We start from the raw sequence: 57,671 nt of genomic DNA on the forward strand, positions 1-57,671 counted from the left end.
AAGCTGATATCAAAAGAGAAGGTACTGATGTTACTTTGGTTTCTTTCGGGAAAATCATGAAATTAGCTCTTCAGGCAGCTGAAGATATGGCTAAAGAAGGTATTTCTGTTGAGGTTATCGATCTAAGAACGGTTCGTCCTTTAGATTTCGATACTGTTTTAGCTTCAGTAAAGAAAACAAACAGATTGGTGATTTTAGAAGAAGCTTGGCCGTTTGGTTCTGTATCTTCAGAGATTACTTATATGGTACAGCAGAAAGCATTTGATTATCTGGATGCGCCAATCAAGAGAATTACTACTCCTGATGCTCCGGCTCCTTATTCAGCAGCTTTATTCGCAGAATGGTTCCCGAAACTTGAGAAAGTAAAAGAGGAAATCAAAAAAGCGATGTACGTTAAATAATTATGATACGATTATAGAAAAAAACTTCCGAAAGGAAGTTTTTTCATTTATACAATGCATGACTATTTTAGTTGAGGGTCATAAATTTAGTATACATTTGCGCTTTCAAAATAATTAGCTGACATGGCAGAAGTTACAGAAGGAGGTCATCATATAGACCTTAAAAAGCTTTCATTTGTAGGAGTTATTGTTTCTCTGGGGATTGTTTTCGGAGACATCGGTACATCACCGCTTTACGTAATGAAAGCAATTGTCAATGCAAGGAAAGATGGCTCAACGATGCCTTTCGACACTTATATTGAAGGTGCACTTTCGTGTATTATCTGGACTTTGACACTTCAGACGACTTTAAAATATGTGATTATCGCTCTTAAAGCAGATAACCGTGGTGAAGGTGGGATTTTAGCTTTATATTCTTTAGTTAAAAAACTGAAAAAGAAGTGGCTCTATGTCGTCGCCATCATCGGAGCATCCACTTTGGTCGCCGATAGTGTGATTACACCTTCTCTTACAGTAATGTCTGCGATTGAAGGACTAAAAATCTACAATCCTGATACGCCGGTTGTTTTCATTACACTTTTTATTCTCTTTATCGTTTTCGTCGTACAGCAATTCGGAACCGCTTCCATTGGGAAATTCTTCGGACCGATTATGGTGACGTGGTTTTTGGTTTTGGGAGGTTTCGGATCAATGCATATTTTTGATCATATCGAAATTTTAAAAGCATTCAACCCCGTATATGCTTATAACCTGATTACCCATTCGCCAAGTGCGATTGTAATTATGGGTGCTGTGTTTTTATGTACAACCGGAGCTGAAGCTTTATATTCGGATCTTGGGCATTGTGGAGCAAAAAATATCCGTGTAAGCTGGATTTTTGTTAAATTAATGCTGATTTTGAATTATTTAGGACAGGGTGCTTGGTTATTAGATAATTACCAGCAAGTTTTCACGGGTGTCAATCCTTTCTTTGGAATCATGCCTGAATGGGCGGTCTTACCGGGAGTGATTTTGGCAACTTTAGCGGCAATTATTGCGAGTCAGGCTGTAATAACAGGTTCGTTTACGATGTTTTCGGAAGCAATGTCAATTTCATTCTGGCCTAATCAACATATCGAATATCCTTCGGGAGTAAAAGGACAAATGTATATCCCAAGAATCAATTGGGGATTGATGTTTTTCTGTTTTATTGTTGTTGTTTTCTTCCAGAAATCAGAGCACATGGAAGCAGCGTATGGTTTAACGATAACCATAACAATGCTGATGACCACTATCTTATTAACGTATTGGTTAAGCCGGACGAGACTTAATAAAGTGTTCCTTTTTGGCTTTGTTGCCATTTATCTTTTCCTGGAATCGGGTTTCTTCTATGCTAATGTGATTAAATTCTTCGATGGCGGTTGGCTTACGGTAGTTTTGGGTGGTTTTATTGCAGTTTGTATGTATGCATGGTACAACGGAAGGCTATTAAAATCGAACTTTACAAGCTATGTGAAAATTGATAAATACGTCTCTATAATTAAAGATATGAAGCTCGATGAGACAATACCAAAATATTGTACCAATCTTGCCTATCTTAGCCGTGCAAAGCGTAATGATGAAATAGAATCGAAAATTATTTATTCGATTATCAAAAAACAGCCGAAAAGAGCAGATCATTATTTTATTTTGAGCATAGTCAATCAGGAAGATCCTTATACTTTCAAATACAGTGTTGATGAGATTTTGCCGGGAACAATCTATAAAATCAATTTCCTTTTAGGATTTAAAGTTGATCGCAGAATCAATGATTATTTTAATATGGTTCTGAAAGATCTTATGGCAGACGGTACAATTCCATCGCGAAGCAGTCATCCTTCTTTAAGGGCTCACAATATTCCGCCAGATTTGAAGTATGTGATCATAGATAACACCTATATTAACGATATTCTATTAACGGTAAAACAAAAAATAACGTTAAATATTTATAATTTTGTTAAATATATAGGGAGTGATGACTTCAAATCTTGGGGGGTTACTTCACACAACGTTGTCGTAGAATCGGCGCCACTAACGGAAGAAACCATCTCAAGCAGTAAGATTCAACAGTCGGAATACCGAAGATCAAATTTTTAATACTTGCATTACAGAGCTTAAATACATGATATTGATTTAAATAAAAATCGATAAATTTGTAGTAATAAATTTTTTAATGGATACTTTACAAAAAGAAAAAAATATAGCTTTAATAAAAGACGTTTTACGAAATTATTTACTTGAAAAAGGCTTTCGTAATACGCCTGAACGATACACGATTCTGGAGGAGATCTATAATATGGATCATCACTTCAATGTAGATGATCTGTATCTTCTGATGATGCAGAAGAAATATCATGTTTCTAAAGCTACGATTTACAACACTATCGAGATTTTCCTTGATGCAGGCTTGATTCGTAAACATCAGTTTGGTGAAAAAACGTTGACTTCATCTTCGTATGAGAAATCTTATTTTGATAAGCAACATGATCATTTGGTGATTTACAAAAAAGATTCAGATAAAGAGATTGAAGAAATTATCGAATTCTGCGACCCTAGAATTCAAGGAATTAAGGAAGCTATAGAAGGAGCTTTCGGCGTAAAAATTGATTCTCATTCGCTGTATTTTTATGGCACTAAGAATGATTAATCAATGAGACTGATTCTTTTTCTATTCTTATTTATTTCTTCGTTTGCTCTTGCTCAGGTTGCCCCAAAACCTGTGCAACGAGATCCTTATTTACAAAATCCTGTCAAAAATCAGCCTCCAAAAAATCAACCCGGGAATAAGGTAAAGATTATTCACGCTGATGAAATTAATAAAGACACCAAATATGATGGCAATCGTTATCTTACAGGAAACGTTGTCATAGAGCATCAAGGGTCTATTCTTTCTGCCGATGAAGTGGTGATGTATGATGCAGAAAACTTTGTAAAAGCGATAGGCAATACAAAACTTCAGAACAGCGATGGATCTGTAATTACATCCGGGGAAATGGAATACGACGGAAATACCCAAAAAGGTGTCGGTAGAAAAAATGTAGTGCTTACAGATCCTAAAGGAACAGTCATCAAGACCGACATTATGTATTATGACAGAGTCTCTAATCAGGCTTATTTTAATACGGGAGGTACTATCAATGATGGCAAAAGCACAACGTATACAAAATCGGCAACCTATTTTTTGACAACCCGAGTGATTGATCTTACCGGAAGAGTGAAAATTGTAGATAAAGATTATACTTTAGAAGGAGATAATGTGGTTCAGAACCAAAATACAAACATTGTCACCATCAACGGTTATACTACAATTACCAACAATAAGAATCCAAAGAACAGAATCATTACCGAGAAAGGAACTCATAATATGAATACCAAAGAGTCTTTTCTTACGAAAAACTCCAGGATTTATTACAATGATAAAATTCTTACGGGAGATGAGATGTATTACAATCAGCTCACCGGATTTGGAAAAGCTACAGGAAATGTAACGCTGGATGATCCTCTAGAGAAAAGATATGTGAAAGGTGGTTATGGTGAAATTTTCGAAAAGAAAGATTCAGCAATGATGACCAAGGAGCCTTATGCTGTTAAGATTTTTGAGAAAGATTCACTTTATTTTGCATCAGAAAAAATTCTGACTTATCAGAAGCCTGATACCGCAGATATTACCAAGAAGAAAAGTTACTTGAGAGCTTTCAAAAAAGCCAGAATTTACAAATCAAATGCGCAGGGAAGAGCAGATTCTATCGCTTACAACGAGACAGATGGAATTATGCACATGTATACGGATCCAATTTTATGGAGTGGCGAAAAACAGGTTACAGGTGATAAAGTGGAAGCTTATTTTAACACAGAAACCGAAAATATCGATTCTTTAAAAGTGATAGGAAATGGTTTTGCGATTGCGAAAGTAGATTCTTTAAATCTTCTGGATGAATTTCATCAGGTAAAAGGAAAGTTGATGACGGTGTATTATGAAGGACCGGATATCAAAGAAATTAAAGTAATCGGAAATGCCGAAGCAATAACATATGCCGATGAATTTAATAAGAAAACAAAGGTTAACGACAGAATAGGCGTTACCGTTTCATTGTGTGGGATTATCGGTGCGTTGTTTGATCAGCGTCAGGTGCAGATTATTTCCTGCAGTATTGGTGCGGCTGCAAAGACGTATCCGATGAGCCAGATTTCGCCTGAGCAGAAAAAGTTTGAAGATTTCAACTGGAATACCAAAGACCGAATACGGAAATGGCAGGATATTCTCGTCGACTCACCAAATTATGAAGAGATAAAATACGAACCCAACGATGCGCTTTACAATAAAGTACAGGAAGTTGCAGAGAAAGAAAAGGCTAAAGAAGAAGCTAAAAAACCTAAAAGGGTAAGAAAATAAATAATATAAAAGACCAGTTTTTGAAGCTGGTCTTTTTCTTTTGTAAATATTTGCTTGTTTTGGAGAGCCTTGTTAAAGTTTAAAACCTTGAAAATGGTTAATCTTCTACTTAGTTATGAATTCATACGTATAAACTTATAAAATGATGCGTATGAGTTATCCAATTCATGCGCATGGTTTACCAAACTTATGCGCATCAATAAAAACCTGCTAATATGCAGATCTTCAAAATGTTTGGATTTTTTTTAATATTTTCCCTGTTTTCTTTTTCGTTTGGCTTTATTATTAGAGTTTAAATTTCTGCATCTGATGAATGTTTTTTAGCTTTGCCTAAAATTTTTCATACAATGGAAATGCAAAACGATTTTTTTAAATATCAGGCTCAAACGACGCAATTTGCAGCAGGTTTTGAAGTAGAAAAAGCAGAAGGAAGCTATATTTTTGGAAAAGACGGAAGAAAATATCTCGATTTTGTAGCAGGGGTTTCTGCAAATACTTTGGGGCATTCGCACCCGAAAATAGTTAATGCTATTAAAGAGCAGGCTGATAAATATCTTCATGTGATGGTGTATGGCGAATATGCTCAGGAAAAGCCTGTAGAATTGTGCCGATTATTAGCTGAAGCAACTCCTGATCCTTTAGAAATTACTTATTTGGTCAACAGCGGTGCAGAAGCAATCGACGGAAGTTTAAAATTAGCAAAAAGATATACCGGAAGAGAAGAAATTGTCTCTTTCAAAAACTCTTATCATGGCAATACACACGGTGCATTAAGTGTTTCTGGAAATGAAATCCACAAAAGAGAATTCCGGCCTTTATTGCCGATGGTTTCTTTTATTGAGTTTAATAATGAAAACGATTTCGATAAAATTACAGAAAAAACAGCCTGTGTACTTCTTGAAACCATTCAAGGAGCCGCGGGATTTTTAGTTCCGGATACTGATTATTTAATTAATCTAAAAAAGAGATGCGAAGAAGTAGGTGCGCTTCTTATTTTAGATGAAATTCAACCGGGTTTTGGACGAACAGGAAAACTCTTTTCTTTTGAGCATTTCGGTATCGTTCCCGATATTTTGGTGATGGGAAAAGGAATGGGCGGTGGTGTTCCTGTCGGAGCATTTATGAGTTCTAAAAAAATAATGGAAACGCTTTCTCATTCTCCCAAATTAGGTCATATCACAACTTTTGGCGGAAATCCTCTGATTGCTGCAGCTTCACATGCAACATTAAAGGAAGTTTTAGAAAGCGGGTTAATGAATGAAGTTGATGAAAAAGAAAAGTTATACAGAGAACTTTTGGTTCATCCTAAAATAAAAAACATAAACGGTAAAGGGTTGATGCTTGCTGTAAATCTTGGAACTCCCGAATTTACACTCAATGTTGCCAAGAAATGTATGGAAAAAGGTCTTATTGTTTTCTGGCAGTTGTACCGAAATGAATACCTGAGAATTTCGCCGCCGCTTACTATTTCTAAAGAAGAAATTACAGAAGGATGTAAGATTATTCTTGATGTTTTAAATGAAGAAGAGTAGAAATATCAATCTATAAAACCATACTTTTTCTTGACGTTTTTTGATGTAATTTACTTTTAAAAACCACTATTAAATTTCATTTTGAAGCAATGGAAATATTTCTGATAAAAATCATAAAAATATAGATAGAATTTTGCGTAATAAAAAAATTAATTTATATATTGCGTGACGTTAAAAACAAGTTATATGGCGAAACATAAAGTCCATTACGAATTCCCAATGCACTGTCTTTCAGAGATTTTGTATGAATATTTGGCAACTGCCGAGGGATTGTCTGAATGGTTTGCGGATGAGGTGATAGAGAAAGGCGATGATTTCTTTTTCAGTTGGGGTGGAGGTCCTGCTGAAAAGGCTACTTTAATCAGATATAAGCCTGAAGGTTTCGTACGTTACAGATGGGAAGAAGACGAAGGAACAAAAAATTTCTTCGAAATGACTATTACAATTGATGATATTACAGAAGATCTAGCTTTAAATATTACAGATTTTTGTGAAGAAGGTGATGAGGAAGAAAATGCAATGTACTGGGAAAATCTTATAGAAAACCTTAGAATAAAATTAGGTGCAGCTTAATTCAGCGGTACTGTTTAATGAACAAAACTGATGAACGATTTATCGTTCATTATTTTTTTTTAAAAGAATTAAATTTTGAAAAATACCTATTTTACATCTGACGAACTTGAACTGAAAAACCGTGCATTTCTTTCCGGAGATGCTGTGAAGGTTTCTTTCTTTATCAGAAATTCAAAATTAATCATGGATGAAGAATGCTATTTCTTTTTAATGGCTTCCATGAGAAAAATGAGAATGAATATTCCTCTTAGTTATACGCTGGAGTTTTTTCAGAATCTTTTTAATGCAAAAGTAATCGAAGGCGAAGCAGTTCAAAACGGAATTATCAATTTCCTTGTATTCAGAAATTCAGACGGAGCTATTTTATCTAAATCATCTGTTTCATATTATTTTGAAGTAGATGAGATGGATGATGTTCTTTCTATTCATCAAAGACCTTTAGAATTAGATTTAATTAAGGAGATCAATGTTAATAATAATCTTTTGAGTAACATCAGAGTTCATTGTCCGGAAAATATTTATGGTGGAATTTACGCTCAGGAAAATGATTTGGATGACGTGATTTTATTAAATCCAAACAAGCGTATTGCCCGTTCTACAAGCGGAAATCTTTTGTTCCTAGAAGGAGATTTTATCAAGATACCCAAACAGTCGGAAGGAGCTTATATTTCGCCTTTGCTGGAGAATTTTGTGACCTTTTTACACAAAAATAATCTTGCCGATACACAGGAACATGAAATTATTGCTTTTGAATCTCAGAAAGCGGAAGAAATTCTGTTGATTTCAGATGAAAAAGGAATCTTTTCTGTAAAGAAAATTAGAAATAAAACTTTTGAAAACGCCCGCTTCACCGAATTGGTTGAAAGCTGGAGAAATAGTTTCTAAAATTGACAAACCCGGTAAACAACATTTAAAGTCCTTTACCGGGTTTTATTCTGATTAAGATCAGAAACTGTATTTTTTACTATTGTTCGTTGATGAAATCAGCAAATTTCTGAGCAATTTCTCTTTGCCCGTCGCTGCTGTTCATATATTCTCTTTCTTTTATATTGTTGATGTAGCCTAATTCAACCAACACCGCAGGAGATTTTGAGTTTCTCAGGATATGCAGATTTTCTTCTTTAATGCTGCATTCTCCCAATTTTGCAGATAATTTTTCAGCTAAAGATTTTGATTCTGAAGTTTTCTGAATGAAAATTTCGTGACCGCTTTTATTGGTGTTTGCTTCAGGAGTTCTGTTGATGTGAAGCGAAATGACCATTTCAGGATTTAGCTTGTTGATTTGTTCCGTACGCTCTGTAAGTTTGGTGCTGGTATCCTCGCTTCTTGTTAAAATCACCTCATATGTACCGTCTTTATCACTTGCTTTTTTGATTTGCCGAGCGATATTTAAAACCATATCTTTTTCTGAAACACCATTCATAGTGGCTCCAAAATCATTTCCGCCATGTCCGGCGTCTATTACGATAATCTTTTTGGTTTCGGTTGAGAAAGAAAGCATTGCAGCAGATGCGAACGATACAGCTAGTAATTTTAATGCTTTCATGATTAATTATTTAAGAGTTATCAAAGAACGTGAAAAGTATCTTAAAAATTATACAAGAAAAGCTTAAAACTTTGTTAAATTTTAAATCGCTTCATTGTGAAGTAATGATTAATTTAGGGAAATGTCTTCAGGTGCATTTGCCCACAGAAGAAACTCGCCACCAAGGTTTTGCATAATCGATTTCCATAATGTATGATCATTGGGAAGTGTGTAATCTAGGTTATAAACATCTACAACCGTCCATACTTTTTGCAAAACTTCATTTTCCAGCTGTGAGGCAGACCATCCCGAATATCCTGAAAATATTTTTACATCCTGAATGCTGATTTCATTCTGCAAAACAGCATTTATAATCAGTTCAATATCTTCTGTAAGGTAATATTCATCGTTAATGGCCGTGAAATTTTCAGTTACTTTTTTTCCTTTAATAATAAAAAAAACTTTGTCGTTTTCTACAGGCCCGCCATCATAAACTTCAATATCAAAATCAAAAAAATTCTTGAAACGATTACTCATTTTGCTGTTCTTCTTATTAAGGATCAAGCCAAATGCTCCATCTTCGGTGTGATCTATAATCAGCACGACCGATCTCGAAAAAATATCGCCGGAAATATCAGGTGTGGAAATTAATATTTTACCTTTGTATGAGTAATTCATACTCAAATTTAATAAAAATTATTTATGGAAAACCTCCACGATAAAAGAAAAATCTACGAAAAATCTCAACTTATTGAAACTGAGATTAAAGAGAACCCGATTGAGCAATTCAGAGACTGGTTCTTGGATGCGTCAGAAAATCCTTCGATTTCTGAAGCCAATGCAATGGCGGTTTCTACGTTGGAGGAAGATGGTTGTCCGCGTACAAGAATGGTTTTATTAAAAGAATATACTTACGAAGGTTTTATTTTTTATACCAATTACGATAGTAGAAAAGGGAAAGCGATCGAAAAAACGCACAAAGCCTGTCTTCATTTTTTCTGGCCAGGTTTAGAAAGACAGATTATCATCAAAGCAGATCTTGAAAAAATTGCTGAGAATCTGAGTGACGGTTATTTTCATTCAAGACCGAAAGGAAGTCAGCTAGGTGCAGCTGTTTCACCTCAAAGTCAGGAAATTCCCAACAGAAAATTTTTAGAAGAAAAATTAAAAGTATTAGAACAAGAGTATGAAAATAAAGAAGTTCCAAGACCTGAAAATTGGGGCGGTTATATCGCAAAACCTTACGAAATAGAGTTTTGGCAGGGAAGACCCAACAGGTTGCATGACAGAATTATCTATACATTAGAAGATATCGACTGGAAAATTTCCCGATTGGCGCCATAATTTGATTATTAAAATGTTGCGTCATTAGTTGCAATAAAAAAACCCCATCATATGATGAGGTTTTCTTTTTTATAATCAAAAGATTATTTTTTCTTTTTACCAGCTGCAGGAGCATTTGCTGTAGCAACAGCAGCAGATAAGTCTGCACCTGCTTTAAATTTGGCAACAGTTTTAGCTTCGATGTTAATTGGTTTTTTAGTTGCAGGGTTAATACCTTGTCTAGCCGCTCTTTCAGATACTGAGAAAGTACCGAAACCTACTAGAGACACTTTTCCTTCTTTTGTCTTCAAAGTAGTAGTTACGTTAGAGATAAATGATTCTAATGCAGCTTTTGCAGCAACTTTAGTAATACCTGCGTCTTTTGCGATGGCGTCGATTAATTCAGACTTGTTCATAATTTTTAATATTAAAAGTTAGTTAGTTATAAAAGCAAATTTAAAACAATTTTCAAATTGTGCAAATTTTTTGTAAAAACTTATTGATTTTTTTTACAATTTCTCAAAATCAATTAAAATTTGATAATTCATGTTTTTACGAAAAATCTACGTTTCGAGGAACTAAAATCATGCCAACTACTTATGTATATTGACTTTCCTAAATTTACATTATTTGATTTTACATTTATTAAATTCCTAATTTAGTATCAAGAATTGATTTTTTTTATGATATGCTTGTTAAGTTTGTAAAATAAATATAGATAATTTAGTTTGAATAAAATTAATCACCTCAATTTATGATAGTTGTAATTTTTATTTTAAAATGATTTTATTAAATATTATTAATAAATTTGCACCATGTTAATAGAAGTATTTAAATCTAAAATTCACAGGGTACGAGTTACGGCTTCAGACCTTAATTATATTGGAAGTATTACCATTGACGAAGATCTTATCGAAGCTGCCGGTTTGGTAGTCGGAGAAAGAGTTTATATCGTTAATGTCAACAACGGAGAACGTTTTGATACATACGTGATCAAAGGAAAAAGAAAATCTGGTGAGGTTTGCCTTAATGGTCCTGCTGCAAGAAAAGTACAGCGTGATGACATTATCATTATCATCGCTTATGCACAGATGACTCCAGAGGAAGCACAGGAGTTTCAGCCGAAAATAGTTTTCCCGGACGAAAAAACCAATCTTCTTACTTAAGATATGGAGAAGAAATCTAATAAAACTTTAAAATCTTTTCTCACCATAGTAATTTCGCTTGCTTTTGCAGGCTTTTTTTTGTGGTTGGCACTTAGAGGATTCGATTTTAAAGTCGTTCAAAAATCATTGGCTAAAGCAAATTACCTTTGGGTAGCTTTTGCTGCTGTATTTGCACTTTTAGCCTATTGGTTCAGGGCCATTCGTTGGAATTTATTATTAGAACCGATGGGACATAAGATCTCGAGTTCTAATGCACTTTGGTCTTTGTCTTTCGGCTATCTGATGAATCTTACAATCCCGAGAAGTGGAGAAGTAGCGAGAGCGACTGCTTTATATGGTGTTGAAAAAGTTCCTGTAGATAAATCTTTTGGAACAATTATTCTGGAAAGAGTGGTTGATTTGATCTGCATGTTGGGATTTTTAGGATTGACCTTAATATTTAAATATGATGCCATCTTGGCTTTCTATAAAAATTCAGGGATCAATATTAATCCAAATAAAATACTTATTGTTATTGGAGGATTGGCTGTAGCAGGAGTTTTATTTTTTGTTTTTAAAAATAAATTTGTTAATGTTCCTGTTCTTGGTAAAATAATCGGTTTTATTGATGGTATTCTATTAGGTCTTACCTCGATTTTCAAACTTAAAGAAAAAGGAAAGTTCATTCTATATACTATAGGAATTTGGGTTTCTTATTATTTTGCAGCCTATCTGGTTTGTTTTGCATTGCCTGAAACATCAGATTTTACTTTCGCAGACGGTTTTTTCATTATCGTTGTAGGAACTTTGGGAATGATCATTCCTGCAAGTGGCGGAATTGGTGCCTTTAATCTTGCTATGAAATATGGTTTTATGGCATTATTTCTTGCAATGGGCAAAAGTGCTGAGTTTGGTGGCGAAATGGGTTTGACGTATTCATTTATCTCGCTTCCGTTACAGATCGTGGTTATGTTGGTAATGGGATTAATTTCCATTCCGATGTTGGCAAAAGCGCGTAATACTATTACTGAAAAATAAAATTACTTATTTTAAATATATAAATCCTGTTTCATTTGAAGCGGGATTTTTTTTTGCTTAAAAATTTTATCAAATATTAAAAAAAGTTTAAAACTGTATGACTTTTTATCATTAATTTGGTTAATTCAAAAATCAAATCTATCTTAAGGGAAAAATTATATTTATAGATTATGGCGATTAATTTACAGAAAGGGCAAAAAATAGAATTAGGGCTTACAAAAATGACAATCGGTTTAGGATGGGATCCGAATGAGAGTCATGCAGGTGGTACTTTTGATTTGGATGCTTCAGCAATTATGATTGACTCCGACAGAAAGCTTGTTGGTGACGAGTATTTTGTTTTTTATAATAATTTGAATTCTCCGGACGGAGCTTTACAACATACAGGAGATGATCCCGATGGAAAAAGTAGCGATGGAGACGATGATGAAGCGATTGTTATCGATCTTGAAAAAGTAGATCCAAGAGTGGAAGAAATTCTTTTTGTGGTAACGATCGAAGATTTCGAAAGAAAAAAACAAAACTTCGGAATGGTAAGAAACTCGTACATCAGAGTTGTTGATAATAATAACCATCAGGAAATTGCAAAATATGAATTAGATGAAGATTTTTCTATTGAAACAGGTGTAGAATTCGGACGTCTTTACAAAAGAAATGGAAGCTGGAAATTTGAAGCTTCAGGCATTGGATACCGAGCAGATCTTGGTTTCTTTTTAGAGAAATATTACAAAGGTCAAATCATCAAATAAAAAACAAAATTTAAAACAACACAAAAAAGATATTAAAAATGGCAATTAATTTACAAAAAGGTCAAACGATAGATTTAAGGAAAAACGACCGTGGAGAAAGTGTTTATGACCTGTCTCAGGTAACCATCGGTTTAGGATGGGATGTTCGTAAGCAAGGAGGTTTTTTCGGAAAAATGTTCAGTAAAGAAGCAGAATATGATTTGGATGCAGTTGCTTTTCTTCTTGATGGAAACGGAAAAGTTGCCAACTTAGGAAGAACGGTTCAGACTAATGACGGAAGACAAATGGGACTGTATCAAGGAGATGTAATTTATTTTAATTCGATGCAGCATCCAAGTGGTCATATCTGGCTAACCGGAGATAACAGAACCGGAGCCGGTGATGGTGATGATGAACAGATTATTGTAAAATTGGAACAGTTGGACGAGCGTTATCAAAAAATCATCTTTGTAGTAACCATTTATATGGGCAGAAAAAATAATCAGCATTTTGGGATGATTGATAATGCATTTATCCGTGCGGTTGATGCAAGAGGAAAAGAAATTACAAAATACAGTCTTTCGGGCGATGCAAGCATGAACGGAATGTGTTCTATGGTTTTCGCTGAGGCTTACAGACACAACGGCGACTGGAAATTCCGTGCTTTAGGTGAACCCAATCACACCGACAGTTTTGTAGATATTCTTAAAAACTATTCTTATTAATTAATAAAATTTTTATAAAAAATATTCCATCAAAATTGATTTTCTTAAATATTTAAAGGAACTTAATTTTGATGGATTTTCAAATTTTTAATTAAATCTTTCAAATAATACTGTCGCAAAATGAACAGAAGATTATTAGCGTATTTTCTGCTGGATACTTCCGGCTCGATGAATGGCGAACCCATTCAGGCGCTGAACAATGGTTTCAACGGATTAATAAGTGCGCTCCGCTCAGATCCGCAAGCGATGGATACATTGTATTTAAGTGTCACTACTTTCGATCGTGAAGTAAAAAATATTATTCCGATGGTCGATCTGGCGAGTTTTCACCCAATGGAAATCACGTGTCCCGATAGCGGTCCAACTCACACAGGAGCAGCCTTGGAATTGGTTTCAGCATTACTTCAGGTAGATTTAATTAAAGGATCAACTGAAGTAAAAGGCGACTGGAAGCCTCTTCTTTTTATTTTTACCGACGGTAAACCTTCAGATATTCAAAAATACAGACAGATGATTCCTGTAATTAAAAATATGGATTTCGGTGTCATTGTTGGATGTGCTGCAGGTCCAAAAGCTGATGAAAGCTTCCTGAAAGAACTCACCGATAATGTGGTAAAACTCGATACGACAGACGCAGCAACTTTATCTTCGTTTTTCAAATGGGTAAGTTCATCCATAACCATGGGCGGTAAATCACAAGGAACAGGCGAAAGCATCAGCCTTCCGCCACCACCATCAGAATTGAATATTATTATTTAAAATCTGTTACTAAAAATTATAAAAAATCAAACCATTAAGATGATTTAAAAAGTTACGTTTCACTAAGAAAAATCAAATAGATTTTTTGAAAAGAAAGCTGCTAAAAGCGAAGCCAAAACTTAATATTCTTAAATCCTTAATAGAACCTTAATGGTTAAATTTAAAATCTTCTAAAATTAAAAATGATGAGAAGACTTCCCATTTATTTTTTGGTAGATATTTCCGAATCGATGATTGGCGAGCCGATTGATCAGGTTCAGGAAGGTATTTCAACCATTGTAAGAGAACTAAAAAAAGATCCGTATTCATTAGAAACCGTCTGGATTTCCGTTGTTGGTTTTGCCGGTGAAGCAGAAGTGATTACGCCGTTGCAGGATATTATTTCATTTTATCCGCCGAAAATTCCTGTAGGAAGCGGGACTTCCTTGGCGAAAGGTCTCTTTAAAGTAATGGATTGTATCGATAAAGACATTGTAAAAACCACTTACGATAGAAAAGGTGATTGGAAACCTCTTGTTTTTCTTTTTACAGACGGTGTACCGACTGATGATGCACAAATTGCCATCGAAAAATGGAATAAAAACTATCACGGAAAACAAAATACGATTGCAATATCCATTGGTGAAAATACCAATCATAAATTGTTGGGTTCGTTTTCAGATAACGTTTTGTTGTTTAATAACAATTCTGAAAATTCTTACAAAGAGTTTTTCAAATGGGTGACCGATTCTATTAAGACGACAAGTCAGAGTGTGACGGAAGCCAATAAAGAAGGAATTAATCTATCTAAAATCGATCACAGTATTTTAGAAAAAGTTGATCCCGAAGCTCAACAAAGATTTCCCGATAATAATTTTGTAGTGCTGAATGGAAAATGTTCAGACTCGAAGAAATCATATTTAATTAAATATAAAAAAGCATTTACCGACTCCGGAATTGCAGGAATGCAAACCCGATATTACCGATTGGAAGGAACGTACAGAATAGATGATGCTTCGTATTACCGACTTTCTTCGGCACAGAAAAGCAGTCAGAAAATTTCTGTAGAAGAACTTCATGGTGCTCCGTCTTGTCCGCATTGTGCCAATCCGATTGCTTTGGCGACTTGTTCGTGTGGTGGAATTCACTGTTTAAAAGGCGAAGGCTACAACGAATGTCCTTGGTGCGGAACTGGCGATCATTACGGGTTCAGCAATGAAGGGTTTGATATCAACCGAACTTTAGGCTAAATGGAAAATACAATCAGGCAGATTTTGGAAAATCATAATATCCAAGACAATAAAACGATGGATAAAGTGATTTCAAAGCTGCTGACCCAGACGGAGATTCAAACTCATGTACAGCTGATTATAGAAGCTCAGAACAAAATTATGCACGAAGCAATCATTTATAAAGAAAGAGAAGAATTTGCCGATGCATTTTTTCCGATTACCAATGCACATTCCAAAAAGAAATACGAATTTGTTTTTCCGATGGCGCAATTTCCGAATATCAGAATTAAAAATATTTCCGGACTGGAATTAGCTGGTTTAAATTTTGAAGAAAACACAATCAAAGGAATTCCTTTTGAAAGCGATACTTATGATTTGAAGATCGAATTTTTTCATATTAACGACGAAGAAAATTCTGAATTTAAAAAAGCTCAACTTTTCGTCAACGCAGATCCCAAAGATTTGTGGAAAAATATTCCTTCGGATAAAGAAGCGCCTTTTCACAAAGCAGATGAAGCAAAATTTAAAGGAAATTTTTCAGATAAAAAAATTGTGATCGCTTCACAAAGAGGTCGCTCTCACGCGCATGAAGGAAAATTCAGAGATGATGATTTTGCGGTAAATGAATTGCCCAATTCCTGGAATATTATTTCGGTTTCCGATGGGGCTGGTTCGGCACAATTGGCGAGATATGGTTCTGAATTGGCAACTCAATCAATCAACGATTATTTTAAAAATACAGAAGTTTTAACCGAACTTGATATTCATCTCAATAAAATTTTCAATTTAGAAAATGAGAATTCAGAAGCGAAACAAAACATTATAAAAATTCTTTATCAAGGAGTTTCTGATACTTTTAAAACATTAAAAGATAAAGCAGAAGAACATTTTGTGACGTTGAAAGATTTGCATTCCACTTTAATTTTTGCTTTGATTAAAAAGTTTGATTTTGGATATATTATTTTAAGTTTTGGAGTAGGTGATTGCCCGATTAATCTGATCAACGAAGATTTTTCTGATGTAAAATTGCTGAACACAATGGATGTCGGCGAATTTGGAGGCGGAACTCGTTTTATCACAATGAATGAAATTTTTGATGATACTATTTCTTCACGTTTCAAAATTACGCATGCTAAAGATTTTTCTAAATTGGTTTTAATGACCGATGGAATTTACGATCCAAAATTTATCACCGAAAATAAACTGGAAGACATAGAAAGCTGGAAAGCTTTTTTTGAAGATTTAGATGGTCAAAATGAAGATGAAGTGAAGGTTGATTTCCAAAATGATGAAACAATCGATGAACAATTACTTTCCTGGATGGATTTCTGGAGCAAAGGAAATCATGATGATAGAACTTTGGCGGTGATTTATTAAATATAAAGTTAAGAAACTTATGAAAATAAAAGATTTATTAAGAATCGTTTTTAGAATTTTTGGTCTTTACACAGTTATCAATTTATCATTTACATTTTTTCCTGAACAAATTGCGATTGCATATTTAAGTAGTTCTGGAGCTTTTTTACCTTTTGATCCAGATAGCTCAATAATGCAGACCTGGATTTATTTTATAGTGGTTTTATTATTAATTACAGCTGTATTTTACTTATTGATTATAAATCCGGATATTATTATTAATAAACTAAAACCTAAAAGTTTTTTAGAAGAAACGATTAATTTTGATAAATTAAACTCCGAAAGTTTACTTCAAATTGCAATATTATCCATTGGAATCTTAATATTGTTTGATTCAATACCCAATCTCATAAATAAATTATCACTTCTTTTCAAACTGAAAAGTATGAACGAACATTTAGGCGATAATTTTAATACCGTTGGTTTAAATTATGAAATTATTACAGAATCCGTTAAAGTGTTGTTGGGCTTAATTTTTATAATATTTCAAAATCAAATAGGTAAAGTTTTGTATCGCCAAAATGTTAAATAAGAATCTTTCATGAAAAAAACAACCACCGTTTCCTCAATTTTAAACACTACAAAATCTTATGAATATGTAGATGAAAACCCTGTAAAAGGTGGGGTGAAAGACGTTTATTTTTCGCCTGACAGAAAATATGTGGTGGCTTTTTACAGAACACCTTTGGAAAACGAACAAAAAGAAAGAATCAAAAGAATTGTTTCAACTTATTTGGTGAATATTCAAAATGGAAATGCTTCAGAATATTATTTAGATGAGGTTTTCAGATGGCCTTATGATATCGTTCAGAAAAATAATTTAACCGGAATTGTTGTTCCTGTCTATAGTCAAAAATTCTTTTTTGCTAAAGGATATGTCGGTTCAGATAATATTGCGGGCGGAGATAAAGTAGGGAAGTGGTTTACGGCTCCGATGTTCAGAAACCAACATTATCCACTTCGCTTAGATAAATCTGAATTGGGAGATTGGTTAAGTTACTTTCAAATCTCCATCAATATTACTCGAGGAATTAAAAAACTGCATCAGATGGGTTTGGCGCATTCAGATCTTTCTTATAATAATATTTTGGTTGATCCGGTGACGAAATCGGCCTGTATCATTGATATTGACGGATTGGTGGTTCCAAAATTGTTTCCGCCTGAAGTGATTGGAACTGCAGATTTTATTGCTCCGGAAGTTTTAAAAACAAAACATTTGCATCTGCATGATCCCGGAAGACAGCTTCCGAATCAGAAGACCGATCTACATGCTTTGGCGGTTCTTATTTATATGTATTTGCTTCGCCGTCATCCTTTGCGAGGCGGTAAAATATGGGATCTTGATTCTGAAAAAGATGAAATATTATCGATGGGAGAGAAAGCTCTTTTTGTAGAGCATCCAACGGATTCCAGCAATAAAGTACGAGTAGAATATCTTAAAAAATGGGATGCTTTTTGGGGCGATCCCAATAAAATTCCTTACGCCGTTACCGGACCTTATTTATCTGAATTGTTTAAAAAAGCTTTTATCGACGGGCTTCATGAGCCAATAAAAAGACCTTTGGCAAATGAATGGGAAACGGCTTTACTGAAAACCGTAGATTTAATTCAGCCTTGTCATAATCCTGAATGTAATGAGAAATGGTATGTTTTTGATAATACGCAAACTCCAAGATGTCCGTTTTGTGGAACTTCGCACAAAGGAACTTTGCCGGTTCTTGATCTTTATTTTAAATATGATGATGAGGTTTGGAAACCTGAAAACCATCGATTGATGGTTTATCATGATCAGTATTTATTTAAATGGCACGTTTCAAGGAAGGTGATCCGCAATGAAAGTCTGACTTTCGCAGATAAAAAACCGGTTGGGTATTTTACTTTTTATCAGGATAAATGGGTTTTGGTGAATCAAACTTTGACTTCTATGAAAGATTTAACCGAACAAAAAGAGATTCCGCCCAATTCAATGGTTGAATTGTCTGAAGGCAAAAAAATATTGCTTTCTAATGAAGAAGGCGGAAGAATTATTTATGTGACGATGGCAAATCAATAGATATTTTTGTCAAATATTTTATTTTAAAATAGCATATAGGATTACCAAAATAAGAAGAATCCAAATAAAAATAAAGGTAGTTCCTCCTTTTTTGGTAACATATTCTTTTTGAGTTTCTAAGTCAGGATACTTTTTTTCTGCTTTTTCAATTGTTCTTTTTGCTTTTTTTAAATACAAATAATTACCTGTAAAGCCAATGAATAATAAAAAGAATAAGGAAAAGGCAATGTTAAAAATCGTAGTGTTATCATAACCAATCATTTCAGATAGAAAATGTCTTTCAAACAAAGTTTCTAAAACAACGAAAGAATAAATAATAAAAAGTTCAATGTACATTTTTCTATAAAAAAACCAAAAAATGCCAAAAATTAAGGTACCGTAATTGAAAGTAAATTTTTTATTGTTTTCTAGTAATTTTAATTTTTCAAGATAATAATCTTTTCTTTCCTGAAAGAAACTTTCGTATAATTCAATATTTTTTTTCATATTTTGTTGTTGATACTAAAGTAAGAAAACTTTTAATAACTATTTTCATTGTAAAATTGTTATCTGTTTATTACAAGCAATCATTTTTCAACTCGATCGGATTTTAAAAACTTTTAAAAACTCTATTTACTATTTATCAAATTTCTCCACTACTTTTATAAATAAAAACCCCAAAAGCATTGCTTTCGGGGCTGTATTTTGTTTAAGATTAAATCTTATTATTTTCTCGGTTTTTCTACTCCGATCCATGCTTCACCTTCTCTTTTTACCTGGCTTAGAATGAATGTTTCAAAATCGTCTGTCTTGTATTCGATATTATCTTTATTTTGCTCGAAAGGCATAATGTAGAAGAAATCTTTATCTGTTTTGTCAGCTTTTGACCCCTTTTTTACAGTAGGCATATATTTTCTTTCAAACTTATACTTCGGAAGATATTGCTTTACAGAAGCATAAAATTTCGCATTATCTTTTTCGTTAGGAATGATATCAACGATTTTAAATTTATCATTTTTCTTATCAACCCAAAGATAATAGTTGGTCTCTTCTTGTGTCTTTTTATTTAGAGAAGCAAATCCAAAAAATTCTTTAGGAACCAATTGCTTGATTTTTTCAGCGTCTACTTTTGTGAAATATTCACCTTGTGAAGGATCTACATACGTTTCCAAATTGTAAAGCAAAACTTCATTGTTCTGGAAGTTTTTGTTTTTGAAATATTGGTCTAAAGATAATTCTGCTGTTTTTCTAAGTTCTTTTCCTCTGTCATCCAATTTTTTTGTTGGGTTTTGAGGATTTACTTTTTTTACAAAATTGTAGAGTACAACAGGTTTTACATCTGCAAGGTGAGGAAATGTTTTAAGCTGTTCAGCTTTTACCAACCAATAATATTGCTGATAGTAATCATCTTTGTCAACTGGTTTTACACTTTTATAAGAAAGAGCGAGTTTTTTAGAATTGAGAAATTTTCCGTATTTACCTTGTCCGAAAGCTAAGCTTGTACACAGTAAAGCAAAAAAAATAGTAATGTTTCTTTTCATTTTACAACAGAGATTATTTTTTATTTTCCAAATATAATTATTTATTAGATAATAAGTTTAATACTTAGTTAAATTATACAAATATTATTGATTTTATTGAATGAAAAATCCTGTACGGATACAGGATTGATAAATTTGGTCGATTTTAGTAAGACGTTTCATGTACTTTTACTGCTCTTCCACTTGGGTCGTTCATCTTTTTGAATGCTTCGTCCCATTCTAATGCGATAGGAGTGGAGCATGCTACAGAAGGAACCGATGGAACAGTTGCAGCTGCAGTTTCGCTTGGGAAATGTTCCTCAAAAATTGTTCGGTACCGATATTCTTCTTTGTTTTGCGGCGTATTTAAAGGAAATCTGAATTTTGCATTTGCCATCATTTCGTCAGAAACGTATTTTTCAGCAATATCTTTTAAAGTGTCGATCCATGAATAACCAACGCCATCGGAAAACTGTTCTTTTTGTCTCCATGCAATAGAATCCGGTAAAAGATCTTCAAAAGCTTTTCGTAGAACCCATTTTTCAATTTTTCCTTCTTCTTTGCGAATCATTTTATCTTCGGGGTTTACATTCATCGCAATATCCATGAATTCTTTATCCAAAAACGGAACTCTACCTTCAATTCCCCAACTCATCAGTGCTTTATTGGCTCTTAAACAATCGTATAAATGAAGTTTATTGAGTTTTCTTACGGTTTCATCATGGAATTCTTTAGCGTTCGGAGCTTTATGGAAATACAAATATCCACCAAACAATTCGTCTGCACCTTCACCTGAAAGCACCATTTTTATTCCCATTGATTTGATGACTCTTGCCAAAAGATACATCGGAGTAGAAGCTCTGATTGTTGTTACATCGTAAGTTTCCAAATGATAAATCACATCACGGATTGCGTCAAGACCTTCCTGAACGGTGAAGTTAACTTCATGATGAATAGAACCGATATGCTCCGCCGCTTTTTTTGCCGCTGCCAGATCGGGAGAACCAACCAATCCAACGGCAAAACTGTGCAGCCTCGGATACCACGCTTCCTGGGTGTCGCCACTTTCTATTCTCTGTCTTGCAAATTTTGCGGTAACAGCAGAGATAATTGAAGAGTCTAATCCTCCCGAAAGCAAAACGCCGTAAGGAACATCACTCATCAATTGTCTGTGAACAGCATCTTCCAATCCTTTTCTGATTGCCTGAATATCTGTAACGTTGTCTTTTACGGCATCAAAGTTCTCCCAATCTCTTTTGTACCATTGCTGAAGCTCATGCCCTTCAATATTATATAAGTAATGTCCCGGTAAAAAAGTTTCAATTTTTTTGCAGATTCCTTCTAGGGCTTTCAGCTCTGAGGCAACATAATAATTTCCTTCTCTGTCCCAACCTTGATAAAGCGGACAAATTCCCATGTGATCTCTCGCAATCAGATAAATATTATTTTCAATATCGTATAATGCAAAAGCAAAGATGCCATTCAGTTTTTCAATAAAATCTTTTCCGTATTTCTGGTAAAGAGCAAGAATAACTTCGCAATCAGATTCGGTTTGAAATTCATAATCGGGAAATTCTTCTTTTAGTTCTCTGTGATTGTAAATTTCACCATTTACGGCAAGTACAATTTTTCCATCTTTTGAAAACAAAGGCTGTTTTCCTGAAGCCGGATCTACGATAGCTAATCTTTCATGAGAAAAAACAACTTTTTCACTTTGAAAAACTCCACTCCAATCGGGACCGCGATGACGGATTTTCTTAGACATTTCCAAGACTTGAGGTCTTAATATTTCAGTTGACTGTTTTGCGTCAAATAGGCAAACGATTCCGCACATATATTATTTATTTGAAACAAAACTAGATATATGATTTAAAAATTACAACTAAAAATTTCATTTGGTTTAAATTTTTAACTTTAAACGATTTTTTAGTTAAATAATTCAATCAACACCGTTGAAATTTACAGATAATCTGAATTTTTTTCACAATATATTTTTTGTGGTTCATTAAGAGACAATAATTAAATTTTTTTTCAGATTTGTTGTAGCTAATTCAAATATTTTTCTCACCTTTGTTGCTCGAAATAATTTTTTTTCATCATTTGTGTTTTTACCTCCTTGTAATAATATTGCAAGGAGGTTTTGTTTTTACTCATTACCTAATAAAACTCCTGAAATATTCCATGCGCTGAAACTCGTTCCTTCCGGCTCTCCCTGAGGGATTTTCACCTGAATAGTATGTTTTCCTGCTTTCAAATCTCCTAAAGAAATAAAGTTTGGATTGGTAACTGTTCCGGGACACCAGTTTGATCTGCTGAGATCTGAAGACGAAAGTCCGTCAGCAAAATTTCCCGAAGCAGGATTGAATAACCGGTAAGAACCGCATTCTGTTCTCCAGGGTGTAAATGAAAATGCTATTTTTCCGTCCAGATAAATTGAATTGGCTTTAGGAATAAACTCGTCGCCGTTTTCCCAACCTCCATGTCCGGTGGTAATGTATCTTAACTGTGCATTTTTAAGATCTTTTTCTAAATTAAATTCCACAAAAAGTCCTTTGTCGTTGTTAAACATCGTTGCATAATCCTGACCCGCCATTTCCATAATATTGGTTGTGTTAAACAACGGAATAACCTTATTATTTTTGTTAACAATCTGTTCGCTGTTGTGAATTGTAATATCTAAACTCACTTTGTGACCGCCTTTGTCATAGTTTCCAATGAAGGTTCCAATCCAGAGTTCTTTTTCAGAAAGGGAAGGCTTTAATTCTGTAATATCCTGACGAAACGGACTTACGGTTTGCCAGGTTTTGTCTTTTAATTCAATATGATTGAATTTATTGATTCCAAAAGAGGTGAAAAATCGCATCAACTCAACCGCTGGCTGATAATTTTGGTTAGAAACGACTCCGTAATATTGTTTTCCATTACCATTTTCATAAAGAGGAAGTGTTTTGGCTCCTTTTTCTAAACCATCAAAAAAAGTTTGTGACTTTTCTTCAGGAATAAAAAAAACGGTTCCTGTTCTGTCGTAAGCATCACCATTGGATTGTTGCTTCAATTCGACAAAAATATTATCGCCTTTAGCAATTTTAGGAAATTTTATCTTTTTTAAAATAATAGTTCCATTGGCAAATCTTTTTATTTTTTCATCTGATTTTGATTGGTCTGAGAAATTAATTATTTCATTTTCGAAAACTTTTAATGTCGTAAATCTGCTTTTCCAAAGTAAATCTTTATAGCTCAAAAGATCTGTCGTAGGAATAGTCTTGTTAATAATCTTATCAATTCCCGTTGTTTTAATTTTCTTAAGAGAAACTGCAGTTGTTGCTGAATTACCGTTTCTTTCAATTTGCAATACCAATCCTAAATTCTGTCCCAGACTTGATGGTCCGCCTTTGATTTTTAAATCATTCGTATACCAAACTTCAATCGTGTTTGAATTGATTTTTGTAACTGCTTTTTTACAGTTATAGCCTAAAATCTTTTTAGTTTGTGCAGTCAATTCAAATTCCTGTTTAGCAATTGATTCTTTGTCTGAAGTTGAAATAGCTTCATTCGGTTTTAAAAAAGCATACGAAACAATCGTATTCGAAGGTTTTTCTATTTTGCTGATTTCAAAAGGATAATCATTTTTCTGCTCTTTAATTTTTGTATTTAAAATAAAGTTTTCATTTTCATTAACCCATACAATTACTTGATTCTGATTGGGCTGAACTTTTCCGTTGTACGAACTTTCATATTGAATTTCGTAGGTCTGGGAAAAACTTAAAACAGATAAGAAAATAAAAAAACTTACTAAAATAGATTTAAACATGATGATTGATGGTTTTTACAAAGATAATGTTTGATTTAGATAATAAAAACTCTGAGAAATTCTTTGAAAATTATTTAAAAATAACCCTCACAGGTTTCAAAAACCTGTGAGGGTTGAGTTTAATAAAAAAAAACTACTCCAAAAAATAGAGTAGTTTAGTATAATGTATTGATTAAATCTTTAAGAAAGTCTTTCGATCAAAGCCATGTAGAATCCGTCGTAACCTTCACTTGGCATTACTTTTTCGTCTTTAATCATTTTATAATTAGGGTTGTTTTTGATGAATTCATCTACTTGCAAATTGTTTTCAGAAGGCAGAATAGAGCATGTTGCATACACCATTTTACCACCAACTTTCAGCATTTTAGAGTAATCCTGAATGATCTGTTGCTGTTCTTTTTTAATTCTGTCGATAAAATCCTGGTCAATTTTCCATTTACTGTCTGGATTTCTTTTTAAAACTCCTAATCCGGAACATGGCGCATCAATCAAAAGTCGGTCTACCTTATCATGAAGACGTTTGATTACTTTCGTATCAGAAATCATTCTCGTTTCAATATTGTGAGCTCCGGCTCTTTTTGCACGACGCTTTAATTCAGCAAGCTTCCATTCGAAAATATCAAGAGCGATAATTTGCCCTTTATTTCCCATTAAAGCTGCTAAGTGAAGGGTCTTTCCACCTGCGCCTGCGCAAGCATCAACTACTCTCTGGCCTTCTTTTACATCAAGAAAATAACCGATTTTTTGTGAAGAAGCATCCTGTACCTCAAACAAACCTTCTTTGAAAGCCGTGGTAAGAAATACGTTTTTCTTTTCCTCAAGCTGTACCGCATCAGGATAATTTTTAATAGGATAAGCAACCACATCTTCATCTGCAAGATCAGAAATAAGCTCTTTTGGAGTAGTTCTCAGAGAATTTGCTCTTAAAACGGTCGGTGCTTTTTCATTTAAAGCAAACATTTCCTTTTCCCACTTATTGCCCAATTCTCTTTCTAGAGTTTCAACAAGCCATTCCGGGATAGAATGTTCAATTGCTTTGGTAGGAACGGTTCCTTTTCTAAGTTTTGTAGTAATGTCGGCAATTTTGATTCCTTCAAATTCTTCAAATCTTTTGTAATTGGTCTTGCTCCAAAGCAGATAAGCAATAATCAATTTATAGATGTTGGTGGGTTTCACACTTTCACCCATATAATATTCAAGGCGTTTTTTCCAACGGATAATATTATAGAAAATCTCAGAAACAACGGCTCTATCCTGGCTTCCCCATTTTCTGTTCGCTTTCAAAAGTCTTTCGATTACTTTATCGGCATATTTGTTTTTTTCGAAAAATGTTTCCTGTAAAGCATCGTGAATACCGATTGCCAGGTTTCTGTGAATTAATTCCATAAATTGCTGTAAGCTGTTTGAACTTGCAAAAATACGAATTTATGTTTAAAGTTAATGATTTGTAGTGATGACTTATAGATTATGATTTTTGTGTTTTAATTTAATTTGAAAAAAAGAGGTTGTTTACTTTTGCCTAACTTCTAACTTCTAACTTCTAACTTCTAACTTCTAACTTCTAACTTCTAACTTCTAACTCAAAAACCTACCTTTGCAAAAAATTAATAAAATGAGTGACGCAGTTATTTGCCCGAAATGTAGTTCTGAATTTACTTATGAACAAGATAACTTAATGGTCTGTTCACAGTGTTTCCACGAATGGGATCCTAAGGAAGTGGGAAATGAAGATAAGATTTTAGACATCAATGGAAATGAGCTCCAAAATGGAGATTCGGTAATTGTAATGAAAGATCTTCCGGTAAAAGGTGCTCCGAAACCTGTAAAATCAGGAACTAAAGTAAAAAATATCCGTTTAAGACCAAACAGCGATCATAATATTGACTGTAAAATTGATGGTTTTGGCGCAATGGCTTTGAAATCTGAATTTGTAAAGAAAGCTTAATATACAAGGAATGTTGGTTTTTGGTAATTAGAATTGTCTTTAAACTAATTGCCAAAAATCAATAAAAAAAAGGAAAGAGTTGGACAGTGTAATCTTTCAAAGACTTGATTGCATTAATGCTAATGTAGGTCTGGAAGGCAGAAAGAGAATTAACCAAAAATTTCCTTATGTTGTTGTCTTACAAATATATAGAAATATTACAGAAACGTTTGGCTAAATCATTGGAAATTATCCACATACTAACATTAAGTGGCTTAATATTTTCTTAATATTAAAGATGTTAATCAAAAGTAATTTTAACCGAATTTTCAAGTTGATGATTACTAAACATCACCATTTCCCTGTTTTTAAATTTAATCTTATTCCAGTAATGATTTCCTGCGAATCTGCTTTCCAAAACTTCAGCTTCTTCACCATTTTCAGATATTTTGATCTGATGTGGATAATAAAAAAATCTGGAAACCGGTAATTCTGAAATTTCATTCTCACTGAAAATATTTACTTCCCCAAAAAGTTTGGCTACATAAGGATTGTAAGGATCTTTATATGTTTCTTCTGCCGAATTATTTTGAATCAGTCTTCCGTTTTGTAGAACGATAATTTGATCAGTCCATGCAATAATATCCTGCAGTTCGTGAGTGGAAATAACCAAAGAAATATTATTCTCTTTTACATACCTGAACAGTTTTTCACGAAGCTCAATTTTTCTCGCAAAATCAAGATTACTAAACGGTTCGTCAAGTAAAAGTAACTTTGGAAGTACAGAAAGTGCTCTCGCAATGGCGACTCTTTGCTGTTGTCCGCCACTCAAATTTTTTGGTAAAACATTCGCAAATTCAACCAAACCAACAACATCCAAAAGTTCTAAAACTTTCTCTTTTTTCTTGGCTAAATTGATATTGGAAATAAATTTACCAACATTGTCTGCAACCGTTGCATAAGGCATCAGATCAAAGTTTTGTGCTACAAACTTCATTTCAGCTTCACCCGGAACGAGATTTCCTTTAGGACCCATCAGTTTTCTGCCTTCAAAAACAATTTCCCCCTGATTCCAGTCGTGTAATCCGTAGATAAGACTTAGTAACGTAGATTTTCCACAACCACTTTCACCTGCCAATGCGATGATTTTACCTTCATCCAGTTTCAGATTAAAGTTTTGAAAAAGCGGTTTTTCCTGAGAATGAGAAAAATATAGGTTGTTTATCTCTAATAGCATACTGCAAAAATAAGGGTTTTTGAGGAAGACTGGCATATTTTTAGTAATTTAGCCATGCATAAATTATATCAAAATGAAAAGAATATTATTTTCTCTCGCTATTCCGGCTTTATTAACTGTTGTTTCTTGTTCTAAAGAAAAACCGGTAACAAGTGATACCAATGAGGTTACCACAACGAAAGACGGAAGCCGATTTGTTTTGGATACTTTAAACAGTAATGTAGAATGGAAAGGGTATAAAGTTTTTAAATCTGAAAATACGAGTCATTTCGGAACCATCAAATTTGAAAGCGGTGACGTGACGATAAAAGACGGGAAGCTCGAAAGCGGAAAATTTGTGGCTGATATGGCGTCTCTAAGTTCTGAAGATTTAAAAAATGATGCGGAAAAATTAGGAAAACTTAACGGTCATTTGAAAAGTGCCGACTTTTTTGAAGTTGAAAAATTTCCGACAGCATCTTATGAAATTACAAAAGTAAGCCCTTCTGCAGAAGGTGATTATAATACCGTATTAGACGGGAATTTAACGGTAAAAGGTATTACAAAACCTGTTCAGTTTAAGGCGAATGTTGCTGTAAATGGGGGAGAAGTGAGTATTGCTACGGAACCTAAAGATATTATGAGAGAAGAATTTGGAGTAAAATTTCAATCTCCTGCTGCAAATGGGGTAATTAAAAATGAAGTAACGCTACAGATAAAGGTAAAAGCTTTAGAGAAAAAGTAATCTCAATATAAATCTGATGAGTAAGGCGATATAAATTGTATTATTACAACAGTTTTTTTAGTTAAATCGAATAAAAGTCAAATTAATTATATAATCTGTTTCTCACGAGACAGATTTTTTTATGATAAATTGAAAAGGTTTTTTAAACTGAAAATCGTATTTTTGCAAATACATTTTTTTGAAAGGGTAAAACAATGATTGAAAAGATAGAAGAATTGCTTGTTGAGGTCAATGGCTTCAATACGACAAGTAAAGAGGAAATAGAAAACTTCCGAATCAAGTATAATGGGAAAAAAGGAGTTCTGAATGATTTTTTTGAAAAATTTAAAGAACTTCCAAACGACCAGAAGAAAGAGTTCGGACAGAAAATCAATACTCTGAAGCAAGCGGTAAATGTAAAGCTGGAAGATCTAAAAAATGCTTCTGCTTCTTCTATTATCCTGGAAAAAGAAGATCTTACAAAACCTGCTTTTCCTTTAGATTTGGGATCGAGACATCCCATTAATTTAGTAAAAAACAGAATTATTGAGATCTTTAAATCCATTGGTTTTGCCGTTGCAGACGGGCCGGAAATTGAAGATGACTGGCACAATTTTACTGCGCTTAATCTTCCGGAATACCACCCGGCAAGAGATATGCAAGACACTTTCTTTATCGAGCAGAATCCTGATATTTTATTGAGAACACATACTTCTTCGGTACAAATTCGTTATATGGAAGAAAACGAACCGCCTATCAGAATTTTGTCTCCGGGAAGGGTTTTCAGAAATGAAGCTGTTTCTTCGCGTTCGCATTGTATTTTCCACCAGATCGAAGGTTTATATATTGATGAAAAAGTAAGTTTTGCAGATTTAAAGCAAACGATTCAGTTTTTCACAACTGAGCTTTTTGGTAAATCTAAAATCAGAATGAGACCTTCATATTTCCCTTTCACAGAGCCGAGTGCAGAGATTGATGTATATTGGGGATTAAATTCTGAAACCGACTATAGAATTACAAAAGGAACAGGTTGGTTGGAAATTATGGGCTGCGGAATGGTAGATCCAGCTGTTTTGACGAATGTAAATATTGATTCTGAGAAATATTCAGGTTATGCATTCGGAATGGGAATTGAAAGAATTGTAATGCTTCTTTATCAAATGAGCGACATTAGAATGTTTTTTGAAAACGATATCAGAACTTTAGAACAGTTTAAAACACTATAATTTAAAATATTAAATAAATTTAAATCCTGTGAATTTTCGCAGGATTTTTTATTAACTTTATAAAATCACTTAAAGACGAAGTTTTTGAAAAAAACATACAGTCTTTTGATGAAATTTAGAGAATAAAATATAGTTGTTTCAATAAATATTTTAATCTAAATAAGTGATAGTGTGCCAGAATGTTTTTTACAGCCTGTGAATCAGACTTTTAATCTGGAATGATTGTAAAAAGCTTTAAATACATGTATATGAAATCAAAAGAAGACCGTCCAAAATCATTGAATTTTAGATTCAGAAAAATTGTTCACTACTCTCTTATCTTTTGTATTCTATTAATACAGCTTATTATTGCAGCTTTTTTTTATAATGAATTTATCAATAGAAAAAATTTAGCATTTATAGAAAATCAACTGAAGGAAGTGCTTTCTCTGGAAAACTTAACAGATGATTCTCGAAAAGAGCTTTTGAATGCTCAGGATTTTCTTCAGCAATATTTAACTAAGGCTGATGAAAAATATTTGAATTCCTATTTTGTGTCCTTAGATAAACTTGGTAAAAATTTAGATAACATCAATCGATATGAGTCTAAATATCCGAGGCTAAAAAATATATTAAAATTTAAAAAAAATGATTCTCTAGGAAGTAAAAACCTAAAGACGTTGATTGATTCTACTTATCAGTATTCTACAAAATCAAATTTTAGAGCTCCTACTTCTATACCTTCTATTAAAAAATATGATGGCAATTACAATCTGGATAAATATGATTTTCAAGTAGAAACAAAAACGATTACAGATACTATTAAGAAAAAAGGCCTTTTTGGTCGTTTGGGAGATGCCATCACAGGAAAGCAAAGAGTGCGTAAAGAAAGTACGATCATTACTGTAAATAAAGGTAAAATACCTGAAGCCGCTGCCATAAAAGCAGATATGGACAGTATTATGAGCCTCGTGGAAAATCACTATTCTGGTGAAATAAAAAAAATGCAGGTGCAGGTTGCTGGAAAGCAAAATGACACCAATAAGTTTTATACCATTTTTAATAATCTTTTGGTGTATAGTAATGGGGTAATGAATATCTATGATTTTGCGATTAAAGATTCTAAAGCTGATCTTGAAAAGCAATATGCTCTGCTAAATTCTGAAAATAATAAGATTAGAACAAATCTGATTTTGGGAGCAATGGCTTTGATGTTTATCGTTTCCATATTAATTATGTATCTGACAAGAATTGCATTTGTATATGAGAATCAGCTGAAAGCAGCCAATAAGCAAATTAAAGAAAACCTTAATTTTAAAAACAGAATTCTGGGAATGCTGAGCCACGAATTGCGCTCGCCTCTGAAGATTATCGGCATTTTTATCAGAAAGATTGATAAAAAAACCAATGACGACAGTATTAAAGAATATTTAAAGTCAATTAGTTTTACCAACAAAACTTTATTGATGCAGGCAAATCAGATTTTAGAATATACCAAAAATCAACATGTAGAAAACCATCTTGTTCTTGTAGTTTTTAATCTTAAAAATGAAGTGACCTCTATTTTAAATTCAATAGAACCATACATTGAAACAAGAAATAATAAATTTATTTTTGAAGAAAATATTGATCCGGAAATTGAAGTGTATTCTGATAATACGAAGATTAATCAGATCTTTATGAATATACTTGCCAATGCAAATAAATTTACTGAGAACGGAGAGATTAAGGTCGTAACCAAAGCTGAATCTGTTGATGAAAGCTATGTTTCTCTGATGACTACAATAAGTGACACCGGGGTGGGAATTTCTAAATCTGATCTCGAAAAAATATTCGAGCCTTATTATCAGGGAGTTTTATCTGAAGGGGTTGAAAATTTGGGCGCAGGTTTAGGTTTAAGCTTATGTAAGGAGATTGTAGAATTGTATTCTGGAAATATCTCGGTAGACAGCGAACAAAATGTCGGTACAACAGTACGTTTTACTATTAATTTGAATATCAATAAATGAATAATTTAGAAACTAAAACCATTAATTTTTTACTTGCCGATGATCATAGTCTCATAAGGCAGGGTATAGAATTTCTTATCGAAGAACTTGGTTTTGAAGGCGAAATTTTTCACGCATCCACTCTAAAGAAAGTTTTAGAAACTGTAGGGGTGCAGCAAATAGAAATTGTAGTAATAGACGCTATTTTCCCAGACGGAAATAGCTTAAATATAATTGCTGAAATCAAAGCGCTGAAACCAGAAATTAAAATTCTGGTTTTTTCCGGAGTTGATGAAAATATACAGTCTATAAAATATATTAATGCCGGAGCAAACGGCTTCCTCAGTAAAATGAGTGAAGAAAAAGAGATAAAAGAAGCAATTCTTAAAATTCATGAAACAGGAAAATATATTTCCTCAATTACACAGAATTTACTGATTGATTCTTTACACAATCGGAGCATCATTAATCCTTTGCAAAAGCTTACGGATAGGGAGTTGGAAATTGCAGAGATGTACGCAAAAGGATATGGTAATCTCGAAATTGCAAATAATCTGAACGTAAAACAAAACACGATAAGCACGATTAAAAAAAGGATTTTTGATAAACTACATATCGAGAACATTGTTGATTTGGCTGAACTGATCAAAAATCAACATTAGTTTTATCCTTTTACTATTAATTTTATAGATAAATATCGACAATCATGTCATAATACATCTACAATATATATTGTGGAGCTACCCCTGTATCTGCCTATTTTTACACTATAGAAATACGGGAAAAATTATCTCTTTAGGAATGATTTTTAATTTGTAAATCTAAAATAAGTTCAGGTTTTGAAAATACTAAATAAATAATTGTCATCATTACAGCTGAAAAGCTCTACGAAAGATGCCTTTAATCAAAAAGAAATAATAAAAAAGTAAGTATAATCACGGAACTGAAAAGCTTGTCCTATATACTGGAAAAGAAAGTTTTTTTAACAATAGTCCTAGAAAATGATTTCAAAAAGCATGTTAATTTAGGTTATGGAACCTTCGGATTTTTTTCGGAGGTTTTTGCTTTTATGTAGTTTTTTTTGCATAGCTCTAAGTAAGAGATGCTAATTTAACCTAATTAATTTATTGTCGATAAATATCTATACGAACATCGAAATACATCTACAATAAATAGACTGAATAAAACTCAATATCTTCTTATTTTTACATTATACAGATGAAAGGAAGAATTTTAAGTCGCTAATTCAAAATAAACTTTTAAGTCATAATAAATTAAATTTTGAACTTAAGGGTGAATGGATGAAAATAATATCTAATTGGAGAATTGAAAAGTTTGCAATTAGATATTAAATATTAAAATTAATTTTTGTACTAAAATTTAAATAGAAACAATAATCTTCCACATGTTTATTGCAGAGTTAAAAAAAAACTTTGTGATAATTGAAACGATAAAGTTTTTTTATAATAGTCCTAGAAAATGATTTCAAAAATATGTAAATTTAGGATGTAAGGCCTTCGGAGTTTTTCGGAGGCTTTTTGTTTATTAAGTAGAGCTCCAATTTTTAGTTTTCAACATTATGTATTAAAAATCAGAATTTACAATCTGCTTTCAGTAAAATAAAGATTTACTCAATAGTTTTTTGTAGATAAATATCTACATGTGGATCGAAGTACATCTACAATATCTATAGTGCAATTACTGTCATATCTTCCTATTTTTACATTATAGAAACGATCGAAAAAGTTCTTTAGAATGTTTTTTATTTGTTATCTAAATAAGTTGAGATTTTGAAAATATTTATTAAAATAAATTTAAAATTTTGAAATTGGTTGAAAACACGAATGATGAGAAAAAAAAGTATGCCGAGTTCATTACAACTTATAAAAACACAATTGATTAACCTAAGTGTCATCTTTACAGAGCTGAAAGGCTCTGTAACAGGTGCCTTAAATCAATTTTAAATAATTTATACAAATAATAAATGCCCTTAGGTTACTTATAAAGTTAAAACTTTATAATAAGTGAAAGGGTGGAGTTTTTCATAAATACTTTGAATAGTATTCTACAAGTTTGTTAATTTAGGTTGATAAGTCTCCGGAAAAGTTCCGGAGACTTTTTCTATTTTGTAAACTTCAACGGAAATTTCACATTTTTATAATCATCAATACTTGCCTTTAATGAGCCAACTGCCAATTCAGCTTTTAGCAGCAACGGAATATGGTTGTAATCATTACTCACCCACATTGTAACACCTTCTTTTTCTTTAAAAACTCTTCCGCTCTTTACCGAAGGAATGATCTTTAAAGCACTGATGGTTCCGTATTTTGTCTTTAAATTTTCAGTTCCGGTGACTTTAAGTTGGAAAGGAAACATTTCGTCATCAATCCACACATTCATATTAATAATAGTTCCTACTTTTAGCTCAGCAGGAGTTTTGCTTCTCAGATAGTAAAAACATGAGAGCATATCTTGCACACCTTTTACAGATTTTATGGTTTTTGAACCATTGGCAGGCGTTTTTTTATCAGTTAAAACCAATGTGTGATTGTCGTGGTTAAAAACAGTTTGCAAGTGTTGTCTGTAGCTGCCTTCTTTCACATTTCTTACATAAAAACTAGGCAATTCTGTAGCAATATTGATATAGCTTTCATATAAATCTTCAACTTTAAAAAAAGCTTTTACAGCTCCTGTTGTTTGCCCGGTTCCTTTTACGTATAAGTGTGGGGCGCCTTTATAATTAACTTTTTTGGTCGTGAGATTGGCCGATCCGGCGTTTAAAAACCCATAGTGTATTCTTAAAGTGATCGATTCGCCGTCTGCCACATTGTTAAGTTGTGAATAGCCCAAAAAGAAAGCAAATATTGCTGTAATGGTAAGTAACTTCTTCATAATTTAAATTTTGCAAAAACACTGCCAATTTTTTCATTATCAGCTTATTGCGTCTTTTTGATAAATCTCAGTTTTTTATTTGAGCATAATTAAATATGCTTCGCATTAAAATTAGTAAATTTGCAGCTACAAATTATTAAATTATCATCATATTATGATCACTACAGATATATTGATTATCGGAGCAGGACCAACGGGACTATTTGCTGTGTTTGAGGCTGGTTTGCTTAAAATGAAATGTCACATCATCGACGCACTTCCTCAACCGGGAGGTCAGTTAGCAGAATTATATCCTAAAAAGCCGATTTTTGATATTCCGGGTTATCCGTCTGTAAATGCAGGTGAGTTGGTCGATAATTTAATGGAACAGATCAAACAGTTTCAGCCGGGATTCACTTTGGGAGAAACCGCTGTTTCTTACACAAAAGTAGATGACGAGTGGTTTGAAGTAATTACTAATAAAGGCACCGTTCACAGGTGTAAAGCCATTGCAATTGCAGGAGGTTTGGGAACATTCGAACCGAGAAAGCCAACGATGGAGAACATCGCAGACTATGAAGAAAAAGGCTTGGAATATTTTGTAAAAGAGCCTGAGCATTTCAGAAATAAAAAAGTGGTTATCGCCGGAGGTGGAGATTCTGCTTTAGACTGGAGTGTTTTCTTATCTAATGTTGCAAGTGAAGTGACTTTGATTCACAGAAGAAATGAATTCCGTGGCGCTCTGGATTCTGTAGAGAAAGTTCAGGAACTTAAAAATCAGGGTAAAATTAAATTGATTACTCCTGCTGAAGTTACTGCGATTAAAGGTGACGGAAAAGTAGAAGCGATTACTGTAGCAGTTGACGGGCAAGATCCTTATGATATAGAAACAGATTATTTCATTCCATTATTCGGTTTGACTCCAAAATTGGGTGAAATTGGAAATTGGGGATTGAATATTGAGAAAAATGCAATCGTGGTAAACAATGCTTTAGACTATCAGACGAATATCAGCGGAATTTATGCAATTGGTGATATCAATACATATCCGGGGAAATTAAAACTGATTCTTTGTGGTTTCCACGAAGCTACTTTGATGTGTCAGAGTGTTTATAACAGATTAAATCCTGGTAAAAAATTCGTTTTAAAATATACGACAGTAAGTGGAGTAGATGGTTTCGACGGAAGCCGTAAGGAAGCTGAGAAAGCAGTTGTAAAGAAAATAGATTAATTTGGTTTTTAGGTTTTGGTTGACGGTTGTTAGTTAATGCATTTCTGAAAACCAACAACCAACAACCATCAACTAACAACATTTATAATAATGAGCGATATAAATATAAAAATCACCGATAGAGAAGGTGTTACTCACGAAGTGGTTGCTCCAACGGATATGTCGATGAATTTGATGGAAATTATCCGTTCGTATGAATTGGCAGAAGAAGGTACCATCGGAGTTTGTGGTGGCATGGCGATGTGTGCTTCATGTCAGGTTTATGTGATAAGCGATCCCGGACTAGAGCCAATGGGCGATGAAGAAGATGCAATGCTTGGTGAAGCTTTCCATGTAAAAGAAAACAGCAGATTGGGTTGCCAGCTACACATGGCGATGGAGATGGAAGGTCTTGAAGTGGAGATCGCTCCGTATCCTTAGAACATTTTTATACATAATATATAAACTCCCGAAGGTTTTCTTCGGGAGTTTCTTGTTGATAAACTTTATGTTTTACTTTCCAAATAATTAATTAGCCAAAGTATCGGCGCACCTTGTATCAAAGAAATCTTTATTTTACTATTAGTCACATTTTCATTTAAAGATTTTAAATAGTCTACTTGTCTTGCTGTAATTTCTTCCTTATAGATAACCAGATTTTCTTCCAGTTGGGTTAAATCAAATATCTGTAAATCTTTAAGCTGTGATGAGAAATTGTTTGATGAAATATAGGTAGAATCAAACTTAGGATTTTCGGTAAGCTTTAGAGCTTTCTTGATCTCATTTTCAATTTCCCGTAAAAGCTGATTCTTTTTCACAAACGCAATAATCGTAGATTCATTGATTTCTATGGATTTTTCTTTGCTTTTTAAATTTTTACTGACCGTATTTTCAAAGTACTGAATTTCTTTTTTTAGCTTCGTAAATTCAATATCCGCTTGTTCAAGTAATGCGGCTACTCTGTAGAATGTTCGCTTTGCTTTTTGAGGAATCTGAGTAAAAGATTTATAGCCCAGATCATGTTCTATCTCTGCCCACGAATGTTGAAGTATACTCCTTATCTGAATTTCAAATTTAATATCTTTATACTCCTCATATCCTGCTGTTTGTGCTTTATGATCATTTAGTTGTAAAATATAATGAACGCTTCTGTACCCGAATTTATCAATCTCAATATTTCTTTTATCAATTGAGTTTTCCCAATCGATTTTAAATTCTTTATTTAGGATTTCCTCTATTTTTGAAATATCATCTTCAAAATAAGTAATAATTCGCAATGCCAAAATATCTGTAATATCCTGCAGCTTTTCGTACTTATTCTTCTTGATGACTTTTTGTGCGAGGCTTTCTTTGGTTTTTATCCGGCTTATGATTTGATGGATTGAATAATTTTTACATAATTTCCTTAAAATCTTTTCGATCTTGAAACTAAATGAAGAATACAAGTGAGATTTTTCCTCATATTGAATTAGTATTTTATTTAAATCCTCGTTTATCATAATAATTAGCCATTATTTAAATTTACAAACTTTTAATTATAATCCTTTATTAGTTACTTTTAAAGCCTAGGTTTTTTTTAAACTTCTTCTTTTGAAATCCATTTTCCAACAGACGGAGCCCGGTAATTTTTCATTTTCTCCAATAATTCATCAATCGAATCACTCACAAGAAGCATTTCCTGATTGATTTGTTTTAAGAATCCTTTATCTACCATATTCTGTACCAGCTTGATCAAATCATCATAAAAACCATTGATGTTCAGAATGGCAATCGGTTTTTTATGAAGTCCGAGTTGCGCCCAGGTTATCATTTCAAAAAACTCTTCTAAAGTACCATAACCGCCGGGAAGTACAATCACGCCGTCACAAAGATCATTCATTTTGGTTTTTCTTTCGTGCATGGTTTCTACCAAAATAAGTTCGGTAAGGTCTTGATGAGCGATTTCTTTAGATTGCAAAAAGTGGGGTAGAACTCCTATTGCTTTTCCGCCTTCCTGTAAAACTCCGTCAGCAACTGCGCCCATCAATCCGACATTAGCACCGCCATAAACGAGTTGAATATTTTGGTTTGCCAAAGTCTGTCCTAGCAAAATTGCCTGTTCTTTATATATTTCATCAGAACCAAAACTTGATCCGCAGAATACTGTGATGCTTTTCATTATTTTAATTTTTCAATTATTTTTTCCATTTTATTTTTACGGCAGACATGATTTTCAATTCTAGTCTTGTGTCTGATAAAACTTCAAATCCGTTTTTTAAATAGAATTCGAGTGGTGATTTGTAAAAACTACCATTACGTTTTTTGTCATCGCTATGGTCTATAACCCAGCCGTTCAGCGCTTTTTTATTTTGTTTAAGCTCATTCAGAACTTTTGTTCCCCAATCTTTACCATGAAGGTTTTCTGAAAGAATAATTGCAAACCATGTTTCATTTTCTCTTTTAAAAGTAATTGCCCAGCCTTGAATTTTTTCATCATTATTTGCTAAAAGAAAATGCTTGACTTCATTGAGCTTTTCAAGATAACTTTCGAAGCCGGCCATATTTTTATAAGTAAGTTTTTCAGGATATTCATTATTCCACAATTGTAAAACCTGTTCTTTTTGTACTTGATTAAGTTGATGGGTGGTTGTGATTTTCATGAATATGTTTAATCAAAAGTGATTATTTAGTAGATCATTGATAATAGAATTATTATCAATTAATTTTTTATATTTTCCTATTAATAGGTGATTGTCTATTAGAGAAAAATGATAAAATTTCTACATTTCTATCTTTAATACGATAATATACAGTGTTGAATGTAAGAATGACCGCTTTGTGAACGTTTGTATGTTCAGACTTTGGAAAAATATATGGGTTCTGCGAGATTATTTCTTAGAAGCTTTCTATTTTGTGGGCAAGTTTTGTTACTTCTTTTCTGAAAAGTTTTTTTGAAGATATTCAATTGTTTCTTCCAATTCGCTCAGTGCATTTGGAGTCCATGAAATATTATAACCACTTTTCATAGAGTTTTCTCGCTTCAGAATGTGGCTTTACATCATTTTGATCAGCTTCGGATATTCCTTTTTCAATTGATTTTTTTTCTTCTTCTGAGATAGAATTCCACCAGTCTTTTGTTTCTTCTTTCTTAAATTGCATTAGCTTTTTGATAATAGAAGTATCTTCCAAGGTAGATAACCATTGAATAAGTTCAAGCTTTTCGTTGAGAATATGTGATTTCATAATTCATCTTTCTTATTCAAATTTATGATTTTTAAATTAAATTTTAATTCTAAATCTAAAAAGCACGAAAACAAGAAACAAAAATATCCAAAATCAATCGACTTTGGATATTTTCAATATAAAAATCACATTCTTATTTTAACGGAATGTTTGCTAAAATATCTTTTGTAAAGCTCCAGAATTTCTGTGTTGAAGAAATATTTGCTTTTTCATCCGGAGAGTGAGCTCCTCTAATGGTTGGTCCGTAACTTACCATTTCCATTTCAGGATAATTTGCACCGATAATTCCGCATTCTAAACCTGCATGACAAGCAACAACGTGTGGTTTTTCTGCAAATTTTTCGGTGTAGATTTTTTCTAAAACTTGTACAATTTCAGAACCTGGTTTTGGTTTCCATCCTGGATAAGAACCGCTGAATTCAACGTTCATTCCGGCTAATTCTGATACAGATTTTAATTGTTCTGCCACCGAATCTTTAGACGAATCTACCGATGATCTTGAAAGATTCAATATTTTCAAACCACCTTCTTTTAATTCTACTCTTGCCACGTTGTTTGACGATTCTACCAAATCCTGTACATCCGGGCTCATTCTGTAAACGCCGTTGTGAAGAGATTTTAAAACTAAAATAATTTTCTTTGAATCATCTACAGAAAGTGCTTTATCAGAACTTGTAGAGTTTTCAATATTAATTTGAAGATGAGCTTCAACAGATGCAAATTCTTCTAAAATTTCTTTTTTGATTCCGTTGGTTACGTTTTCAATAAATTCACCAGCATTTCGCACAGAAATTAAAGCTACAGATTCTCTTGGTATTGCATTTCTCAAACTTCCACCGTCAATAGAGATCAATTGAACGTTTTGATTTTCCAAAGCTTTGTAAAGAATTCTTCCCATGATGATATTGGCATTTCCAAAACCTTTATGAATATCCATTCCTGAGTGACCGCCTTGCAAACCTTTTACTTCGATTCTCACGATTTGTCCGTTAGAAGCTTCTGTTGGATAGTTTTGGGTTACCGTAACATCAATTCCACCTGCACATCCGATGTCGATTTCGTCATCTTCTTCTGTGTCTAAATTTAAAAGGATTTGGCCGGTCAATTGTCCGGGTTTTAAACCTAAAGCTCCGGTCATTCCGGTTTCTTCATCAATCGTAAATAAAGCCTCCAAATCAGGATGTGGAATGTCTGAACTTTCAAGAACCGACATAATGGTTGCAACGCCTAAACCGTTATCTGCACCTAAAGTTGTGCCTTTTGCTTTTACCCAGTCTCCGTCAACTTCCATCTGGATACCTTGGGTTTCAAAATCGAAATTTACATCGTTATTTTTTTGGCAAACCATATCCAAATGCGACTGCATAACGATTGACTTACGGTTTTCCATTCCCGGAGTAGCCGGTTTTTTAATAATCACATTTCCTACTTCATCTACGGTAGTTTCCAGTCCTAAATTTTCACCAAATTCTTTGATGAAAGCGATTACTTTTTCTTCTTTTTTCGACGGTCTCGGAACTGCATTTAATTTGGAGAAATTCTTCCAGATAATTTGCGGTTCTATATTGGATAGTTCCATAAAAATTTATTTTTATCAAAATTACGAAATCGCTATGATTTAGAAACAAAAATACCAACTAAAACTCGGCGATTGCATATGACAAATAAAAACATAAATAAATACATATGAAATAAAAAATGCTCCCGAAATTCAGGAGCAGTATTTTTAGAAGCAAAAAGAGGTTTAGCATCCGCATTCACCATAAATAGGTATTTTGGTAATGCTGCCGTCCGGTTTTTCAATGGTTAAAGTACCTTCAAAAATTAAAGCTTCTTCGTGTTTTATTTTTTTTCCTTTAACAGAGATTTTATAATTCTCATTTTCAATTTCCTTGGTTAGCTCTTCGCCAGCTTCCATATCGCTTGAAGAAATCAGATTCATGGCGATTCTCTTTCCGTCGAGTTTCATGTAAGCCGTTTTTCCTGCATCATCGGCGTAAATGTATTTTTCTTGTTCAAAATCTGCTTTGTTTCTTGCAAAATAGCATGAGCATTCTTTGATTTCTTTCGGAAAAGGAAATACATCAACTAAAACTTTCTCAGGTGCAAAATCTGTTTTAGCAGAATCCTGAACCACATTCAAAGAGTCTGAAGGTTTTGAATCTGTAACGGTTTCTTTTTCCTTTTTACAGGCAACCAAAATTAAAGCTGAAAAGAGAATGATAAAATATTTCATGTGTCTAAGTTTTTGTCTATAAAGATTGTAATTAATTTAATGAATAACTGCTTCAAAATGTAAGCCATCATCAATAGTTAATTGCAATCTTGGTATTATCCTCTTGCTCTTTCAAGTAAAACCATCATTAATAGAGATAAAACGACTAAACTTTCGTCTTCATCATCAATATCAATCAGTCTGTCAAGCTGAAATCTTCTTCCGAACATTGAAGGCATTTTTTTTAGCTTAAAATATTCTTTTCCATCCATTCCTTTTACGGTGTAAGACGGGTTAAGGAAATATCCGGTAAACATTCCGATGATTGGGATTTCACCAACCATTCCGTCGAAAAATTTTACCCAAGCATTATCTTCAGTGATGGTAAACTTTTGCTGATCAGCCTCGTCTAAAACATTGTAAGAAGATTTCCAGATAGAACGCATTCCTTTTCTTGCCAATCTTCCGAAATTTTTTCCGATCGTATCTTTAATAGAATAAGATGCATTAAAATCAATCCATTGGTTGGCCTGAATTCTGAAAAGTTCTTTGGTTTTGCTTTCGTCATTGAAAACGATAACATCTTCTTTTAGTTTAAACATCTTCTGACGAACGTAAGCTACATAATTTCCTTGCCTGTCTGTAATGTTGAAATCGCTGGCAAGCGTTGTGATTTTAAATTTAAAATCCAGCGGATAGTTGAGATTGTTAAGTACCATTTAGTTTATTTCTGTTTAATATTTTGATGATCAAAGATAGTGGTTTTTTCAGATTTATGGTTGATAAGTGACTAATTCTGCAAGTTGATAGTATCACTTCAATTTTAACCTGTTAAGTTATCGACCTAATTGAATTTTGACTATTACATTTTACAACTATAATTCTTATTTTTGTGCTATGGATTACCCAAGTAAAGTATTGGCAAAAGCAGTTGAAGAGATTTCCGGGCTTCCGGGTATTGGGAAGAAAACTGCTTTGCGTCTTGCGCTTCATTTACTAAAACAGCCCAATTCCAGAGCGACAAGTTTGGGAACTTCAATTATCAATCTGGTCAATGAAATTAAATATTGCAAAGAATGCCACAATTTTTCAGATTTTGAGATTTGTGAAATCTGCAGTAATGATAAACGCAGTAATGAGCTGATTTGTATTGTTGAAGATGTACGTGACGTGATTGCTATCGAAAATACCGGAAAATACAGAGGGAAATACCTTATTTTGGGCGGAAAGATTTCTCCGATGGAAGGGGTTGGCCCTCACCAATTAAATATTCCTAGTATTGAAAAGAAGTTGCAGCAAGGTTTGGCAAAAGAATTTATCTTTGCTTTAAGCGCAACAATGGAAGGCGATACTACAGCATATTATATTTACAAAAAATTCAAGAACTCGGGGGTTCAGTTTTCAAGTATTGCAAGAGGGATTTCCGTAGGGGATGAATTGGAGTACGCAGATGAAATATCTTTGGGTAGGTCGATCACCAACAGGCTTCCATATAACGAAAAGGATTAAAAATGAATAAGAAACTTTCAATCGTTATCGTTAATTATAATGTGACTCAGCTTCTGAGAAACTGCCTTCTTTCTATTCAAAAATATTGTGAAGGAATCGATTACGAGGTTATTGTGATTGATAGTAAGTCTACTGATAGTTCTTGGGGTGACCTGATTCCCGAATTTCCGAAAGTACATTTTATTGCTTCTGAAAAGAACGAAGGTTTTTCCAAAGCTAATAACAGAGCAATAGAAACGGCAGCAGGAGAATATCTGTTGATTTTAAATCCGGATACAGAACTGGAAGGTTTTTATTTAAAAGAAATTTTAAATTTTGCTGATTCTAAAACCAATTTCGGATGTTTGGGCGTGAGAATGCATGATGCAAAAGGAAATTTCCTTCCGGAAAGTAAACGTTCGGTTCCTGATATGATCAATTCTTTCGAAAAATTATTTACCAATTTCAAAAAGAAAAATTCAAAATCATATTATCGAAATGATGTAGATGAATATGGTGTTGCCGAAGTAGAAGTCATCACCGGAGCATTTTTCCTGGTTAAAAAAGAGGTTTACGAGAAAGTTGGTGGTCTTGACGAAAGATATTTTATGTACGGTGAAGATATTGATCTGTGCTATACTTTATTGAATAACAATTATAAAAACTATTATTACGGAAAAGCATCTATCCTTCATCATAAAGGTGAAAGCACCGTGAAAGATGAGTTATATCTTGAGCGATTTTATGGAGCAATGCAGATTTTTATTGATAAATATTATAGAGTGAATAAGCCTCTGCAATATTCATTTATGAAAGCCGGTTTAAGGCTAAGGCACAAAATAGAAAAAATAAAACTCAAATAAAAAAGCAACTCAATGAATTAATTGAGTTGCTTTTTTTATCTTAAATAAAGTATTTCTTATTTATTTGCCGGAACACTTACCGGAGCCGTAGATTGAGAAGCCGGAGCTTTCTCTACAGGAGCTTCAGATTTAGTTGGAGCTTGTGGAATAGTCGGTGCTGCTTGTTTAGGTTTCCCTGTAACAACAACGCTTATCAAAATAAGAACGATGATCACCGCGCCTAAAGTCCAGGTTGACTTTTCCATAAAGTCATTCGTTCTCTGTACTCCAAACTGTGCAGGAGATGCACCTCCGAATGTACTAGAAAGACCGCCACCTTTTGGGTTTTGAGCCATAACAACGATTACCAATAAAACGCTGGCAATCATAATAAGAATCATTAATAGTGTAAATATAGTATCCATTAATTTTAATATCTTTTTGAATGGGCAAATTTAATGTTTTTTTACCGAACTGCAAAATAAGATTTAAGCTAAAATAAAAACGGCAGCGATTGCTACCGTTTTTATTAAAATATATTAATTCTTATTTGAAGTCAGAATCTTTAGCCTGGTTTACTTCGTATGATTTTACTTTCATCACCATTTCCGCACCCATTTGATTAACTGTAATCGTATAAGGCATTTTCACACCAGCAACGTCCTTGTAATCTGCAAAAGTTGTAGGAACTGTAAATGTTTGTCCCTGCGTTGATACAGTTTCAGTTTCACCAGTTTTAAGACCAGTTTTTACGCTATAGTAATATGCCTTATCACCAGATTTGATTGCGTAAGAATCTTCACCGTTGATTTTTTCAATTCCTGTCAATTTGTAATCTCCAGATTTAGAAAAACCTAATTCTTCGAAAAGCTCTGTGGTTTTCAGATTATCAGCAATTTGTTCCTTAGTCATCTGAACTTTTTGTCCACCTTGCTCCGAGTATCCTGTTTTACCATCAAAAACCTGTTTCTGAAGAGTCATTGCCCCCATAGAAACGATTTGTATTTCTTTTCCTCCTTGAGCTTTTGTTGTTTTTATATCGATGTTTTGTCCTTGCATAGACATTGAACCAGTCATTGTGTAAGAATTCACTTTCGACAAATTAGCTTTTCCACCAATTGCATTAATATACTTATCAACAACAGAAGCTACAGTTACACTTGGGTCAACTTTTTGTGCTGTCGGTTTAGCAACAGGATTTGCATACGCATCATAATATTTTACTGGGTAACCTAATTTTTCTAATCCTTCAGAAATATCAGAAGCTTTACCAGCAATGAAAATTCTGCTTTGGTTGGGTAAAATAGTTGTTTTTACTGCATTAGAAACATCAGCTGATGTTACTTTATCAATAGACTTTAAATAATTGGTGTAGAAATCATCCGGAAGATCCTGAACTTTTTGGTTTACAGCAAATCTTGCAATGGTTGCAGGTTGCTCTAATGCCATAATAAAGCTTCCTTTCAATTTAGCTTTAGCATTTTCAAGTTCGTCAGCTTTTACCGTCGAGATTGCATTAATTTCGTTTATAAACTCTTTTACAGCTTTGTCGGTTACCTCATTTCTTACACTTGCTTCTGCAGAGAAAGAAGGTGAGTATTTGCTTGCGCTCATATCAGAATAAGCTCCGTATGTAAATCCGTTTTTCTCACGAAGATTCATGAAAAGTCTGGCTTCTCCACCACCACCAAGAATATAGTTGGCGATTGTTGCAGGGAAGTAACTAGGATCTTTCATTTTCAATGTGTTCAGGTTTCCTACAGACACTACAGATTGTACTGCAGAAGGAACGTCTACTACATTGATCTCCGTTTTAGCAACATTAGAAGCTGGTTCTAATGCAGCGAATTTTGTATTGGCTTTTTTCCAGTTGCTGAAAGCTTTTTCAACCATTGGTTTCACCTGATCATATTTTACATCCCCTACAATTACAAGATATGCATTGTCTGGAGCGTAATATTTTTTATAAACATTCTGAACGTCAGCTAACTGAATTTTTTTGATCGATTCTTCAGTTTCAAATTCACCTCTTGAAGTGTTTTTTCCGTACGCTAATGCGTTTGAAACTCTTGAAGCGATTGCATCTGCGCTTTTCTCTGAAGATTTCAGACCTTCAACAGCTCTGTCTTTAGACTTTTGAATTTCGTCAGCAGAAAATTTAGGATTGATGATTGCATCAGCCATTAAACCTAAAACTTCAGGGAAGTATTTTGAAAGTGAGTTTGAAGAAGCTCCTGCAGAAGAGAAGTTTAAGTTAGCTCCTAAGAAATCAATTTTTTTATTGAATGCATCTTTGCTTAAAGTAGTTGTTCCGTTACCAAGCTGATCTGCCATGATCTCGCTTACTCCAGCTACATCACCTTCGAAGTAAGGTTGTCTGTCCATAGAAAGACTTACATTTACTCTTGGCAATTTGTTGTTTTCAACCACCATTACGGTCATTCCGTTTTTAAGCTGAAAAGTTTTTGGTTTCGCAATGTTAATCGCAGGAGTTGGTCCCGGCTTTGGCATTGCATTGATATCAATTTTTTGTGCAGAAAGCATTCCTGAAAATAAAAATGCTACGGCTATATAGGTAAATTGTTTTTTCATTGTAAAAAATTTAAATTGTATAATCATATTTAAAACACGAGGTTTTTTATATGATTACTTTTTCTCAGGTAAGTAATTAAGGACAACTCTTTGGTTAGAATTCAAATACTTTTTAGCCGCATTCTGTAAGTCCTGCTTAGTAATCGATTTGTAAATGTCGATTTCTTTATTAATCAGGTTAGTATCTCCCATCAATACGTGGTTTGTAGCTAAAGAAGCTGCAATCCCCTGAATGCTTGAATTAGCATTTACAAACTGATTTTCATACTGATTCTGAAGTTTTTGATAATCTTCATCAGAAATTAAAGTAGTCTGAAGTTTTTTGATTTCGGCATCGATGTCTGACTGTAAAGTCTGCTTCGTAGTTGCTCCCATCGGGATTGCAAAGAATGCGAAAATACCGTAATCTTCAAGACCTTGGTTGAAAGCTGCTACCTGAAGTGCTTTTTTCTCCTGATCTACCAATTTTTTATATAAAATAGATGACTTTCCGTTGCTTAAATAAGATGAAAGCATATCTAAAACATAAGCATCTTTTTCTTTGTTACCCGGCGTTCTGTATGCAAAAACATAAGCAGGAAGCTGGATGTTTGGATCGTATGCCGTTACTTCTTTTTCTTTTGTGATAGGCTCGTCTTTCGGGAAGTTTTTAGGATATACGGTTCCTTTAGGAATAGCTCCGTAATATTCTTTAATCCATTTTTTGGTCTGCTCAGGCTTGATATCTCCAGCTACAACCAAAGTTGCGTTGTTTGGAACGTAATATTTTTTGTAAAACGCCTTAAATTCATCCAATTTTGCAGAATTCAAATCATCCATAGATCCAATTGTAGACCATGTATATGGATGTTTGGTGAAAAGATTTTTCTGTACGTTTGTGAAAAGATTTCCATAAGGCTGGTTATCCATTCTCATTCTCTTTTCTTCTTTTACAACTTCTCTCTGGGTATCTACACCTATCTGGTTGATCTCTGCATGACGAAGTCTTTCAGACTCCATCCAAAGGCCTAATTGCTCATTGTTTGAAGGGAAAGTTTCGTAGTAATATGTTCTGTCGTTCGTTGTGTTTGCGTTATTTTGTCCACCATTTGAAGAAACTATTTTAAACCATTCTCCTCTTTTAATATTTGGTGTACCTTCAAATAAAAGGTGCTCAAAAAAATGGGCAAAACCTGTTCTTCCAACTACTTCATCTTTTGCTCCCACATGATACATTACACCTGTTGTTACCACCGGTGCAGAATTATCCTGATGTAAGATTACGTGTAAACCATTTGGTAAATCATACTCTTCAAACTTGATTTGTTGTGCATTCAGCATTGCTCCAAAAAAGGCAGCTGCTGCAACACTAAGAAGTCGTTTTTTCATAAAATAGAAATTGTTTTGTCAATTAGTGTCAAATTTAAATTAATTGTTACAAGTTTTTTAATATTTTTTTAAGAATTTCACAGAAGTTAAATCGGGAATAAAAAGGTTTTAAAATTTTAATTATTTTCAAATTTCATTATTAAGCAGTAAAATACCACAGCAAAATTCAAATTTGAATTCTCCTTATAATACACTAATTTTGTGTTCCCAAATTTTTTTGCAGTATGGATTATCTGAAAGGACTCAACGAATCACAATATGAAGCTGTTACCACTTTACAAGGACCTCTGATGGTGCTTGCAGGAGCCGGTTCCGGAAAAACGCGTGTACTTACAATGCGTATTGCGCATTTGATTACCAATGGTGTAGATCCTTTCAATATTCTGGCATTAACCTTTACCAATAAAGCGGCAAAGGAAATGAAGGAACGTATCGCCAAAGTGGTTGGGCAAAGCAATGCACGAAGCCTTTGGATGGGAACTTTTCACTCCGTTTTTGCAAGAATTCTACGAAGTGAGGCGCATTATTTGGGTTATCCGTCCAATTTTACGATTTACGATCAGCAGGATGCTTTGAATGTCATCAGAAAAGTGTTGAAAGACATGAATATTGATGCCGATTTATACAAACCTAAAAAAGTTCAGGCTAGAATTTCCAATTACAAAAATAACCTGATTACTGTAAAAGCATATTACAACAACCCAGAACTAATGGAGGCTGACGAAAAAGCCAACATGAAATTTATCGGGAAGATTTATGAAAAATACGTAGAAGCCTGTTTTAAAAATGGCTCAATGGACTTTGATGACTTATTGTTGAAAACCAATGAACTTTTAACAAGATTTCCGGAGGTTTTAGCAAAATATCAGGATAGATTCAGATATATTCTTGTGGATGAGTACCAGGATACGAATCATTCTCAGTATTTAATTGTAAAAGCTTTAGCGTCAAAATTTGAGAATATTTGTGTGGTTGGAGATGACGCGCAGTCGATTTACTCTTTCCGTGGTGCCAATATTTATAATATTTTAAATTTCAAAAAAGATTATCCGGATGCCGTGACGGTTTCTTTGGAGCAAAATTACCGTTCGACACAGAATATCGTTAATGCAGCGAATGTGGTGATTGCTAAAAACTTGCAGCAGTTTAAGAAAAATGTCTTCAGTGAAAATGAAGTCGGTGAAAAAATCAAGGTTTACCGTTCGCTTTCTGATGCAGATGAAGCCAATTTCGTCGCCGGAAATATTTGGGAACTGAGCAATCGAGAACAGAAAAAATTCAGCGATTTTGCAATTTTATACCGTACAAACTCTCAGACACGAGCTTTTGAAGACTCTTTGAGACGAAAAAATATTCCGTATAAGGTATATGGAGGTTTGTCTTTCTACCAAAGGAAAGAGGTGAAAGATTTGATCGGTTACCTCCGTCTTTTAGTCAATGAAAATGATTCTGAAGCTTTAATGAGAGTAATCAACTATCCGACAAGAGGAATTGGTGAGACGACTCAGAATAAATTAATTGTTTTTGCGGATTCGCAAAATCTTCCGGTGTCTAAAGTTTTAGACAATCTGGGAATATATGCGCCACAATTGAAATTCAACAATGGCGTTTTAACAAAACTGAGCGATTTCTGGTCAATGATCAAAGCATTTCAGGTTTTGCTTAAAACTGAAACCGCATACAGCGTTGCAATGGAAGTGGCAAAACGAAGCGGTTTAATTAAGTTTTTAAAAGATGATCAAACTCCTGAAGGAATTTCACGTGTAGAGAACGTTCAGGAATTGATGAACTCTATGCAGGGTTTCATTGAAGAGCAACAACAAATTGAAGACGGAGATCCAAGCTTACCAAATTTTCTTGAAAACATTGCGCTTTCCGCCGATACCCAAAGAAAAGATGATGATGAAGATATGGTTTCGCTGATGACGATTCACCTTTCAAAAGGTCTTGAATTTCCGGTTGTACATTTAGTAGGATTGGAAGAAAACCTTTTCCCAAGCTTTATGAGTTCGGCAACCCGTGAAGATTTGGAAGAAGAAAGACGTTTGTTCTACGTTGCCCTGACAAGAGCTGAAAAACAGGCATTTTTCTCCTATGCCGTTTCCCGTTTTCAATGGGGAAAAATTACCGATGCCGAGCCGTCAAGGTTTTTGAGCGAAGTAGATGAAGAATATATTGAATTTTTGAATCCTGCGATCGAAAAGAGATTCATCAACAATGCAGGCATTACTTCAAATATTTTTGATGAGCATCCTTCTGAAATGAAGAGCTTTAGAAAGATAGAAAAGAAAACAATATCTAAGACTGAAAATGATAAGCCGATTGCTGAGCCGAGAAAATTGAAACCGGTAAGTACTGCAAAAATCATTAACCCAAGTGGAGCATCATCCCAAGATATTGAGGTTGGGGATAAAGTGAGACACGACCGTTTCGGAATCGGAGAAGTGAAATTCCTGGATGGAACAGATCCTCAGAATATCAAAGCGAAAGTAGTATTCTTACACGAAGGAGAAAAGAATTTGATTCTGAAATATGCTAAGTTGACTAAGATTTAAAAACGAAATTTCATTATAAATTATTAAACAGACTTTCTTGAAAGGTCTGTTTTTTTATAAATTCTTATCTTTAAATTCCTAAAAATTTAAAATGAAAAAACTTCTTATATTTTTATTCATAACAATCACTTCAATATCAATATTTTCACAGGAATATCAAACCATTTCCAATGTTCATTATTACGATGAGAAAACAAATAAATCTGATGTTTACATTAACGAAAGATGTGTTTTGGATGTATATTTTCCAAAAAATATAAAGAATTTTTCTACAGTCATTTGGTTTCATGGTGGCGGAATAACGGGTGGGGAAAAACATATTCCCGAAGAACTAAAAAATAAAGGAGTTGCCATTATTGCTGTCAATTACAGACTGTCACCTAAAGTAAATGCTCCAAAATATATCGAAGACGCAGCGGCAGCAACAGCCTGGGTTTTTAATAATATCAAAAAATACGGCGGAAGTGAAGATTTGATTTTCATTACCGGACATTCGGCGGGTGGTTATCTCGCTTCGATGGTAGGTTTAGATAAATCTTATTTACATAAATATAAAATAGACGCCAATCAATTGGCCGGAATTATTCCTTTCAGCGGGCAGATGATCAGTCATTTTACCACCAGAAAAGAAAAAGGAATTGATGAGCTTGATGCACGAATTGATGATATGGCACCGCTTCACTTCATCCGCGCAGACGCACCGCCATTGCTTTTAATAACTGGTGATCGTGAAAAAGAACTATTAGGGAGATATGAAGAAAATGCTTACATGTGGAGAATGATGAAACTGAAAGGGCATAAAGAAACCACACTTTACGAACTTGATGGCTTCGATCATGGCGGAATGGCACATCCTGCTTTTCCTTTACTTTTAAATGAAATTAAAAGGATTGAGAAACTTAAGAATGTACAGTAATGAGAATGTTTCTGGCTATCTTATTTTTTCTGAATATTTCATGTGAAAATAAGGAAAGGTATACAGTAATTGGTGTGTGGGAATTAAGCGAATCTAAAACAGATAATGGTGCAAAATTTGTTAAAAATGATGATTTTGAATACCTTATTTCATTTAGTAAAGATAGTATGTATACCCAAAGTTTAAATGGTAAAATATTTTCTGGGATATATAAAATCAGCCATAAAAATATTTTGGAATTAATTGACCCTGTGATAAATGATACTGTTTTATATTCTTACAGATTTGAAAAGGAAAGATTAATTTTAGATGAGATAGATTTGAAAGGAAGTTTTATTTGCGATGAAGGTTGTTCAAAAATTTTCGAAAAAATCAAAAAATAAAAAGAGACGCAAAATCAAATTGCGTCTCTTTTATAATTTAAAAATTATCTCTCGACTAATTCTTTCACTGTCTCGCCATAGAAATCGGTATGTGAAGTTTTAACTTGAAGCAGCTGGTACCATTTTCTAAATGCACCAACAAAAACCACAAGCATCAGTACCATTGCCACGACTGCTAACGTTGCCAATAAATATTGCTGTTTGGGAATGTAAATATCCATTACTTGAATATATCCTGCCCAAAATGTAATAATCGCCATAAAAACTCCTGGGATTGCTGAGCAAAGCGCATATTTTCCACGGTTGAGACGAATGAGCATCGTTGTACAGACAATCAATCCGCAGGCTGCGAGCAACTGATTACTGATTCCGAAGAGTGGCCAGATGCTGCTTACGTTTCCGGTAAACACCAAATATCCCCACGCAAAAGTGAAAAGCAAACTGCTGATGATAATTCCGGGAGTCCAGTTTTTATCATTAAATTTAGGTATTACAGATCCCAGCATTTCCTGTAAGAAGAATCTTCCGACTCTTGTGCCTGCATCAATAGCGGTCAAAATAAATACCGCTTCAAACATAATTGCGAAATTATACCAATACGCCATCAGCTGATCCATGTAAGGGATTTTATTGAAAATATGAGCCATTCCGACTGCTAAAGAAACGGCGCCTCCGGTTCTTCCATGCAGATCAATTCCGATTCTTTCTGAAAAGTAATCAATATCAACACCATGTAAACCTGGATGTGTCGCCAAAAAAGCATCATAAGTGTCTTTTGGTGTGTTGATGGCAAAATAATCTCCGGGCATCAAAGTACACGCTGCAATTAATGCCATTAATGCTACAAATCCCTCTACAAGCATTGCTCCGTACCCTACAAATAGAATTTCCTTTTCTCGGTTCAGCATTTTCGGCGTTGTTCCTGTCGCAATTACTGCATGGAAACCTGAAATAGCCCCACACGCAATTACAATAAAAATAAAAGGTAAGACCGGACCGCCGATTACCGGGCCACCGCCGTTCACAAATTCTGTTAAGGCCGGCATTTGAATGGTTGGGTGAATGACTATAACCCCAATGGCCAACATGATAATCGTTCCTATTTTTAAGTAAGTTGATAGATAATCTCTTGGTACCAAAAGCAGCCAGACCGGAAGCACAGAAGCTAAAAATCCGTAAATAGGAATTGCAATAGAAATCGTTGTAATATCCCATGAGAACATATTATTTATCGTTTCATTTTGCATTAAATTATGTCCGCCAATAATTCCGGCGATCAAAAGAATACCGCCCAGAATACTTGCAAAAGTCACAGAGTTTTTTCTGTATCGCATGATCAATCCCATGATAATAGCAATCGGCATTGTGATAACCACAGTAAACAATGACCACGAAGCTTCATGCATCGCATTGATACAGGCTAACGAAAGCCCGGCCAACGTTAAAATTAAGATGAATAAAATAGCAAAACCTGCAACAGTTCCGGTTGTTTTACCAATTTCTTTGGATGCGATAGTTGCTAAACTTTGTCCTTTGTGTCTTACAGATGCAAAAAGTACGACCATATCGTGAACGCCGCCTCCCAAAACACAACCTATTAAGATCCAGATGGCACCGGGAAGATAACCGAATTGAGCAGCCAAAACAGGCCCTACCAATGGTCCTGCTGCTGCAATTGCTGCAAAATGATGCCCAAAAAGAACATTTTTGTTGGTGGCTACATAATCTTTTCCGTCGGCAAATTCTACGGCAGGAGTAGTATTTTTGTCATTCAGACGGAGTACTTTATTGGCTAAATAAATTCCGTAAAAACGGTACGCAATTGCAAAAATGAGCAGTGAGGTAAATACTAAAGTCAATGCATTAATTCCATTTAGAAATTCCATATTATTTCAATTTTATATGATTAAATAATTAAGGTTATTGCTTTTTTATTATTAGTAATTTAAGCATTTGGCCAAGTTACCTGTTTTTCATATAAAATAGATCAATATGTATATCAATTTAGCAAATTTGTAGTACTTTAGAAAGTTTATTTGCATTTAAATAATTGATTAATAGTTGTTTAAATTATTGCTTCAATTTGAAAAAGTATATAGTTAAATGTTGTAATTAATCATTAACAACTGTTGTTTTTTCATGTGAAAGAATGAACTTAATCATTTCATCGTTAAGCTCATCCTGATAGGCTTTATCTGTATTTTTAAAACCATGATTGCCTTTTTTCACAACGATTAATGAATGTTCGGTTCCTGCTTTTTTCAGCATTCTGTTGAGTCTCTTCGAATGTCTTAGTGGTGCTACTTTATCTTTATTCCCGTGAAGAATCAATGTAGGAACTGTATTTTGAGTATAATTAAGCGAAGATATGGTTTTGCAGACTTCAATTACTTTTTGTCTATCTGTTTTAATATCATATCCGGTAAGTCCGTGGGCAAGATTGGTTCTTATGTCGATGATTTTTTGCGAAATTAAACCGACAATAAAAAGCATTGGTTTGGGAGCTCTCGTATGAAGCAGTGTGTTCATGTCAGTCGGGCCGAAATTATCAACTACATAATTTACTTTCGCCGAATATTCTGAAAGCTCAGGATCTCCCAAAAACTCATTATCCTGCGTGTAGGCGCTCAAAAGTGATAAGTGAGCTCCTGCAGAAACGCCCCACATTCCGATGTTGTTTTCATCAAGGTGATATTGATCTGCATTTTTACGAATCCATCTTATTGCATCCTTGGTATCCTGAATGGGTGCCGGGAAGTGCAGATTCTCAGAAACCAAACGGTAATTGATGCTGATAACCGCATAGTTTTTTTCTAAAAGTTTCAAAATGGTATTTTCAACATAATTATCTGCAGTAATTATTTTGTCACCTTCCACCCAAGCTCCGCCATGAACATAAACCACAACCGGAATTTTTTTATCATCCGTATTTTTTGGGCGGTAAATATCAAGCTGTATTTTTTTACCGCTTTCGTCAGTTTTATACGCAATATTTTCTGAAACACTGGCTGCCTGAAAAAGGATTTGGCTTTTCTGTTTCTGTGAAAACCCAAATGTAGAGATGGTAATTATAAGCACAAAAAATAGGTTTGTAAAAAACCTATCTGTATGTTTATGTAAAGTGTAAAAGTTCATATTCTATTGTAAATGGTTTGTTATTTCACCAATTCCTCAAATAGCTTTTCAAAAGTTTTGTCCAGATCTTTTGATTTTCCGGGATGAGGTCTTGAAGTTTGTACCACCGAACTTCTTACCGCAGTGAGCCACCGGAAACGTTCAGGGATTTCTAATGATGCAATGGGGCCGCCATCTTTTGTTCCGTCTGCTATTTTTTTGAAAGCTTCAAGATTTTGATAGACATCTTCATAATCCAATTTGCTATGCATCAGTTTGAATTTATCTGGACACAAATAAAATGCCATTCGGATAAATTTTTCTCTCTTCGAAAACATAACCAGGCCAATATTGAAAAATTCTTCTCTTTCAACCTTTGGTACCAAGCGTATTATGGCGTATTCGTATATTTTATCCTCTTGCATTTTTTGCTTCTTTTACAAAGATTTCAGAATTTTCTAATCGGGTTTTCATAAAGTTGAAATAGACTTCTCGTATTTCATCCGGGCTCTCTTCAGCGTCATCCCAATGCAGCCAATCTTGAGGAATGAGATTGATAATTGCTCTGAAAACCTCATCATTCAAAACCTCATGAGCAAATTTATCGGCTTCATCCAACATGGTTGCCTGAGGAAGTAAAACGTGATCTTTCACATACTTAAAAGGAGTTTTTGCCGCAGTGTCAAAATTCTGCCACGAATGGTGAAAGTAAAATGAAGCACCATTATCAATCACCCACAATTCTTTATGCCACATCAAAAGGTTGGTATTCCTGAAAGTACGGTCGATATTGGTAATAAAAGCATCGAGCCAGACAATTTTTGAAGCCAAAAATGGATCGACTTTAATACTCGGGTCAAATGCAATCGACTCTGAAAGATAATGAAGTCCTAGATTGAGACCTTCAGAAAATTTTAATAAATCCTGAATTTCTTCGTCAGCTTCTGTTCGTCCAAAATCGACATCGAGATTGGCGAAAACAAGCTCTGGAATAGGTAAACCTAAAGCTTCTGTGATTTTTCCTCCTAAAAGTTCTGAAATCAACATTTTTACACCATGACCGGCTCCGCGAAATTTTAAAACATACTTAAAATCATCATCGGCTTCTGCTAAAGCAGGAAGTGAGCCGCCTTCGCGAAGCGGAAGAATATAGCGCTGTACGGTAACTGTTCTTAAATCCAACATGATGCAAAATTAAGGTTTTCCTTTGTGTTTAATAGTATTTGTATTATTTTTAGATTTAAAAAAAAATGAAAATCACAAAAAATAAAAATATCATTCTCTCAAATCCGGAAACCAAAACGTTTTTAGCCGACGCTTTTTATGCTGAAACCGATAAGAAATTACCTTTAGTGATTTTTGTACACGGCTATAAAGGGTATAAAGATTGGGGAGCGTGGGATTTGATGGCAGAAAAGTTTGCAGAAGCTGGTTTTTTCTTTGTTAAATTTAATTTTTCCCATAATGGAACTACTGTTGAAAATCCTGAAAATTTTGCAGATCTGGAAGCATTCGGAAACAATAATTATTCGAAAGAACTTTCAGATTTAAATTTTGTGATAGATCATTTTGTTAAAAATCCACAAGTAGACGATCAGAAAATAGTTTTAATCGGGCACAGCCGCGGCGGTGGAATTTCTATTATTAAAACCTGTGAAGATGAAAGAATTAATGGGTTGATTACTTTGGCAAGTGTAGATACTTTAGAAAGATTTCCTACACAAGAAAAATTTGAAGAATGGAAAGAAAAAGGAGTGTATTATGTAGAAAACGGGAGAACGAAACAACAAATGCCGCATTATTACCAATTTTTTGAAGATTTTAAAAATGATGAGCACCGCTTCGATGTAGAGCGGTCAATGGAAATGGCAAAAGCACAGGTTTTAATTATTCATGGGACTTCTGATGAAAGCGTAAGTGTAAAAAATGCTGAACATCTTCATATTTTAAATCCAACTTCTGAATTATATTTAATCGAAAATGCAAATCATACTTTTGGAGCAAAAGAACCTTGGGAAGAAGATGATTTACCAAAAGATTTGAAAGAAGTTGTAGCGAAATGTATTGAATTTATTAATATGAAATTGGATATTTAGGACTAAAATTGTTGCTGGTATAATATTTTTTCATAATTTAGTGAAACACTAATAACATAATAGAAAATCTTATGAAAAATTCAAATTTAAAAAAATTAAGCAGAGAAGCTCAGAAAAGTATTTCTGGAGGAGTAAGAGGTCTAGAGCCAATACAATGTGCGACAGGCTGTCACAAAAATTATCTTGGAGATGGACAAGGCATTTTATGCATTGTGCCCCCATGTCAATCTCCTAATTTTGGAACACAGAGCCAAGATGCTAATGGACGTTGGCAATGCTGTTACTAAGTATTCAGTTTTAAAAATAAAAGAAAGGAGTGAAAATTTTCACTCCTTTTAATTTGAATCTAATTTATTTAATCAAAATTTTCCAGGCTTCTTCAATTTTACTTTCAAGTAAAAATTTCTGTGCTTCGGTATGAATGTTTTCATCATCATGACAGTTTTCAGAAGGTAAAACTTCCACATTGGCCAACATTCCCAAATCATTTCCTGTAAAAATTTTGCTGTATTTTATAGAATCAGGAAGAAGATCAAAACCAATTCCTTTAGTTACTAATGGTTTTGGGACTTCAAAAAGATTATTTTCATTGTTTCTAGAATACCAGTTTCCTCCAAGGCGTGCAACCATATCCAGTTTTTTCTGGTCTAAATTTCCTTCTTCATTCAGATATTCTTCTCTAATATGAATTTTCTGTACTTCACAAATTACTAAATTTCCAGCGCCTCCTTGATCTCCTAAAGATTTTACTTCTAAAACTTTACATTCGAAATTTACAGGGCACTCTTCGATTAATTTAGGCTTAACCAAATCAGCATCTTTCATCGTCAAACCAGATTTAATAAACTCATTCACTCCGTCACCATATTCTGTAGAAGCTAAAGAAATCTGCTGTACGATCGGAAAGTTTACGGTTCCAATAACTACTTCACAAGTTTCTAAAACATTTTCTAAAGTATGTTTTGTGGTATTGTCTCGCACCCTTCTCGATGGTGAAAAAATCAAAATCGGAGGAACGGTACTGAACATATTAAAGAAACTAAACGGAGATAAATTGCTTTCACCATTTTTATCAACCGTAGAAGCCAACGCAATCGGCCGCGGTGAAACGGCAGTCTGCATTATTGTTTGTAGTTGTACAGACGTTATTTCGGATGGGATTACTGTTTTCATTTTTATTATTTTACACTTAATTAGGCTTAAGTATTCAAATTATGTTTAAAAAAGATGCTTCGACTTCGCTCAGCATGACATTTCTAATACTAACTGTTTTACAGAATGTTTTTAGCGGTGTCATGCTGAGCCTGTCGAAGCATCTAAATATTCTTATTTAAAAATATAATTATTTAGTCGGAATAATTTTTCCAGCAACCTCACCAAAACCAACTCTCATTCCATCTTTTTCAGCCCAAGCTTTCATCGTTACAGTATCATTGTCATCGATGAATTTTCTTTCCTCACCATTGCTTAATGTAATTGGATTTTGCCCTCTCCAAGTTAATTCCAGCATAGAGCCGAAAGATTTTGGATCGCTTCCCGAAATGGTTCCGCTTGCGTACATATCACCAACTTCCACATTACAACCATTTACC

At 33.9% G+C, this 57,671-nt stretch carries 56 protein-coding genes (2 of these 56 cut by a window edge); 30 read left to right on the top strand and 26 right to left on the bottom strand.

The features are described from left to right. From OH814_RS13760 to OH814_RS13790, 7 genes are all read left to right on the top strand, one after another. Nucleotides 1–401 carry the final stretch of a pyruvate dehydrogenase complex E1 component subunit beta gene (locus OH814_RS13760; RefSeq protein ID WP_115621302.1) on the top strand. 580 nt of this gene lie to the left of the window's left edge, so the window shows 401 of its 981 coding nt (coding positions 581–981); its start codon lies off the left edge, out of view; it ends in the stop codon at nt 399–401. 123 nt (nt 402–524) lie between these two features. Further along, nucleotides 525–2,516, top strand: coding sequence for a KUP/HAK/KT family potassium transporter (locus OH814_RS13765; protein WP_308828544.1), 1,992 nt, complete (start codon nt 525–527; stop codon nt 2,514–2,516). 76 nt (nt 2,517–2,592) lie between these two features. After that, complete coding sequence (locus tag OH814_RS13770; RefSeq protein ID WP_047399628.1) at nt 2,593–3,066, top strand: Fur family transcriptional regulator; 474 nt, start codon at nt 2,593–2,595, stop codon at nt 3,064–3,066. A gap of 3 nt (nt 3,067–3,069) precedes the next feature. After that, nucleotides 3,070–4,812, top strand: a complete 1,743-nt coding sequence (locus OH814_RS13775; protein ID WP_076561052.1) for an OstA-like protein — start codon at nt 3,070–3,072, stop codon at nt 4,810–4,812. Nucleotides 4,813–5,165: 353 nt separating this feature from the next. Next, on the top strand, nt 5,166–6,344 hold the full coding sequence (locus OH814_RS13780; RefSeq protein ID WP_308828605.1) for an aspartate aminotransferase family protein: 1,179 nt from the start codon (nt 5,166–5,168) through the stop codon (nt 6,342–6,344). A 186-nt stretch (nt 6,345–6,530) separates the two neighbouring features. After that, nucleotides 6,531–6,917 (top strand): START-like domain-containing protein, encoded by a 387-nt coding sequence (locus OH814_RS13785; RefSeq protein WP_076561053.1) that lies wholly within the window; start codon nt 6,531–6,533, stop codon nt 6,915–6,917. 75 nt (nt 6,918–6,992) lie between these two features. Continuing rightward, on the top strand, nt 6,993–7,802 hold the full coding sequence (locus tag OH814_RS13790; RefSeq protein ID WP_308828545.1) for an aminotransferase class IV: 810 nt from the start codon (nt 6,993–6,995) through the stop codon (nt 7,800–7,802). Between the two features lie 79 nt (nt 7,803–7,881). On the opposite strand, the gene OH814_RS13795 is transcribed toward OH814_RS13790, so the two are convergent. Both OH814_RS13795 and OH814_RS13800 read right to left on the bottom strand, forming a co-directional pair. Then, entirely contained in the window at nt 7,882–8,463 is a 582-nt protein-coding gene (locus tag OH814_RS13795; RefSeq protein ID WP_308828546.1) for an N-acetylmuramoyl-L-alanine amidase, read from the bottom strand. Between the two features lie 108 nt (nt 8,464–8,571). After that, on the bottom strand, nt 8,572–9,120 hold the full coding sequence (locus OH814_RS13800; protein ID WP_076561056.1) for a YqgE/AlgH family protein: 549 nt from the start codon (nt 9,118–9,120) through the stop codon (nt 8,572–8,574). A gap of 24 nt (nt 9,121–9,144) precedes the next feature. Here OH814_RS13800 and pdxH point away from each other — a divergent pair, with 24 nt between their 5' ends. Further along, a complete protein-coding gene (pdxH, locus tag OH814_RS13805; protein WP_308828547.1) occupies nt 9,145–9,786 on the top strand; it encodes a pyridoxamine 5'-phosphate oxidase in 642 nt (213 codons plus the stop codon). 83 nt (nt 9,787–9,869) lie between these two features. On the opposite strand, the gene OH814_RS13810 is transcribed toward pdxH, so the two are convergent. Next, a complete protein-coding gene (locus OH814_RS13810) occupies nt 9,870–10,181 on the bottom strand; it encodes an HU family DNA-binding protein (RefSeq protein WP_076561058.1) in 312 nt (103 codons plus the stop codon). 399 nt (nt 10,182–10,580) lie between these two features. Between OH814_RS13810 and panD the strand changes: the two genes are divergently transcribed. The 9 genes from panD to OH814_RS13855 all read left to right on the top strand — a co-directional run bounded on the left by panD (nt 10,581) and on the right by OH814_RS13855 (nt 18,840). Then, nucleotides 10,581–10,931: an aspartate 1-decarboxylase gene (panD, locus tag OH814_RS13815; RefSeq protein WP_066679682.1), complete on the top strand. Its 351-nt coding sequence runs from the start codon at nt 10,581–10,583 to the stop codon at nt 10,929–10,931. Nucleotides 10,932–10,934: 3 nt separating this feature from the next. Next, on the top strand, nt 10,935–11,948 hold the full coding sequence (locus OH814_RS13820) for a lysylphosphatidylglycerol synthase transmembrane domain-containing protein (RefSeq protein ID WP_201133443.1): 1,014 nt from the start codon (nt 10,935–10,937) through the stop codon (nt 11,946–11,948). 170 nt (nt 11,949–12,118) lie between these two features. Continuing rightward, complete coding sequence (locus tag OH814_RS13825; protein ID WP_123886981.1) at nt 12,119–12,697, top strand: TerD family protein; 579 nt, start codon at nt 12,119–12,121, stop codon at nt 12,695–12,697. A gap of 38 nt (nt 12,698–12,735) precedes the next feature. Continuing rightward, nucleotides 12,736–13,401 carry a TerD family protein gene (locus OH814_RS13830; RefSeq protein ID WP_074230012.1) on the top strand — a complete coding sequence of 222 codons (666 nt, stop codon included), beginning with the start codon at nt 12,736–12,738 and terminating at the stop codon, nt 13,399–13,401. Between the two features lie 120 nt (nt 13,402–13,521). Further along, nucleotides 13,522–14,160, top strand: a complete 639-nt coding sequence (locus tag OH814_RS13835; protein ID WP_074230011.1) for a VWA domain-containing protein — start codon at nt 13,522–13,524, stop codon at nt 14,158–14,160. A gap of 185 nt (nt 14,161–14,345) precedes the next feature. Beyond that, entirely contained in the window at nt 14,346–15,389 is a 1,044-nt protein-coding gene (locus tag OH814_RS13840; RefSeq protein WP_308828548.1) for a TerY-C metal binding domain-containing protein, read from the top strand. Next, the gene (locus OH814_RS13845; protein WP_308828549.1) at nt 15,390–16,748 is read left to right on the top strand and encodes a PP2C family serine/threonine-protein phosphatase; all 1,359 of its coding nucleotides are present in this window, start codon (nt 15,390–15,392) and stop codon (nt 16,746–16,748) included. Between the two features lie 19 nt (nt 16,749–16,767). Then, nucleotides 16,768–17,319 carry a hypothetical protein gene (locus tag OH814_RS13850; RefSeq protein ID WP_308828550.1) on the top strand — a complete coding sequence of 184 codons (552 nt, stop codon included), beginning with the start codon at nt 16,768–16,770 and terminating at the stop codon, nt 17,317–17,319. 9 nt (nt 17,320–17,328) lie between these two features. Then, nucleotides 17,329–18,840, top strand: a complete 1,512-nt coding sequence (locus OH814_RS13855; RefSeq protein ID WP_308828551.1) for a kinase — start codon at nt 17,329–17,331, stop codon at nt 18,838–18,840. A gap of 18 nt (nt 18,841–18,858) precedes the next feature. Here the strand turns inward: OH814_RS13855 and OH814_RS13860 are convergent, their stop codons facing one another. The 5 genes from OH814_RS13860 to OH814_RS13880 form a co-directional block, all read right to left on the bottom strand. Further along, entirely contained in the window at nt 18,859–19,326 is a 468-nt protein-coding gene (locus OH814_RS13860) for a DUF2628 domain-containing protein (RefSeq protein WP_308828552.1), read from the bottom strand. Between the two features lie 218 nt (nt 19,327–19,544). Further along, nucleotides 19,545–20,360, bottom strand: coding sequence for a hypothetical protein (locus OH814_RS13865; RefSeq protein ID WP_076561065.1), 816 nt, complete (start codon nt 20,358–20,360; stop codon nt 19,545–19,547). A gap of 145 nt (nt 20,361–20,505) precedes the next feature. Beyond that, nucleotides 20,506–22,173, bottom strand: a complete 1,668-nt coding sequence (asnB, locus tag OH814_RS13870) for an asparagine synthase B (protein ID WP_115621316.1) — start codon at nt 22,171–22,173, stop codon at nt 20,506–20,508. A gap of 312 nt (nt 22,174–22,485) precedes the next feature. Continuing rightward, nucleotides 22,486–24,150 carry a GLPGLI family protein gene (locus tag OH814_RS13875; RefSeq protein WP_308828553.1) on the bottom strand — a complete coding sequence of 555 codons (1,665 nt, stop codon included), beginning with the start codon at nt 24,148–24,150 and terminating at the stop codon, nt 22,486–22,488. A 180-nt stretch (nt 24,151–24,330) separates the two neighbouring features. Next, nucleotides 24,331–25,536 (bottom strand): RsmB/NOP family class I SAM-dependent RNA methyltransferase, encoded by a 1,206-nt coding sequence (locus tag OH814_RS13880; protein ID WP_308828554.1) that lies wholly within the window; start codon nt 25,534–25,536, stop codon nt 24,331–24,333. 226 nt (nt 25,537–25,762) lie between these two features. On the opposite strand from OH814_RS13880, the gene OH814_RS13885 reads away from it, so the two are divergent. Further along, nucleotides 25,763–26,095, top strand: coding sequence for a zinc ribbon domain-containing protein YjdM (locus OH814_RS13885; RefSeq protein ID WP_076561069.1), 333 nt, complete (start codon nt 25,763–25,765; stop codon nt 26,093–26,095). A gap of 280 nt (nt 26,096–26,375) precedes the next feature. Here OH814_RS13885 and OH814_RS13890 read toward each other — a convergent pair whose 3' ends face one another. Further along, on the bottom strand, nt 26,376–27,311 hold the full coding sequence (locus tag OH814_RS13890; RefSeq protein WP_308828555.1) for an ABC transporter ATP-binding protein: 936 nt from the start codon (nt 27,309–27,311) through the stop codon (nt 26,376–26,378). Nucleotides 27,312–27,384: 73 nt separating this feature from the next. Here OH814_RS13890 and OH814_RS13895 point away from each other — a divergent pair, with 73 nt between their 5' ends. From OH814_RS13895 to OH814_RS13910, 4 genes are all read left to right on the top strand, one after another. Then, complete coding sequence (locus tag OH814_RS13895; protein ID WP_308828556.1) at nt 27,385–28,035, top strand: YceI family protein; 651 nt, start codon at nt 27,385–27,387, stop codon at nt 28,033–28,035. Nucleotides 28,036–28,229: 194 nt separating this feature from the next. Further along, entirely contained in the window at nt 28,230–29,240 is a 1,011-nt protein-coding gene (gene pheS / locus OH814_RS13900) for a phenylalanine--tRNA ligase subunit alpha (protein WP_308828557.1), read from the top strand. A 248-nt stretch (nt 29,241–29,488) separates the two neighbouring features. Next, entirely contained in the window at nt 29,489–31,228 is a 1,740-nt protein-coding gene (locus tag OH814_RS13905) for a HAMP domain-containing sensor histidine kinase (RefSeq protein ID WP_308828558.1), read from the top strand. Continuing rightward, the gene (locus OH814_RS13910; RefSeq protein ID WP_201133456.1) at nt 31,225–31,869 is read left to right on the top strand and encodes a response regulator transcription factor; all 645 of its coding nucleotides are present in this window, start codon (nt 31,225–31,227) and stop codon (nt 31,867–31,869) included. The genes OH814_RS13905 and OH814_RS13910 overlap by 4 nt, the downstream gene beginning before the upstream one ends. 1,459 nt (nt 31,870–33,328) lie before the next feature. Here the strand turns inward: OH814_RS13910 and OH814_RS13915 are convergent. After that, on the bottom strand, nt 33,329–34,099 hold the full coding sequence (locus OH814_RS13915) for a DUF3108 domain-containing protein (protein WP_123886994.1): 771 nt from the start codon (nt 34,097–34,099) through the stop codon (nt 33,329–33,331). A gap of 154 nt (nt 34,100–34,253) precedes the next feature. Here OH814_RS13915 and OH814_RS13920 point away from each other — a divergent pair, with 154 nt between their 5' ends. After that, nucleotides 34,254–35,309, top strand: coding sequence for an NAD(P)/FAD-dependent oxidoreductase (locus OH814_RS13920; RefSeq protein WP_115621325.1), 1,056 nt, complete (start codon nt 34,254–34,256; stop codon nt 35,307–35,309). A 90-nt stretch (nt 35,310–35,399) separates the two neighbouring features. Then, nucleotides 35,400–35,729 (top strand): 2Fe-2S iron-sulfur cluster-binding protein, encoded by a 330-nt coding sequence (locus OH814_RS13925; protein ID WP_076561077.1) that lies wholly within the window; start codon nt 35,400–35,402, stop codon nt 35,727–35,729. A 65-nt stretch (nt 35,730–35,794) separates the two neighbouring features. Here OH814_RS13925 and OH814_RS13930 read toward each other — a convergent pair whose 3' ends face one another. From OH814_RS13930 to OH814_RS13960, 7 genes are all read right to left on the bottom strand, one after another. Beyond that, nucleotides 35,795–36,787 (bottom strand): (p)ppGpp synthetase, encoded by a 993-nt coding sequence (locus OH814_RS13930; protein WP_308828559.1) that lies wholly within the window; start codon nt 36,785–36,787, stop codon nt 35,795–35,797. A 77-nt stretch (nt 36,788–36,864) separates the two neighbouring features. After that, nucleotides 36,865–37,446 (bottom strand): TIGR00730 family Rossman fold protein, encoded by a 582-nt coding sequence (locus tag OH814_RS13935; RefSeq protein ID WP_308828560.1) that lies wholly within the window; start codon nt 37,444–37,446, stop codon nt 36,865–36,867. Nucleotides 37,447–37,462: 16 nt separating this feature from the next. Continuing rightward, nucleotides 37,463–37,927, bottom strand: a complete 465-nt coding sequence (locus OH814_RS13940; protein ID WP_308828561.1) for a GNAT family N-acetyltransferase — start codon at nt 37,925–37,927, stop codon at nt 37,463–37,465. 349 nt (nt 37,928–38,276) lie between these two features. After that, nucleotides 38,277–38,510: a hypothetical protein gene (locus OH814_RS13945; RefSeq protein ID WP_279195883.1), complete on the bottom strand. Its 234-nt coding sequence runs from the start codon at nt 38,508–38,510 to the stop codon at nt 38,277–38,279. Between the two features lie 133 nt (nt 38,511–38,643). Beyond that, nucleotides 38,644–40,089 (bottom strand): aminoacyl-histidine dipeptidase, encoded by a 1,446-nt coding sequence (locus OH814_RS13950; RefSeq protein WP_308828562.1) that lies wholly within the window; start codon nt 40,087–40,089, stop codon nt 38,644–38,646. Nucleotides 40,090–40,254: 165 nt separating this feature from the next. Beyond that, nucleotides 40,255–40,746 (bottom strand): hypothetical protein, encoded by a 492-nt coding sequence (locus tag OH814_RS13955; RefSeq protein WP_308828563.1) that lies wholly within the window; start codon nt 40,744–40,746, stop codon nt 40,255–40,257. Nucleotides 40,747–40,841: 95 nt separating this feature from the next. Beyond that, nucleotides 40,842–41,444, bottom strand: a complete 603-nt coding sequence (locus OH814_RS13960) for a hypothetical protein (RefSeq protein ID WP_074229939.1) — start codon at nt 41,442–41,444, stop codon at nt 40,842–40,844. Between the two features lie 178 nt (nt 41,445–41,622). Between OH814_RS13960 and recR the strand changes: the two genes are divergently transcribed. After that, nucleotides 41,623–42,234 (top strand): recombination mediator RecR, encoded by a 612-nt coding sequence (gene recR, locus OH814_RS13965; RefSeq protein ID WP_076561085.1) that lies wholly within the window; start codon nt 41,623–41,625, stop codon nt 42,232–42,234. A 2-nt stretch (nt 42,235–42,236) separates the two neighbouring features. After that, the gene (locus OH814_RS13970; protein WP_308828564.1) at nt 42,237–43,076 is read left to right on the top strand and encodes a glycosyltransferase family 2 protein; all 840 of its coding nucleotides are present in this window, start codon (nt 42,237–42,239) and stop codon (nt 43,074–43,076) included. Nucleotides 43,077–43,132: 56 nt separating this feature from the next. Here OH814_RS13970 and secG read toward each other — a convergent pair whose 3' ends face one another. From secG to OH814_RS13985, 3 genes are all read right to left on the bottom strand, one after another. Beyond that, nucleotides 43,133–43,480 carry a preprotein translocase subunit SecG gene (gene secG, locus OH814_RS13975; protein ID WP_076561087.1) on the bottom strand — a complete coding sequence of 116 codons (348 nt, stop codon included), beginning with the start codon at nt 43,478–43,480 and terminating at the stop codon, nt 43,133–43,135. Between the two features lie 121 nt (nt 43,481–43,601). Further along, nucleotides 43,602–45,647: a pitrilysin family protein gene (locus OH814_RS13980; RefSeq protein WP_308828565.1), complete on the bottom strand. Its 2,046-nt coding sequence runs from the start codon at nt 45,645–45,647 to the stop codon at nt 43,602–43,604. Nucleotides 45,648–45,701: 54 nt separating this feature from the next. Then, on the bottom strand, nt 45,702–47,015 hold the full coding sequence (locus OH814_RS13985) for a pitrilysin family protein (protein ID WP_123887001.1): 1,314 nt from the start codon (nt 47,013–47,015) through the stop codon (nt 45,702–45,704). Nucleotides 47,016–47,239: 224 nt separating this feature from the next. Here OH814_RS13985 and OH814_RS13990 point away from each other — a divergent pair, with 224 nt between their 5' ends. The 3 genes from OH814_RS13990 (at nt 47,240) to OH814_RS14000 (ending at nt 50,869) form a co-directional block, all read left to right on the top strand. Continuing rightward, nucleotides 47,240–49,570: an ATP-dependent helicase gene (locus OH814_RS13990; RefSeq protein ID WP_115621334.1), complete on the top strand. Its 2,331-nt coding sequence runs from the start codon at nt 47,240–47,242 to the stop codon at nt 49,568–49,570. 91 nt (nt 49,571–49,661) lie between these two features. After that, nucleotides 49,662–50,486, top strand: a complete 825-nt coding sequence (locus OH814_RS13995; RefSeq protein WP_308828566.1) for an alpha/beta hydrolase — start codon at nt 49,662–49,664, stop codon at nt 50,484–50,486. Nucleotides 50,487–50,491: 5 nt separating this feature from the next. Next, a complete protein-coding gene (locus OH814_RS14000; protein WP_308828567.1) occupies nt 50,492–50,869 on the top strand; it encodes a hypothetical protein in 378 nt (125 codons plus the stop codon). A 44-nt stretch (nt 50,870–50,913) separates the two neighbouring features. Here OH814_RS14000 and OH814_RS14005 read toward each other — a convergent pair whose 3' ends face one another. From OH814_RS14005 to OH814_RS14020, 4 genes are all read right to left on the bottom strand, one after another. Beyond that, nucleotides 50,914–52,755, bottom strand: a complete 1,842-nt coding sequence (locus tag OH814_RS14005) for a carbon starvation protein A (protein ID WP_308828568.1) — start codon at nt 52,753–52,755, stop codon at nt 50,914–50,916. A 226-nt stretch (nt 52,756–52,981) separates the two neighbouring features. Continuing rightward, nucleotides 52,982–53,947 (bottom strand): alpha/beta hydrolase, encoded by a 966-nt coding sequence (locus OH814_RS14010; RefSeq protein ID WP_308828569.1) that lies wholly within the window; start codon nt 53,945–53,947, stop codon nt 52,982–52,984. A gap of 77 nt (nt 53,948–54,024) precedes the next feature. Beyond that, on the bottom strand, nt 54,025–54,408 hold the full coding sequence (locus tag OH814_RS14015; protein WP_115621338.1) for a DUF3037 domain-containing protein: 384 nt from the start codon (nt 54,406–54,408) through the stop codon (nt 54,025–54,027). Further along, on the bottom strand, nt 54,395–55,168 hold the full coding sequence (locus tag OH814_RS14020) for a HipA family kinase (RefSeq protein ID WP_123887003.1): 774 nt from the start codon (nt 55,166–55,168) through the stop codon (nt 54,395–54,397). The genes OH814_RS14015 and OH814_RS14020 overlap by 14 nt, the downstream gene beginning before the upstream one ends. 65 nt (nt 55,169–55,233) lie before the next feature. Here OH814_RS14020 and OH814_RS14025 point away from each other — a divergent pair, with 65 nt between their 5' ends. Further along, a complete protein-coding gene (locus tag OH814_RS14025; RefSeq protein WP_308828570.1) occupies nt 55,234–56,079 on the top strand; it encodes an alpha/beta fold hydrolase in 846 nt (281 codons plus the stop codon). 351 nt (nt 56,080–56,430) lie between these two features. On the opposite strand, the gene OH814_RS14030 is transcribed toward OH814_RS14025, so the two are convergent. Continuing rightward, nucleotides 56,431–57,252: a flavin reductase family protein gene (locus tag OH814_RS14030; protein WP_115621343.1), complete on the bottom strand. Its 822-nt coding sequence runs from the start codon at nt 57,250–57,252 to the stop codon at nt 56,431–56,433. Between the two features lie 169 nt (nt 57,253–57,421). Further along, nucleotides 57,422–57,671, bottom strand: partial view of a fumarylacetoacetase gene (gene fahA / locus OH814_RS14035; RefSeq protein WP_308828571.1) — the final stretch only. Its footprint extends 998 nt past the window's final position; the window shows 250 of its 1,248 coding nt (coding positions 999–1,248); its start codon lies off the right edge, out of view; it ends in the stop codon at nt 57,422–57,424.

This window comes from Chryseobacterium sp. CFS15, assembly GCF_031118795.1.
Classification (GTDB): domain Bacteria; phylum Bacteroidota; class Bacteroidia; order Flavobacteriales; family Weeksellaceae; genus Chryseobacterium; species Chryseobacterium indoltheticum.

Coding starts and splice junctions, on each gene's coding strand:
- OH814_RS13765 (WP_308828544.1), top strand. CDS start 525: ATGGCAGAAGTTACAGAAGGAGGTCATCATATAGACCTTAAAAAGCTT.
- OH814_RS13770 (WP_047399628.1), top strand. CDS start 2,593: ATGGATACTTTACAAAAAGAAAAAAATATAGCTTTAATAAAAGACGTT.
- OH814_RS13775 (WP_076561052.1), top strand. CDS start 3,070: ATGAGACTGATTCTTTTTCTATTCTTATTTATTTCTTCGTTTGCTCTT.
- OH814_RS13780 (WP_308828605.1), top strand. CDS start 5,166: ATGCAAAACGATTTTTTTAAATATCAGGCTCAAACGACGCAATTTGCA.
- OH814_RS13785 (WP_076561053.1), top strand. CDS start 6,531: ATGGCGAAACATAAAGTCCATTACGAATTCCCAATGCACTGTCTTTCA.
- OH814_RS13795 (WP_308828546.1), bottom strand. CDS start 8,463: ATGAAAGCATTAAAATTACTAGCTGTATCGTTCGCATCTGCTGCAATG.
- OH814_RS13800 (WP_076561056.1), bottom strand. CDS start 9,120: ATGAATTACTCATACAAAGGTAAAATATTAATTTCCACACCTGATATT.
- pdxH (WP_308828547.1), top strand. CDS start 9,145: ATGGAAAACCTCCACGATAAAAGAAAAATCTACGAAAAATCTCAACTT.
- OH814_RS13810 (WP_076561058.1), bottom strand. CDS start 10,181: ATGAACAAGTCTGAATTAATCGACGCCATCGCAAAAGACGCAGGTATT.
- panD (WP_066679682.1), top strand. CDS start 10,581: ATGTTAATAGAAGTATTTAAATCTAAAATTCACAGGGTACGAGTTACG.
- OH814_RS13820 (WP_201133443.1), top strand. CDS start 10,935: ATGGAGAAGAAATCTAATAAAACTTTAAAATCTTTTCTCACCATAGTA.
- OH814_RS13825 (WP_123886981.1), top strand. CDS start 12,119: ATGGCGATTAATTTACAGAAAGGGCAAAAAATAGAATTAGGGCTTACA.
- OH814_RS13830 (WP_074230012.1), top strand. CDS start 12,736: ATGGCAATTAATTTACAAAAAGGTCAAACGATAGATTTAAGGAAAAAC.
- OH814_RS13835 (WP_074230011.1), top strand. CDS start 13,522: ATGAACAGAAGATTATTAGCGTATTTTCTGCTGGATACTTCCGGCTCG.
- OH814_RS13840 (WP_308828548.1), top strand. CDS start 14,346: ATGAGAAGACTTCCCATTTATTTTTTGGTAGATATTTCCGAATCGATG.
- OH814_RS13845 (WP_308828549.1), top strand. CDS start 15,390: ATGGAAAATACAATCAGGCAGATTTTGGAAAATCATAATATCCAAGAC.
- OH814_RS13850 (WP_308828550.1), top strand. CDS start 16,768: ATGAAAATAAAAGATTTATTAAGAATCGTTTTTAGAATTTTTGGTCTT.
- OH814_RS13855 (WP_308828551.1), top strand. CDS start 17,329: ATGAAAAAAACAACCACCGTTTCCTCAATTTTAAACACTACAAAATCT.
- OH814_RS13860 (WP_308828552.1), bottom strand. CDS start 19,326: ATGAAAAAAAATATTGAATTATACGAAAGTTTCTTTCAGGAAAGAAAA.
- OH814_RS13865 (WP_076561065.1), bottom strand. CDS start 20,360: ATGAAAAGAAACATTACTATTTTTTTTGCTTTACTGTGTACAAGCTTA.
- asnB (WP_115621316.1), bottom strand. CDS start 22,173: ATGTGCGGAATCGTTTGCCTATTTGACGCAAAACAGTCAACTGAAATA.
- OH814_RS13875 (WP_308828553.1), bottom strand. CDS start 24,150: ATGTTTAAATCTATTTTAGTAAGTTTTTTTATTTTCTTATCTGTTTTA.
- OH814_RS13880 (WP_308828554.1), bottom strand. CDS start 25,536: ATGGAATTAATTCACAGAAACCTGGCAATCGGTATTCACGATGCTTTA.
- OH814_RS13885 (WP_076561069.1), top strand. CDS start 25,763: ATGAGTGACGCAGTTATTTGCCCGAAATGTAGTTCTGAATTTACTTAT.
- OH814_RS13890 (WP_308828555.1), bottom strand. CDS start 27,311: ATGCTATTAGAGATAAACAACCTATATTTTTCTCATTCTCAGGAAAAA.
- OH814_RS13895 (WP_308828556.1), top strand. CDS start 27,385: ATGAAAAGAATATTATTTTCTCTCGCTATTCCGGCTTTATTAACTGTT.
- pheS (WP_308828557.1), top strand. CDS start 28,230: ATGATTGAAAAGATAGAAGAATTGCTTGTTGAGGTCAATGGCTTCAAT.
- OH814_RS13905 (WP_308828558.1), top strand. CDS start 29,489: ATGAAATCAAAAGAAGACCGTCCAAAATCATTGAATTTTAGATTCAGA.
- OH814_RS13910 (WP_201133456.1), top strand. CDS start 31,225: ATGAATAATTTAGAAACTAAAACCATTAATTTTTTACTTGCCGATGAT.
- OH814_RS13915 (WP_123886994.1), bottom strand. CDS start 34,099: ATGAAGAAGTTACTTACCATTACAGCAATATTTGCTTTCTTTTTGGGC.
- OH814_RS13920 (WP_115621325.1), top strand. CDS start 34,254: ATGATCACTACAGATATATTGATTATCGGAGCAGGACCAACGGGACTA.
- OH814_RS13925 (WP_076561077.1), top strand. CDS start 35,400: ATGAGCGATATAAATATAAAAATCACCGATAGAGAAGGTGTTACTCAC.
- OH814_RS13930 (WP_308828559.1), bottom strand. CDS start 36,787: ATGATAAACGAGGATTTAAATAAAATACTAATTCAATATGAGGAAAAA.
- OH814_RS13935 (WP_308828560.1), bottom strand. CDS start 37,446: ATGAAAAGCATCACAGTATTCTGCGGATCAAGTTTTGGTTCTGATGAA.
- OH814_RS13940 (WP_308828561.1), bottom strand. CDS start 37,927: ATGAAAATCACAACCACCCATCAACTTAATCAAGTACAAAAAGAACAG.
- OH814_RS13945 (WP_279195883.1), bottom strand. CDS start 38,510: ATGAAATCACATATTCTCAACGAAAAGCTTGAACTTATTCAATGGTTA.
- OH814_RS13950 (WP_308828562.1), bottom strand. CDS start 40,089: ATGGAACTATCCAATATAGAACCGCAAATTATCTGGAAGAATTTCTCC.
- OH814_RS13955 (WP_308828563.1), bottom strand. CDS start 40,746: ATGAAATATTTTATCATTCTCTTTTCAGCTTTAATTTTGGTTGCCTGT.
- OH814_RS13960 (WP_074229939.1), bottom strand. CDS start 41,444: ATGGTACTTAACAATCTCAACTATCCGCTGGATTTTAAATTTAAAATC.
- recR (WP_076561085.1), top strand. CDS start 41,623: ATGGATTACCCAAGTAAAGTATTGGCAAAAGCAGTTGAAGAGATTTCC.
- OH814_RS13970 (WP_308828564.1), top strand. CDS start 42,237: ATGAATAAGAAACTTTCAATCGTTATCGTTAATTATAATGTGACTCAG.
- secG (WP_076561087.1), bottom strand. CDS start 43,480: ATGGATACTATATTTACACTATTAATGATTCTTATTATGATTGCCAGC.
- OH814_RS13980 (WP_308828565.1), bottom strand. CDS start 45,647: ATGAAAAAACAATTTACCTATATAGCCGTAGCATTTTTATTTTCAGGA.
- OH814_RS13985 (WP_123887001.1), bottom strand. CDS start 47,015: ATGAAAAAACGACTTCTTAGTGTTGCAGCAGCTGCCTTTTTTGGAGCA.
- OH814_RS13990 (WP_115621334.1), top strand. CDS start 47,240: ATGGATTATCTGAAAGGACTCAACGAATCACAATATGAAGCTGTTACC.
- OH814_RS13995 (WP_308828566.1), top strand. CDS start 49,662: ATGAAAAAACTTCTTATATTTTTATTCATAACAATCACTTCAATATCA.
- OH814_RS14000 (WP_308828567.1), top strand. CDS start 50,492: ATGTTTCTGGCTATCTTATTTTTTCTGAATATTTCATGTGAAAATAAG.
- OH814_RS14005 (WP_308828568.1), bottom strand. CDS start 52,755: ATGGAATTTCTAAATGGAATTAATGCATTGACTTTAGTATTTACCTCA.
- OH814_RS14015 (WP_115621338.1), bottom strand. CDS start 54,408: ATGCAAGAGGATAAAATATACGAATACGCCATAATACGCTTGGTACCA.
- OH814_RS14020 (WP_123887003.1), bottom strand. CDS start 55,168: ATGTTGGATTTAAGAACAGTTACCGTACAGCGCTATATTCTTCCGCTT.
- OH814_RS14025 (WP_308828570.1), top strand. CDS start 55,234: ATGAAAATCACAAAAAATAAAAATATCATTCTCTCAAATCCGGAAACC.
- OH814_RS14030 (WP_115621343.1), bottom strand. CDS start 57,252: ATGAAAACAGTAATCCCATCCGAAATAACGTCTGTACAACTACAAACA.